The organism is Flavobacterium sp., from assembly GCF_039932285.1.
Taxonomy (GTDB): domain Bacteria; phylum Bacteroidota; class Bacteroidia; order Flavobacteriales; family Flavobacteriaceae; genus Flavobacterium.
Genome location: NZ_JBDTQE010000014.1, coordinates 1 through 45,615 on the forward strand (window position 1 = coordinate 1; position 45,615 = coordinate 45,615).

The window sequence follows — 45,615 nt, forward strand, 5'->3', positions numbered from 1 at the left end:
TTTTCTTTAGCTAATTTATCGACCATTGGCGCAATAGCATAACCTGTAGATTTTGTAGCATATAATTTTAATTGCGCTGCTAAAAGATCTTTTTCTGCAGGAATCAACAAATCTTTAAACATCGTTTCAGAAGCTTCCCTAATTGCTGGCGCCATTTGAGCACGCTTAGCAGCATCAGCTTTTACATAATTATCTAGTTGTTTTCCTAAAGTTCTTCCAATAGAACCATAAATAGTTGTTCTAAACAATTGTTGCAAATAATTATCATGACGGGATTTCTCGTTTGTTAAAGCATAATATTTATTAATATTTGAAACCACATTTCCGTACTTCGTTTTATTTGCTGGTAGGTTTGCCCATTTGTCAAATTTAGTTTCTTGTGCTGCTTTAGATTTTGCTGTTCCGAATTTGCTTAATGCATCAATCATTCCTTGACGATTTTTCCAATAATTAGCTGTCGATGCATATTTTGAAGCATAAACTAATCTAGAAGCATCGCTTTGATCCATGTATTTTTTCATATTATCCATTCCAGTCTTTGCCCCTTCAACCCAAGCAGGATAAGCAAATTTTACATTTTGCTCAATTCCTCCAGCCGGCATCCAACGGTTTGTACGACCTGGATAACCCAAAATCATAGCAAAATCTCCTTCTTTTACACCCGATAAATTTACTGGTAAATAGTGTTTTGGTTGCAACGGAACATTATTAGTTGAATATTCTGCTGGATTTCCGTTAGCATCCGCGTAAACTCTAAACATTGAGAAATCGGCAGTGTGACGTGGCCATTCCCAGTTGTCTGTATCTCCTCCAAATTTTCCTAAACTTTCTGGTGGAACTCCAACCAAACGCACATCTTTATAATCTTGATATACAAAATAGTAGTATTCATTTCCTTGGAAGAATGGACGAACAGAAACGGTATATTTTCCGCCTTCATTGTTTTCTTTTTCGATTAAAGAAATTTCTTTGTTAATAGCTGCTTCACGCTCTAATTCAGTCATTGAAGGATTTACTTTTGCTAAAATTCGTTTAGAACAATCGTCCATACGAACAAAGAAACGAACATATAAACTTGATGGTTTTTTTTCGTCGGCACGATTTGCAGCCCAAAAACCATCTTTTAGTAAATTATGTTCTGCAGTAGAAAGTTCTGCAATCCCGTCATAACCACAATGGTGATTTGTTAATACTAATCCGTCTTTAGAAATTAGTTCAGCTGTACAACCTCCATTAAATTGAACGATAGCGTCTTTTAAACTATGGTGATTGATACTGTAAATCTCTTCAGCTGTTAACTGCAATCCCATTTTTTCCATATCTCTGTGATTTAAACGTTCGATGAACATTAGGAACCACATTCCTTCATCTGCTTTAACACTTGCAGGAAGCAGCATTATTGCAACAATCAGAGATAAAATAATCTTTTTCATAATTTTGTTTTTTTAGTCGTGCGAATATAATTTATTTTTAAAAAACTTCAATAAAAAGCAACTACTAAAAATAGTTTGTTAAGATAATTTTAACTTAATATTTAAATTTATTAATTAGCAAAACGGCACTCAATGAGTGCCGTTTTTATATTACTTATTCTTTTATTACTTTAAAAGTTTTGCTATTTCCATTTTCTAAAATTATTTTTCCAAGATAAAAGCCTTTTTTAAGGTTGCTAGGATTAATTTTTAATTCTTCGCTACTTTTTTCTATAGTTTCACTAAAAACTTGTTTTCCTGACAAATCATATATTCCGATAATAACTTTCCCTAATAATTTATTGTCATCGCTATAAATCACAAACTCATCAGAAAAAGGATTTGGATATATATTTATTACCATTTGATCAGTTAAACTTTGATTCCCAATACTAAGAAATGGTTGTGAAAAATCTCCTTTTTCATTGTTGTTTTTATCTAACGAAGACACAACAAAATATTTAGTTCTTAATAACATTTCATTTACCAATAATTGATTTCCTACAACAATGTCTAAAATTTTAGAGCCATCATTTTGGTTTGTTAATGCTTCAAGCTCATTATCGAAAGTATAAACTACGTATTTTACAGGCAAATCACCGTCTGAAGCTACAGTTGGAGTATCCCATTTTACATACAATCCTTCTGTTCTTATATTTGTTGGAATATTAGGACAAATAATATCTTTTCCTATTCCTAAAATTGGGGGAGCAAATGATTTATATTGATATTGTGATCCGTTTAAAGTTGAATTAATTGCCTTCTCATTATTTTTTATAGAAGAATACCTGTAAGCAATTTGTCCAAAATTAGCATCCATATTAGTTGCTCTATTTTGAATAATTTGATTCTGAATTTCACTAACTGACCAATTACTTGCATCAATCATTCTATAATATGCTTGGCTTACATATAATTGCTTGTTTTTTGCTTTAATTTGATCATTCCACCATTTAGAAAGCGCTATATAATCTTGTGAACCTGTTATTTGCCAATACAGTTGTGGTGCTAAATAATCTAGTTTATCAGCATTTAACCACGCAATTGGGTCGCAATAAAGTGCTGAGAATGATGGATTTCCTGTAACTCCTGTTGGCATTCCTGATTTCCAAATCCCAAATGGACTTACTCCAAAAACTATATTTTTATTTTGGTTTGTGTTAATAACTTGAATTGCGTCATAAACTTTACCAATCATAATATTTACATTGTTTCTTCTCCAATCTGCAATGTTTGTAATGTTTGTTGGATTATTATCAATGTAAGTTTGATTGTCCTGATTCTTATTCATTCCTCCATTTGGATAAAAATAGTCGTCAAAATGTATTCCATCAATATCATATCTCGAAGAAATATCTTTAACAATACTGGTTATATAATCTTGAACCGCAGGAATTCCGGGATTTAGAATTTTTAAATTTGCATCATTAGAAGCTGTAAGAATCCATGTGGGTTGCGTATTCAAAATACTATTAGCAGAGGCTGCATAAGATGTTATATTTGCTCTAACTCTATAAGGATTTAGCCATGCATGCAAATCGAGACCACGGTCATGGGCTTCGGTAATTGCAAATGCTAATGGATCCCATAAAGGATTAGGTGCTAGCCCTTGTGTTCCAGTTAATCTATATGACCAAGGTTCGATACTTGAGTTATATAAAGCATCACATTCAGGTCTTACTTGTAAAAAAACAGTATTGTAATTATTGCTTTTTAGATTATCTAAAATAGCAATTAATTCTGCCTGTTGAACTGCTGGTGTTGCTAATCTATTCGTTGGCCAATCGAGATTAAAAACAGACGTTAAAAACACACCTCGTAAATCTCTTTTTGGAGTAGCATCGTAAAATTCAGTATTTTGAATGCATTGACACGTAGAGATTTGAAATATAAGTGATGTAAAAATTAAAATAATATTTTTTTTCATTATAATGGATTAAGCAACCCTCATTAAATCAGCTTACGAAGATATAAAAAAAATACTACTACTTATAAATTGTTAAATCTAACAATTAGAAAAAACCTGCAAAAAATAAATTTATTACAGGTTAGTTAAAAAAATTATGGGGTAAAATTTAGCTTTAATTATTTGCTAATCTGGTGGTTAATAAATTATTATTTTTCAATTGTAAATCAGGTGAACTTTTAAAATCCAAATCTGCAAATAATAATCCATTCACAACTTTTGAACAAGTGATGTTGAATTTTTCGTTATTATACCAACTTTCAAGTTGTTCATTATTTTCGACAACTTCACTACTAACATAGCTTTTACAATTGTTTAACAACATATTTTGAAATTTAACTTTTTCAAGATTTTCAGAATTTACATTCAAATTTGCATCAAAGAGAACAAATTTATTAAAACCTGAAACGACAGAATTTGACATCTCTAAATAGGCATTTTCTTTGATAAAAATTGCTTCTCTTAGTAATCCATCAGTATTTTGTACATCTTCATTTATCATAGTTATATTATTTGCAACTACTTTAGTCATTTTTTTTGTCAAGTCTGCATTTGAAATCAAATCGTAAGAATCAATTTCGAAAACTCTGAATTTTCCAGGATCTGAATAGTAAGAATTCCTAATGGCAACACTATTATTTATTTTTGCCTGAATTCCTTCTGTGAAATCAAAATCAATTTTATTAGCACGAAATGAGACTAAATTACTACCATTTAACTGGCCACCCAAAAATTTGAACGAATCAACTTTAGAAAAACTTACTTGAATAAAATCTAGTTTTGTTGCAATTCCTACTCCTGCTAATAGTAATGAACAAGCATCGTAAAGACCTCTTTCTTTTCCACCTGCAAATTCAATTCTTACATACTTTAATGACCCTGAAGTGTTATTTAAATAGTCGCCACCATATGTGTTGAACTTAGAATCGAGGTCTAAATTTAAGTAACCAATGTTTCCAAACCTATTTGTATTCGATTCTCCCATAATAACAACACCTCCCCAATCACCAGGTTTTCTTTCTGATGCCGATTTGTTTGATGTAAATACAATTGGATTTGTTTCTTCCCCATTAGCAATAATTTTTGACCCTTTTGTTATAACAAGCATTCCACGGCTATCATAGTCGCCTCTTATTAAAGTACCAGGTTCAATAGTTAATACTGCATTATTTGCAACATAAACTTTACCAATAATTAAGTAAATATTTTTTTTATAGAGTATAGTATTTTTATCAATGACACCTGTAAGTATTTCATTGGCTTCATTGTAGTCTGTGAGTTTTGGTTTAAAATTTGTCCAAGATTCTAACCAATTTTTTTCGCCGCTAATTCCTTTTCCTGTTTGAGCATTAAGTAATAGTGTATTACTTAAAATAATGTATAGAATAATTTTTTTCATAGGTAGGTAAGTTTTGTTTATAATATTTAAAATATTAAAATGATTTAGGGAAAATTTCTTTTATTATTTCAATTATAAAATTAAGAGGGATTTACACAAAAGTTGATGAGGTTAAACCTCATATTTTGTTAAAGTCATCATAACACCTAAATACTCGATGAAATGCCAATAAATTGGGTAAAGTGATTACTTATGTTTTAATAAAAATGGCAAAATGAAATCAGTATTCAATTATTTGATATAAAATAATCACTTTTTTGAAAGAAAAAATGACTCTAAAACAATTCATTTTAAGTTTTTATAAATAATATCATTTTTAAAATTTTAAAATTCGATAAAAAAAGGCTTCCAAAATAGAAGCCTTTTTTATAAAATAATGTTGAAAACTAATTTTCTGTATTTAGCATAGCCCATAATTTATCTTTTAATTCAATTAAGCCTTGTTGGGCAACTGATGAGATAAATAAATATGGAATTTCCGCAAAATCTTTGTCTAATTGTTTTTTCATTTCCACTTGTAATTCGGCATCAAGCATATCACATTTAGAAACAACAATTAAACGGTCTTTGTCTAACATTTCTGGGTTATAACGACGCAATTCATCTAATAGAATATCATATTCTTTCTTAATATCATCGGCATCAGCTGGGACTAAAAACAATAATGTTGAGTTACGCTCAATATGACGCAAGAAATAATGCCCCAATCCTTTTCCTTCGGCAGCTCCTTCTATAATTCCAGGAATATCGGCTATTACAAATGATTGATAATCACGATAAGCTACAATTCCTAAATTTGGTTTTAGTGTTGTAAATGGATAATCGGCAATTTTAGGCTTCGCAGAAGTTAGTACTGACAATAGTGTTGATTTTCCTGCATTAGGAAAACCTACTAAACCTACATCGGCAAGTACTTTTAGTTCTAATACAATATCAGCTTCTTGGGCTGGTAATCCTGGTTGAGAATATCTTGGTGTTTGATTCGTTGAACTGCGAAAATGCCAATTTCCTAAACCACCTTTTCCACCTTCGGCAATGATTCTTTTTTCTTCGTGTTCGGTTATTTCGAAAAGAATTTCGTTGGTTTCTTTGTCACGAACTACGGTTCCTAAAGGCACTTCGATATACTTATCTTCTCCATCGCTTCCTGTGCTTCGTGAGCTTCCGCCATCGCCACCGTGACCTGCTTTTACATGTCGTGCAAATTTTAGGTGAAACAATGTCCAAAGCGCTTTGTTTCCTACAAGATATACGTGTCCGCCGCGACCACCATCACCACCGTCTGGCCCACCTTTTTCGATAAATTTTTCTCTATGTAAGTGCGTAGATCCTTTTCCTCCTTTTCCGGATGAAACATATATTTTAGTGTAGTCTACAAAGTTACCTTCAGTCATAATTTCTTGTATTTTATAAAAAATTTAAAATAAAATACCTGACAGCCACTGGCTGTCCTCCTTTTAATTTCAAATCCTCTGTCATTTTGTTTTAGATTTCCTTATTAAAATGGAAATCGTTTCTAAAAACTATTTTTCAAGTAGGCGAATAATTGGCTTTTTAACCCCGATTTCAACGAAAATCCTTTGCTTTTTTTCTTTAGAAAAGCAAAGATTGAAGCGGAAAGCGGGAACATGATTTACTGAAAATGCCCGAATTATTCGTTCTTGATAATTATTATTTTTTTATTTTTCTGCTAATGAACTTACTAAAACCTTATCGATTTTTACGCCATCCATATCGATTACTTCGAGTTGCATTTTGTTCCAGATGAGTTTTTCTCCTACTTTTGGGATATACGATAACTCGGTCATTATTAAACCACTAACCGTTGTTACATCATAGTCGTTTATGAGGTCATCCATGTCGAAATAAGTCAAGAAATCATGTAGCGAGTAGTGTCCATCTACGAGCCAAGTACCGTCTTCACGGGCATTAAGCTGAAATTCTTCTTCGTAAAAATCGGCAGCATCACCTACAAGTGCTTCTAGAATATCGTTTAGGGTTATGATTCCTTGTATCATTCCATGCTCGTCAGTTACCAGAGCGTAATGCACTTTAGATTTTTTGAATATTTCTAAGGCTTTATATGCTGATGTGTGTTCGATAAAATAGACTGGTTCTTTTGTAATGGCTCTCAAATCGAAATTGCCTTTTTCGAAACTGGCGAACAAATCTTTTAGAAACACAATTCCTACAACCTCATCGAGATTGTCCTCGCAAACTGGATAAACAGAATGTAATTCGTTAAGCATTTTTGCTTTTAGCGAAGTAATATCGTCGTCTTCGATTGACAGATAAACTAATGAATTTCTGTGTGTCATTAGAGAATTTACTTTTCTATCTCCAATATGAAAAACACGCTCTACGATGTCTTGTTCTATTTCTTGAACTTCTCCTCCTTCGGTTCCTTCTTTGATAATTGCTTTTATTTCTTCTTCAGTTACTTTTCCGTCGGCTGTTGGTTTTATTTTGAGAATATCTAAAATAAAATCTGTGGTTGTGGTTAACAACCAAATAAATGGCGCAGTTACTACCGAAATAATTTTCATAGGAACAGCCACTGCTTTTGCAATAGCTTCTGGATGATTAAGTCCTATTCTTTTAGGCAATAATTCCCCTAAAACTAAAGAGAAAAACGTTAGAATAACGACTACAATTCCTACCGATAAATTATGTGAATAAGGTTGTAAAACTGTAAATCCTTCTAGAAATAATCTAACATCGGTTGTTATTTTGTCGCCAGAATAAATACCTGTAAGAATTCCTATTAAAGTAATTCCTATTTGTACCGTCGAAAGAAATTTGTTTGGCGAATTGGCTAAATCTAAAGCTGTTTTTGCACTAGTATTTCCTTTTTTTGCGGCCGATTCTAGTCGGTTTTTACGAGCGGAAATCAATGCAATTTCTGACATTGAGAACACTCCGTTTAAAAGAATTAAAAAGAAAATGATAAGTATTTCCACTTTTTGTTGATTTGGTTATTCGTTAATTTATCTGTTCGGGATAACGAAACCGTTTTATTATTATTTTTTGCTTTTTGCTAAGTTACAAATTATCGATGACTTTACTGAGTCGTTCAGTAATTTCTTGGATTGTACCAATACCATTTACAGCATGAAACTTTCCGTTTTTTTTATAATAATCCATTAAAGGAGCAGTTTTTTCATTATATTCTTGGTAACGATTTCTTATTTTTTCTTCGTCTTGATCATCAATTCTTCCAGAAGTTTTTCCTCTTTCTAATAATCGTTGTACTAAAATTTCATCTTCAGCTTCTAATGCAATTGTAGCTGTAATGGCTTGATTTTTTGATACTAAAAACGCATCTAAAGTACTAGCTTGTGTTAATGTTCTTGGAAATCCATCAAATAAAAACCCTTTTGAATGTTGGTTTTTATCAACTTCAGATTCTAACATTTTGATAGTTACTTCATCCGGAACCAAATCTCCTTTGTCTATAAAAGTTTTGGCTAATTTTCCTAATTCAGTTTCATTTTTTATATTAAATCTAAAAACATCACCTGTTGAAAGATGTGTTAGATTGTATTTTTCTTTTAAAAATTCTGCTTGTGTACCTTTTCCTGCGCCCGGTTTCCCGAAAAGAACTATGTTAATCATTTTAAAAAAATTGTGTAGTTATGTTGTTATTTATTTAATCTTTTAATTGGTATACTTCTGGCAAATTTCTACCCAAACCATCGTAATCTAAACCAAAACCAACGATAAACTTATTTGGAATTCTAATACCTATATAATCCAATTTAATATCTTTTTTGTACGCTTCTGGTTTAAAAAATAGTGTTGCGATTTTAAAATGTTTTACACCTTGTTTTTTGAATAAGGTTTTTAGTTCTTCGACAGTATTTCCAGTATCTACAATATCTTCAATAATTACAACAGTTCTTCCTGTTAAATCATGATTAATCCCTATAAGTTGTTTGACTTCACTAGTAGATTCCATACCATCATAAGAAGCCATTTTAATAAAACTTACTTCGCAAGGTGATTTGTAATGTTTCATAAAATCTGAAACAACCATAAATGATCCGTTAATAATTCCTACAAAAACAGGAACATCATCTGCAAAATCGGCTTCTACTTGAGCTGCCATCGTTGCAATTGCAAAATCTATTTCTTGTGCCGAAATAAAAGGAACAAAATATTTGTCGTGTAATTTAATTTCCATAGTTATTTTTATAGAATAATTGGCAAAGATAACAAATTAGCATTCATTTAGAAGATTTTATTTATTTTTGAAGTATGAATTTAGAATTACTTCAAAGAATTGAAAACAGTAGTGCTCATAGAAAAAGTCGAGAAGACAATGCACAATATATTTTAAATAATCCAAAACTAATTTCGGAGTTAATAAAATTAGCTTTCAACACGGGAAACAAAGACCACTATAAATACTGTTGGATCTTAGAATTAGTATTGGAAGAAAGACTTCATTTAGCAGATCCTTTTTTAGATGTGTTTTGCAGCAAAATATCAAAATTCTCTCATGAGAGTGCACTACGTCCCATTTCTAAAATTTGCATGTTCCTTGCTAAACACATGATATTGACCAAAGATCAAGAACAAAAAATCATTGAATCCTGTTTTGATTGGCTCATTCTTGAAAATGTAAAAGTGGCAACCAAAGCCTATTCTATTAGAGCATTATTTGAATTAGGTAAAAAAAATGACTGGATTTATCTAGAATTAAAACGGATTATTTCTGACGATTACACAAAATATTCTGCAGCATACAAAGCGGTTTCGAAGGAAATTTTAAAGAAAATGAAATAGATTTTTTCTATTAAACCTTTATAAAGTATCTTTGCTCAAACACACACAATTACAATGACACGAGCGAAGCGACTGCATTTGACTATTAAAAAACAATAACTACAACAAATGAATTATTTCTCTTCCAATTTTAAACTAGGAATTCTTGGTGGCGGACAATTAGGCAAAATGCTATTGGCCGAAACCAGAAAATTCGATATTCAAACTTATGTGCTCGATCCGAGTAACGAAGCACCATGCAAAATAGCTTGTAATCATTTTTTTCAAGGAAGTTTAATGGATTTTGAAACAGTTTATAATTTCGGAAAACAAGTCGATGTACTAACTTTCGAGATAGAACTCGTTAATCTTGAAGCTTTAGAGAAATTAGAAAATGAAGGTGTAAAAGTTTATCCATCACCAAAAACATTAAAACTAATTCAGAATAAAGGAATTCAGAAAAATTTTTACATTCAAAATAATATTCCAACTTCAAATTATTCAAGATTTACGAGCCTTGAAAATCTAGAATCTAATATTCAAAATCTGAAACTTCCATTTGTCTGGAAATGTACCGAATTTGGTTACGATGGAAATGGTGTGAAAATCATTAAAACAATTTCAGATTTAGAAAATTTACCAAACGTAGAATGCATTGCCGAAGAAATGATTGCTTTCAAAAACGAATTGGCAGTCATTGTGGTTCGAAATGTTTCAGGCGAAGTAAAAACCTATCCTGTTGTCGAAATGGAATTTCATCCGGAAGCCAATCAGGTAGAATATGTAATTTGCCCAGCAAGAATTGATGATAAAGTGGCAAAAAAAGCGACAGCAATTGCTTTACAGGTTTCGTCAACATTCAACCACGTTGGATTATTGGCTGTAGAAATGTTTCAAACTGAAGATGATGAAATTTTAGTAAACGAGGTAGCGCCAAGACCGCATAATTCAGGGCATCACACGATTGAAGCAAGTTACACTTCGCAATTTGAAAATCATTTGCGAGCCATTTTAAATCTTCCTTTAGGAAATTGCGATAGCAAAGTTGCCGGAATTATGGTAAATTTGGTTGGAGAAGAAGGCTTTTCCGGACCAGTAGTTTACGAAAATATCTCCAACATTATGGCGATTGGCGGCGTAACGCCGCATATTTACGGAAAAAGAGAAACGCGTCCTTTTAGAAAAATGGGACACGTTACTATAGTAAATGAAGATATGAAACAAGCACGTAAAATTGCGGAAGAAGTGAAGAATAGCATTAGAGTGATTAGTTAAAAAATAAATTATAAATTTTGAATGAAATCAACTACAATCATTTAAAATTTATAATTCAAAATTCAAAATATAAATATGAGCAAAGTAGCCATAATAATGGGTTCCATATCCGATATGCCCGTAATGCAAGAAGCAATTGACATCTTAAAATCATTTGAAATAGAAACAGAAGTCGATATTGTTTCGGCGCACAGAACGCCCGAAAAATTATTTAATTTCAGCAAAAATGCACACACTCGTGGCATTTCGGTGATTATTGCCGGAGCTGGCGGAGCGGCACATTTACCCGGAATGGTCGCTTCAATGTCGCCACTTCCAGTCATTGGCGTTCCGGTAAAATCAAGCAATTCTATTGATGGTTGGGATTCTGTTTTGTCTATTTTGCAAATGCCTGGCGGTGTTCCTGTGGCAACTGTGGCTTTAAATGGCGCGAAAAATGCTGGAATTCTTGCCGCTCAAATCATTGGTTCTTCAGACAAATTGGTTTTAGATAAGATTATTTCTTATAAAGAAGGACTTAAAGATGCAGTAAATGAGTCATCAGACGGATTAAAAAATAAAAAATAAAATTATTAAAAAATTAAGAAAAATTAAGACTTTACAATCATTCTTAATGTAACTTAAATTTCTTAATTGTTTAAAAAACTTAAATTCTTATAATGAAAATATTAACTTCCGCATTCAATACAAAACACGATACTGCGCCATTTTCTCAAATAAAATTAGAAGATTACAAACCCGCTTTTATCGAAAATATTACTTCCGCAAAAGCTGAAATCGATGCAATAATTAAAAATCCAGAGATTCCAACTTTCGAAAACACCATCGAAGCATTAGATTTTTCAGGAAATGCTTTAGATAGATTATCGTTTATTTTCTTCAACCTAAATTCGGCAGAAACCAGTGACGAAATGCAAAAAATCGCGCAGGAAGTAACGCCGTTATTAACCGAATTCAGCAATGATATCACATTAAACGAAGAATTGTTTAAAAGGATAAAATCGGTTTATGAACAAAGAGACAGCTTAAATTTAACTACAGAACAAACCACTTTATTAGATAAAAAATTCAAAAGTTTCTCCAGAAATGGTGCTTTATTATCCGAAGATAAAAAAACAAAACTTCGTGAAATTGATACCGAATTAGCAAAACTTAAACTGACTTACAGCGAAAATGTTTTGGCAGAAACCAATAATTATCAATTGCATATTACCAACGAATCTGATCTGAAAGGTTTACCAGAAGGAACGATTGAAGCTGCAAAAGCATTGGCAAAAAGTAAAGATTTAGATGGTTATATTTTCACTTTAGATATGCCAAGTTATTTGCCGTTTGTAACTTATGCCGAAAATCGTGAATTGCGAAAAGAAATATCTATCGCGGCTGGAAAAAAAGCATTTCAAAACAACGAATTCGACAATCAGGAAATCACGTTAAAAATTGCGAAATTGCGTTTCGAAAGAGCGAATTTATTAGGATATGAAACACATTCTCATTTTGTTTTGGAAGAACGAATGGCTCAAAATCCAGAGAAAGTAAAATCGTTCTTAAATGATTTATTGATTAAAGCAAAACCCGCAGCCGAAAGAGAATTTGCACAATTAACCGCATTTGCAAAAGAGCTAGATGGAATAGATCACTTAGAAAAATGGGACGGATCGTATTATTCTGAAAAATTAAAACAGAAATTATTCAATTTAGATGACGAGAAACTAAAACCATATTTTCAATTAGAAAATGTCTTAAATGGCGCTTTTACCATTGCCGGAAAATTATACGGATTGACTTTCACAGAAGTTTTTGACATCGATAAATACCACGAAGAAGTAACTACGTATGAAGTTAAAGATGAATTTGGTGAATTAGTTTCCATTTTTTACACAGATTTTTTTCCAAGAAAAGGAAAACGAAATGGCGCTTGGATGACAAGTTTCAAATCACAATATATTAAAGACGGCGTAAACGAAAGACCACACGTTTCTAACGTTTGCAATTTCACAAAACCAACAAAAACGAAACCTTCACTTCTAACTTTCAATGAAGTAACGACTTTATTTCACGAATTTGGTCACGGATTACACGGAATGTTGGCCAACACTATTTACCCGAGTTTATCAGGAACATCTGTTTATTGGGATTTTGTAGAATTGCCAAGTCAGGTCATGGAAAACTGGTGTTACGAACCGGAAGCCTTGGCTTTGTTTGCAAAACATTATGAAACTGGCGAGATTATTCCACAGGATTTTGTCGAAAAGATAAAAGAAAGCGCTGGTTTTCAAGAAGGAATGGCAACGTTGCGTCAATTGAGTTTTGGATTATTAGACATGGCATTTCACAGCAATAATCCAACCGAAATTAGCAATGTAAAAGCTTTTGAAAAAACCGCTTTTGAAGACACAACTTTATATCCCGATGTTGCCGAAAACTGTATGAGTGTTTCATTTTCGCATATTTTTGCTGGAGGATATTCTTCTGGATATTACAGCTACAAATGGGCTGAAGTTTTAGATGCTGATGCATTTGCCTATTTTCAAGAAAAGGGAATTTTTAATAAAGAAGTGGCAACAAAATTTAAAGAAAATGTACTTTCTAAAGGTGGAACCGAATTGCCAATGGAATTGTACAGAAGATTTCGTGGACAAGAACCACAACCAGATGCTTTGTTGAAACGTGCTGGATTGATATAAATTATGACAACAATAAACATAATTACAAAAGTAAACGCGCCAATTCAGAAAGTTTTTAATATTAATAGAAATATCGATATTCACCAACAATCTGCAAGTAAAACCAATGAAATTGCAATTGCAGGTGTAACTTCCGGATTGATAAATCATAATGAAACCGTCACTTGGCGAGGCAAACATTTTGGATTTTACTTAACTCACAAAAGCAGAATAACAGCAATGAATTTGTATGATTATTTTGTAGATGAAATGGAAGAAGGCAAATTTAAATCCTTCAGACACGAACATTTTTTTGAAGAAAGTAAAGGGGTTACAACTATGACCGACAAATTATGTTATGAAACACCTTTTGGTTTTTTTGGAGAATTATTTGATATTTTATTTTTGAAAAGACATTTGAGAAATTTTATATTGTATAGGAATCAGATTTTGAAAGAATTATCGGAATAAAACACATCAGCAAACTTAAGATTTTAAAAAAAACTTTATATCATTTCGTGAAAAATAAACTAACTAGATGATTAATTTACTTTATTTATTATAAAATTTTGAATAAAACAAAAATACCCATACAAACTCTGTTGTTGCCCATCATTATCTATAATATAAACTGCAAATGAAATCTTGACATCTTGATTAGAAAACTTATTAATACAAGATTTGAACAAAATAAAATTCTGATTCATTAAATATGTTGAGAATTCATTATCTACACCTACTTTATTTTGAACAACACTTCTTTCAAAACATTCTGGGTTAAACTTCCCAAACACTTTAACCTTATTTTCTTCCTTAACTGACTGTAATGTTTCTATTTTGTACAAAATAATAGAATCAAACGAGCCACCATCAATAGAAATACCTGTAAAAATAATTCTATCTCCTATTTCTGCTTGCAATGAAATACCATTTAAAGATATCTCAAACATAGGATTTAGATTTCTTGAACAAATAAGAAATCTATTAGACAAATCTATTTGTATTGGATTACAAAGATCAAGACTAGGTTCAGTATATTTTTTTTGAATCGAAATCGTATCGATCAAAATCAAAATTTGCTGCTTAAAAACAGGAATACTTGTTTTCATAATAATATTTTTAAAAAACAGAAAACACGAATAAGAAAAATTCTATTTCGTGTTTTCAATAACTTTATCTGAAATGTTACTAGTAAAGTTAATTAAGAATTTAAACTGGCACTACAACTTGAGGATCCCAATAATAATAACCATATAATTCCTGCGTTTGTCCATCACTTGCCAATGTATATACAGCAATATAAACATAAAAATTTTCTGTTCCGCCTCTAGCAATTTTAGAATCATAACTTGTAAAATTCTGAATTGTTAAAACTGGTGGGATACCGTTAGGCTGATTTGGATCAGGCTGTGCTGCTCTATTTCTAGTTACTATGTTCGTAACAAATGTATTGAACACTTTATCCCCTTTCCAATATTTAATTCCATAAAGTATAACAGCATCATCAGAATTTTGTTGAATTGAAGTTCCTCTGAAAGATACATTATCTCCAACATTAGCTTTAAAACTGAGATCAGCAGTCCCTTGACCTGATACAATTCCTCTAGGGCTATAACAAATCATATATTGACTGTTGTGGTTTATCCCTTGAGCATTATTAGGATCTGTGTTTTTTGGAAAATTTGCTTTAATATATTCCGTGTCTATAACAACAAGAATATCTATTTGTGCCGAAGAGGCTTTTAATGATTCGTTCATGATAAAAAAATTTTGTTTCCCTACTCATAAGGCTTTTCAGATCCGCCTCGTTTTTTATAGTGGTTTCTGAATTCCACTTTTCTGTTGTAATATTACTAGACAAACTTATTCAGATTTAACACAACTAAATAGCGTGAATATACCCGAATTATAAAACACGTATAATTACTAGTAAAATTAAAACATCAAGAAAAGAAGACTGAAATGAATTTTAATAAGGAAAATAATCAATAAAAAAACAAATAGATTTAGCCGAAAATTAGCAGTAAAAAACCTAAAATTATTGGAATACTTTCTACCCAAAAAGAAGTATAATATTTAGGCCGATTCTCGTTAGCAAAAAATATAAAAATCGCAATAATAACGGCAATAATAGACTGTAAGGGCAATGAAAAAAAATGATTATTGAGATTGTCATTACCATTGATATTGAAAATCTCTAATCCACAATAAATTAGCAACAAAATATAACCTAAATATTTCGTTCGCTTCACTCCTATTTGTTGCGGAACAGTTTTCAAATGTGGATCGTCGTATTGCAAATCGATGATTTCGAAAATTAAAATCAAAACAAAAACTAAAATAAAACGCTGTATGCATTTAAGATAAAAATCGGAACCAATTATAATTTCTGCGTTCAAAATTGGTAAAATTAAAGTTACACCTACCCAACTTAAAGCAACCATATAAATCTTGACACCAGCCCAATTTCTGGCATTTTTTCTATTAGGAAAAAAGGGAAGTGTATATAATAATGTGAGTCCTAAAAAAGCGACTGCAACAATTTGGGTATGTATTTGCAATTGAAAAAAACAAAAACCAACAGCAATTAATGACAAAAAACTTAAAAAAACAATTGCTTTTAGTTCATTTCGCATTTGTTTTTTTTGGACTCTAGCCAAAGCATCATATTTTACAAAATTATAACCCATAATCGTTCCAAAAAAAGCAAAATAAATGATTGCTTCATCATCATAAATATGAAACATATATTGTGTGATTCGCGACAATGCATAAACTGACAAAGCCACGTGAATACTGCTGTTTATGTAAAAATCGAATATCTGTTTAAAAATCTTCATTCAACAAAATTAGTCAAACTGTTAATAAGATTCTTATTTAGTTGAAAAATCGATAAAAATTGAACTTTAAAACAGCATTTATTAGCAGATTAATATTTATTTTTGCAATCAAAATTACACAACACATTCCTAGATTATATGAAAACAGATGCTTTTGCTTTAAGACACATTGGAACTGGTGAAAACGACCTAAACCACATGTTAAAAACTATTGGAGTTGATTCAGTAGATCAATTAATTTACGAAACAATCCCAACAGATATTCGTTTAAAATCTGAATTGAATTTAGAAGAACCAATGACAGAATATGAATATTTAAATCATATCTCAGAATTAGGTAAAAAAAATAAAGTTTTCAAATCATATATTGGTTTAGGTTACAATCCAGCAATTGTACCAGCGGTTATTCAAAGAAATGTTTTTGAAAACCCAGGTTGGTACACCGCTTACACACCTTACCAGGCAGAAATTGCGCAAGGTCGTTTGGAAGCGATTTTAAATTTCCAAACTACCGTTATCGAATTAACTGGAATGGAAATTGCCAACGCTTCTTTATTAGATGAAGCAACTGCTGCGGCAGAAGCAATGGCTTTATTGTTCGATGTACGTTCTCGTGATCAAAAGAAAAACAACATAACTAAATTTTTCGTTTCAGAAGAAATTTTACCACAAACGTTATCTGTTTTACAAACTCGTTCTACGCCACTTAAAATTGAATTAGTAGTTGGAAATCATGAAACTTTCAATTTTTCAAACGAATTTTTCGGAGCAATTTTACAATATCCAGGAAAATATGGTCAAGTAAACGACTATACTTCATTTATTGCAAAAGCTGCTGAAAATGAAATTAAAGTAGCCGTTGCTGCTGATATTTTATCTTTAGCAAAATTAAAATCTCCAGGTGAAATGGGAGCAGCTGTTGTTGTTGGTACTTCGCAACGTTTCGGAATTCCAATGGGTTACGGTGGACCACACGCAGCTTTCTTCGCTACAAAAGACGAATACAAACGTTCGATGCCCGGTAGAATTATCGGTGTTTCTATTGATGTAAACGGAAACCGTGCTTTGCGTATGGCATTAGGAACTCGTGAACAACATATTAAACGTGAAAAAGCGACTTCAAACATTTGTACGGCTCAGGTTTTATTAGCGGTTATGGCTGGAATGTATGCGGTGTATCACGGACCAAAAGGATTAAAATATATTGCCAATAAAGTTCACTCTTCTGCAAATACAACTGCTGAAGAATTAAATAAATTAGGTATTTACCAAACAAATACTTCCTTTTTCGATACGATTACTGTAAAAGCAAATGCTGCTAAAGTGAAAGCTATTGCAGAAAGAAATGAAGTAAATTTCTATTATATTGATGCAGAAACGATTTCTATTTCATTTAACGAAACGACTTCAATTACTGACATCAACCAAATTATCGGAATTTTCGCAGAAGCAACTGGAAAAGAATTTACACCCGTAAAAATCCTTTTACCTTCTGGAAGAATTGCTGATGGTTTAGAAAGAACGTCAACTTTCTTACAACATGACGTTTTCAACAATCATCATTCTGAAAGTCAGTTGATGCGTTATATCAAAAAATTAGAACGTAAAGATTTATCGTTAAATCATTCGATGATTTCTTTAGGTTCTTGTACGATGAAATTAAATGCTGCTGCCGAAATGTTGCCTTTATCTATGGCAAATTGGAACAATATGCATCCATTTGCTCCTATCGAACAAGCGGAAGGTTATCTTACCATGCTTAAAAAATTAGAACAACAATTAAATGTCGTTACTGGTTTTACAGGCACTACTTTACAACCTAATTCTGGGGCGCAAGGTGAATATGCTGGTTTAATGGCTATTCGTGCGTATCATTTATCTCGTGGAGACAACCACAGAAAGGTTTGTTTAATTCCTTCTTCGGCTCACGGAACCAATCCGGCTTCTGCAGCTATGGCTGGAATGGACATTATCGTAACAAAAACAACTCCAGAAGGAAATATTGATGTAGAAGATTTAAGAGAAAAAGCTATTTTACATGCAGCTAATTTATCTGCTTTAATGGTAACTTATCCTTCAACTCACGGTGTTTTTGAAAGTTCAATTATCGAAATCACTAACATCATTCACGAAAATGGTGGTTTAGTATATATGGATGGTGCGAATATGAATGCGCAAGTTGGATTAACCAATCCGGCTACAATTGGTGCTGATGTTTGTCACTTAAACTTACACAAAACCTTCGCTATTCCTCACGGTGGTGGTGGACCAGGTGTTGGACCAATTTGTGTGAACGATAAATTAGTGCCGTTTTTACCAACCAATCCAGTAATTAAAGTGGGTGGTGATAAAGCAATTTCTGCAATTTCTGCTGCTCCTTATGGTTCGGCTTTAGTTTGTTTGATTTCTTACGGTTACATTTGTATGTTAGGTGCAGAAGGCTTAACTAATTCAACTAAACACGCCATCTTAAATGCCAATTATATGAAAGCGCGTTTAGAAGCTCATTATCCAGTTTTATATTCTGGAGAAATGGGAAGAGCGGCTCACGAAATGATTTTAGATTGTCGTGCTTTTGAAGACAACGGAATCAAAGTAACCGATATCGCTAAACGTTTAATGGATTATGGTTTCCACGCACCAACGGTTTCTTTCCCAGTAGCCGGAACGTTAATGATTGAACCAACAGAATCGGAAGATTTAGCAGAATTAGATCGTTTTTGTGACGCGATGATTTCAATTCGTAAAGAAATTGCAGCTTCAACTAAAGACGATGCTCAAAATATTTTGAAAAATGCACCTCATACTTTAGCAATGGTTACTGCTGACGAATGGGTTTTCCCTTACACAAGAGAAACTGCTGCTTTCCCATTAAATTATATCGCTGAAAATAAATTCTGGCCAACTGTTCGTCGTGTTGATGAAGCGTATGGAGATAGAAACTTAGTGTGTTCATGTGCGCCAATTGAGGCTTATATGTAATTAACTAGTCATAAAATTTGTAAAGTCGAATGTCATAAAGTACTAAAAAAACACTTTGACATTCGACTTTTGACTTTAAGATATTTAGACTAAAAAAATGAAAGACATAGAAAACCAAGAAGACTTATATTTGTTAGTCGATGAGTTTTACAAAAAACTACTTGCTGATGATGCCATTAGTTATATTTTTACAGATGTTGTAAAAATTAAAATTGAAGAGCATTTACCTATTTTGGTTACCTTTTGGTCTCAAGCTATTTTAGGAACTGGAGGTTATACCAAAAACCTGACTCAAATACATTTAGATATCAATCAAAAAGAACATTTAACTCCAGAGTTATTTAAAATTTGGCTAAATCATTTTTACACTACTGTTGATGAAAATTTTATGGGTGAAAAAGCGGAGCAAATAAAAACCCAAGCATTAAGTATTGCAACCATAATGCAAATTAAAATCATTCAACAAAACAAATAATTTTTTATATTATCAATAAATTAAGATAATGTTAAATGAATATTTTGTAATAATAATTAAATTTTAAATTTTTTAATTAAAAAAGGATATTTTATTGATACTTTAGCATAACCAATTACTACAAAATGAACATCAAAATAACGGGTTCAGGAAGTTATATCCCGAATCAAATCGTAACCAATTTAGATTTTGCAAAGCATCAATTTTTGAATGAAGATGGAAGTGCTTTTAATGCTTCAAACGAAGTCATCGCTCATAAATTCAAACAAATAACAGGAATCGAAGAACGACGATATGTAGATACAAATCTTGTAACTTCAGATATTGCCTATTTTGCTGCTCAAAAAGCAATTGACACAGCAAATATTGACCCTGAAACTTTAGATTATATTATTTTTGCGCACAATTTTGGCAATGTAAAACAAGGAGCTATACAAGCTGATGCTGTACCAAGTTTAGCCGCGAGAGTAAAACAAAAATTAAGAATAAAAAACCCAAAATGTGTCGCTTATGATATTTTATTTGGTTGCCCAGGCTGGATAGAAGGTGTTATTCAAGCGCAAGCTTTTATAAAAGCAGGAATGGCAAAAAAATGTCTGGTTATTGGTGCCGAAACTTTATCGAGAGTCGTTGATATTCACGATAGAGACAGCATGATTTATTCTGATGGAGCTGGCGCAACTATCGTTGAAGCTACAAATGAAGATGGTGGTATTTTAGCGCATGCTTCTGCAACTTTTGCTACCGATGAAGCTGATTATTTGTTTTTTGGTAATTCATTTAACAAAAACCTTGATAAAGATGTTCGTTACATTAAGATGCAAGGACGTAAAATATATGAATTTGCATTAAATGAAGTTCCAAAAGCCATGAAAGACTGTCTCGACAAAAGTGGCATTCCAATTTCTGAAATAAAAAAAGTTTTAATTCATCAGGCAAATGAAAAAATGGATGAAGCAATAATTCATCGTTTTTTTAAACTTCACAATCAAGAAACACCCGAAGGTATTATGCCAATGAGTATTCACAAATTAGGAAATTCTAGTGTAGCAACAGTACCTACTTTGTATGATTTACTCGTAAACGGAAGAATAGAAAATCAAGAAATAAAAAAAGGCGATGTTATCATTTTTGCATCTGTTGGAGCAGGAATGAATATTAACGCGATGGTTTATCGTGTATAATTTCTAATTTTATTTATCCAAAGTGTCACTTGATAAACCAATTTTAATTTATAAATAATAAAAATATTCAGAAACAAACACAATGAAACCTTATATACTAAAGTGTACATTTCATTGATTAATTTTGGTAAAAAAAAGACAAACCCTAAAGTTGTTACAAGAATTAAAACCAATTTCAGGTAATTATAATCGAAAGGAAACAGCTTGAATTTTTTGTAAATAAAAAGCAATTTAGCAAAATTGAAAACCACCATCGATAATAATGAGGCTACTGCAACAGCTTCAATTCCAAAATTGAAATAAAGTATAAAGAGTAAATTTAAACCCACATTCAACACAATAAGTATAGCAATGGCGATTAAATTGAATTTATAATATTTCGAATACGTAATTATTTCGCTATTAAAACCTGTTCCCATATTAACCAAAACATTAAATCCTAAAATGAGAATTATAGGGATTGAGGTCATTAGTTTTTCGTGAGTGGGCAACATCATAAATAAATTTTCGATTCCCAAAAAAATACAACTGTATAAAAGTGCGCCAATAAAGAAAAGCAACTTCGATATTTCTTTGTATTTTAAATTTAATTCCGAAAAATTATCGTTTTTTAAATAATTGGAAATAATAGGTGCATATAATGCAAAAACACCAGTCGCTGGTATGGCTAATGCCGATGCTAAAGTCACGCCGATGCTAAATGTTCCGTTGGCTTCCATCGAGATAAATTTAGGAATCATCAGGGCATCAATCCTAAAAGCAAAAACAGAGCCCAAACTTCCTGCAAAAGCATACATCGAAAAATGATAATAATCTCTTTTAGAAACTTCATTAAAAAGTGATTTAAAGTCTAAATTAAATTTAGGTTTAAAATATTTATACAAATAAATCGCAAGTAAAATAAAAATTAATCCATACGAAAAAATGTAAAAAATAACAGATTGACTAAACGTTATGTAATGATACAACAACAATAAAAAAATAATGGGCAGCGAAATTTTCGGGATAATATTGTCTAAAAATGTAGGAACCGATATTTTCTGAATAATTGTAGCTTGCTTTTTGAATAATTCGATAAATGCCAAACATAGCGCAATAGGAAAAGCAATATAAACATATTTCATTCCTTTGAAAGCTGGAATAAAAGAAATTATAAAAAGTAATCCGAGAATAAAACCACTTATAACTAGAATAGAAAATATACTATAATTAAATAATTTTTTCTTGTGTAATTCGTCTAATTTTGGGGTAAAATTGACCAATGCTTGCGATGCACCTATAAGCATTATAGGAAATAAAACATACGAAATCGCATCGATATACCTGAAAATTCCGAGTAGTTCTTTGTCATTTGGATAAATAAAAAGTGTAGAAACTACGCCAATAACAATTCCGACATAATTAATTATGGTAAAGAAAAAAGCCTGCTTTTGGGAAATTTTATTTGACATAAGCCATCGATTTTTTTCTAGCTATTTTAATCATTCGTACACTGAAAACAAGCTGTACATAATAAACAACCAAATTATAAAATAACTTTACAATAGAAGAAAAAGAATAGCTTTTTTTGAAATACTTTGGCAATCCAAAAACCGATTTTAATGCCTTTGTATAACTCAAAAACAAAGTGTCATTTATATCTAAAACCTTTGATAACATTGTATATTTCGACTGGATTATATCTTTTTTGAAATTCCGTGTAATTTTCCTGTCATGGCATATTTTAGCATTTTCAGCAATTATAATTTGAAATTGATGGTACAAAACACGGTCACAGTAATTTCTATCTTCTCCATAATGTCCAAAAAGCGGTTCGAAACCACCCACTTTTTGCAAACAATCTCTAGAAACAAGCCAAGCAGCTGCGTTTACAAAAGGAACATTTATAATAGTTGCATCTAAACTTCCTTCTATTTTTCTATTATAATAAGTCACAAAACCTTCGTCGAGCGTTTTTTCATCGCCAGAAAAATGCATCGGACTTACAATTCCAAATGAAGGATTTTTCTGAGCAACAGCGACTAAATTCAAAATAGTATCATCAAAAATCCAAGTATCTTGATTGAGTAAGAAAACATAATCTGCTTGATGATTTAAAGCATAATCGATCCCAATATTATTGGCTTTTCCAAATCCTAAATTTTCTTTAGATTGAATGAGATGAATTTCTGAAAATTGTTTTAAAAGTTCAACTGAATTATCAGTAGAACAATTATCGACAACCACAATATTGACAGGAAAAGTAGAACGCAACAAAGAATTGATGCATTTCTCTATCCATTTCGAACCATTATACGTCACAATGATGACAAAAACCTTTTTATTCAAAGCCAATATTTTTATTATCCTACAAAAATAAGGATATTTGTAGTCGAGTTTAGTATAAAATGAAATATTACATCATAATTCCTGCACACAACGAAGAATCGTTTCTCAGTTTGACTTTACAATCAATTATTGAGCAAACTATTTTGCCTACAAAAATTGTGGTTGTCAATGATAATTCGACCGATAAAACGAGAGATATCGCATTGGCTTTCGCCGAAAATAATCAAACAATTACCTTGGTAAATAAAACTTCGGAAGCCATACATTTGCCCGGAAGCAAAGTCATACAAGCTTTTAACAAAGGATTAGAAACTTTAGATGATGATTATGATTTTATTGTAAAAGCAGATGCCGATTTAATTTTTCCAAAAAATTATTTCGAAACCATTATCAATCATTTCAAATCTGATGATACAATAGGAATGGTTGGCGGATTTGCTTACATAGAAAGAAACGGGGATTGGATTTTAGAAAACCTAACCGATAAAGATCATATTCGTGGTGCTTTTAAAGCGTATCGAAAAGCAGCTTTCAAACAAATTGGCGGATTAAAACCAGCAATGGGCTGGGATACTGTTGACGAATTATTGTGCAAATTTTACAATTGGAAAGTCGTAACCGACCCATCATTGCAAGTAAAACACCTCAAACCAACAGGCGCAAACTACAACAAAACTGCTCGTTACAAACAAGGAGAAGCTTTTTATAGTTTAGGATATGGATTTTTTATTACTGCAATTGCTTCGGCAAAACTAGCAATGATGAAAAAAAAACCACTTCTTTTTTTAGACTATACAAAAGGTTTTTGGAAAGCTAAATCAGCTAAAAAACCTTTATTAGTTTCTAACGAACAAGCAAAATTCATTAGAAATTATCGTTGGAAAAAGATGAAAGAAAAATTATTTCGTTGATTCTTTAATTTACATTATCAATTGTTAATTGTCAATTATTAATTACTTTAGCCATTATTTAATATTATGATGCTAGTCCGTTATTTATCGCAAATCGGAAGATATTTTCTGATGATAGGAGAAATTTTCAAAAAACCAACCAAATGGTCGGTAATGAGAACACTTATCTTCAAAGAAACAGACGATTTAATTATTGGTTCCTTAGGAATTGTAGCTTTCATTTCTTTTTTCGTAGGTGGTGTTGTAGCCATACAAACTGCTTTAAATTTGACCAATCCGCTAATTCCTAAATACCTTATTGGTTTTGCGACCAGACAATCTATTATTTTAGAATTTGCACCCACTTTTATTTCCATTATTATGGCGGGAAAAATGGGTTCGTTTATCACCTCGAGTATAGGGACTATGCGTGTTACCGAACAAATTGACGCGCTAGAAGTAATGGGTGTAAACTCTTTAAATTATCTTGTTTTCCCAAAACTAATCGCTTTATTGTTATATCCGTTTCTGATAGGAATTGCTATGTTTTTAGGTATTTTAGGTGGTTATATTGCCAGTGTTTATGGTGGTTTTGGTAGTAGTGCCGAATTTATAGATGGATTACAAAAAGAATTCATCCCCTTTCATATTGCATATGCTTTTATAAAAACATTAATTTTCGCATTAATCCTAGCAACAATCCCATCATTTCACGGTTATTACATGAAAGGTGGCGCACTTGAAGTAGGAAAAGCAAGTACCGTTTCATTTGTTTGGACATCGGTCATGATTATTTTGATGAATTATATTTTAACTCAACTACTTTTAACCTAATGATAGAAGTAAAAAATATCGAGAAATCGTTTGGAGATAGCAAGGTTTTAAAAGGCGTTTCGACTGTTTTTGAAACTGGAAAGACCAATTTAATAATTGGTCAAAGTGGCTCTGGAAAAACAGTTTTATTAAAAAGCTTGTTGGGAATTCATTCGCCAGAAGTAGGAACTATCTCATTTGATGGTAGAATATATTCCGAATTATCTGCCGATGAAAAACGAGAATTGCGTACCGAAATTGGCATGGTTTTTCAAGGAAGTGCCTTATTCGATTCGATGACAGTAGCAGAAAATATAGGTTTTCCGCTAAAAATGTTTACACAGAATTCTAAATCTGAAATTCAGGATCGTGTCGATTTTGTTTTAAAAAGAGTCAATCTTATTGATGCTCATAAAAAATTACCTTCTGAAATTTCGGGCGGAATGCAAAAACGTGTGGCTATTGCTCGCGCTATTGTAAACAATCCAAAATACTTATTTTGCGACGAACCCAATTCTGGTTTAGATCCAAACACCGCCATTTTGATTGATAATTTGATTGGCGAAATTACCGAAGAATATAACATTACAACCGTTATAAATACTCATGACATGAACTCTGTAATGGAAATTGGTCAGAATATACTATTTCTAAAAAATGGACTAAAAGCTTGGCAAGGAACCAAAGAAGAAATTTTCAGAACGGATAATGAAGCCGTAACGGATTTTGTTTATTCGTCAGAATTATTTAAAAAAGTGAGACAAGCGGTATTGAATGAGGATATTTAGATTGTTTATAATAACACATGCGCTTCGATAGAATTGATATTTATTCGTTTTAACAATAATCCAATCAACCTATAATACTTAATAAGAGAAAGTCCATCAGTAGACTTAAGATAAAAATCCCCAATACCAAAATATTACCTCTGAAATGGAATGGTATTCTTATATAATCAATTTTATTACTGAAATCCTAAAAAAACAGCACTTTTTTAGTGGAATATTATTTTATTCTATTTAACTCAATAAATAGACGTTTGGTAAAATTTTGATAAAAAAATCATATTTAACAAGAGCGTATATAATATTAAATCAACTATTTTAGAGATTAACCCATACTCTTCTATAAAAGTATTAAAAACCATCTTTTTAATATAGCATTAAAAATCATTTAATTATAAGTTTTTTTGAGTAATTCATGAATTTAAGACTCGAAATTTATAAATCTAGACTACTATTCTTTTTATGAATATAATATTTCAATTATTTTTGTTTTCAAAGAATTATGTTATTATTCCAAATTTTAGTAGACGTTAAGCAACTAATAACGGATATACACCTTAAAAAAAATACCTTTTATATTTTCCTACTAATTGAACAATAAAACATTGTGCGTAGTTGGAATCATATCGAAAATCCTTTAAAAAGATTAGATATAAATGGGTATAATAAAAAACAATTATGAGAAAAGTTAAAATTTATCATATGATTCAGATGATAATGTAAGAATATTAAACATGACTTTAAAAAAAATAGACAAAGATTTAGTTTATGATTTATGCCTAATCATAAGACAAACTTTAGTTAATTATACAAACCATATAAAATTGAATATATTTTAAACATCATTTCTTATGTATAAAACTAATGATGATTAGGATTATAGACATTACCCGCAAAATTATACATCCGAAGCTATTCGCATGTGAATCCATAATCTTAATAACAAAACATATCTATATTATTATTTTATAAAAACTTTACAACATCAGAACAAAAAGGCTTAATATGTTCACTAATTGCGATCAACACTTTTCTTAACACGATTGGTAATAATTCTATTGGTAACAGACTTCAAACCTAAATCATATTAAGAGAATGAATTGGGAATTTAAATATTACACTACTCGCACAAAATGTGTATTAAAAAACGATAAAGCGATCTGTAGAATTAAAGTAAATAACCCTCTAAATTAATGAGAAAAACTAAAACTTAAAGACAAAGTAAATAGGGAAACTGGAGTTACATATATTAAAAATAGAATTTAAAATTCTAATGTTTTTTCATTTCACAAAAAAATGAAAGGGCGGTCGCCATGTCCTTACTGATGGCAGTTTTTTTAATTTCAAATATTTATATTATGAAAAAAAATGTTAAAATCACCCAAAATTCAGAAGAAAAAAATATCGTTAGTGATGCTTTTAAATCTTTTGAAGATAATCAGTTAGACCTTTATAGTGCTATTTTTGCAGGTAGAGTAGCTGATTGTCCTGTTGTTGCGGTAAGTAGCTTATCAAAAAATGGAATATCTGCTTCAGCTTATGACAAGCACGATACTTTCTTAAAAGCATCCGCTTAAATTTTTAACATAGATAGCTAAATCTCTTTGATTAATAATTTCATAAAAACGAGACTAGCTATCTATGTTTCATAAAAAAACTAGATTTAATCCAATCATAAAACCATTAGAATAATAATACATAAAATAATTATCCACTAATAATGATAAAAATAACCTCATTTGTCCTGAAAATAGCAAGTCGTTGTAATCTAAATTGCTCATATTGCTACATGTATAATCTAGGTGATAAAACGTATTTGAACCAACCTAAATTTATGTCCATAGAGACTATCGAGGCATTTGCAAATCAATTTAAACTACATTCTAACATGACGGGTATAAAATATGCTCAAATTGTTTTTCATGGAGGTGAGCCATTATTGTTAAATCCTGAGTATTTTAAAAATTGTGTTACAATAATTAGAGAAACTGTTCCTAATGTTGAGTTCAGCTTTACGGTACAAACCAATGGAGTCTTATTAAATCAAGAATGGTTTGATGTTTTTAAATCACATGAAATAAGACTAGGAATAAGCCTTGATGGTCCAAAAAAATATCACGATGAGTATAGAGTCTTTCACAATGGCAAAGGCTCTTATGACGATGTAGTTAAAGGATTTAAATTAGCAAAAGAAAATGGTTTTGTTGCTGTTTTAATGGTCTTAAATCCAGAATTACCAGCAAAAGAATTTTATGATGAGATAAAAAAATTAGAAGTGGAAAGCCTGAATTTATTATTGCCAGACGGTCACTATGATCAACTCCCGTTTGGAATTGACAAACTAAGGTTTGGAGAGGATAGTTATACTCCATATGCTGATTGGTTAATTGAATTATTCCAAATTTGGAAAAAAGATATAGATAGACCTGTGATTCGCTTTTTTGAAGATCTTATAGAAATGCTTTTAGGAGGAAATTATTCAGGAAATCAAAATTTTGGCAAAAAACAAAATGGAGTTGTTGTAATTGAAACAAATGGAAATATTGAAGTCGTAGATTCTTTGAGAGCTTCTTTTGAAGGAATAACTAGAAATAACATTAATGTACACACTAATAAAATTCAGGATATTTTTAAAGATGACATCTTTGATATTTATTATAATTCTCATGAAAAAGTATGTGAAAAATGTTTAAACTGTCCTGTATATGATATTTGTGGAGGTGGTTTTTTAGGAAATAGATATGCTTTGAAAAACGGATTTGATAATCCAACAATATATTGTAAAGACATTATTAGGCTTTTAAGTCACATTCAAAACGACATATTAGAGACTTTACCCGACTATACTTCGGATAAATTAGAAGTAGAGCCATTGTCTTACGAGTGGATGATGGGAGAACTAAAAAATCAAGGTGAAGAACTAATTAATAAACAAGTAAAAGAAAAGCTTATTTCATTTAAACAAAGCCACTAAATGAATTTAAAAAACGGCCTTAATATATACAGTGATTTACCTTCAATTTCTAAGCAATTGTTTATTAATGAAGGTACAAATCCTTCTAATCCGAAATCTGAATTAAATTTTTTAGATGGTTCATATGTGCCTAAACACCATTGGAGAAGTTTAAAAATAAAAGAACAACAATTATTAATTTCAAATAGTAATCGGATACACTATAGTAAATGTATTAGCGTAGGAAATATTTCTTCTAAACTTAAAAATATTTTTGAAGAGCTCAATTTAAAAGAATGCGGTCATCCAGATGAAGTACGGCCTAAGATAAAGAATAATGAAACTATTGTAAAAAAATTAAGTGATGAATTGGATCTTTTTTTAAACAATTTTTCATCTAATAAAGTTTATAAATTTCATCGTATTACCCGAGCGATGCCTAATAGAGAGACTATAACCTGTCATTATTTTAATCAAGAATTCGTATATATTGGTTTGCATATTGATCAGAGCAAAAAATTTACAATTCATTCCGCTCACAAATCTGGAAATCGTATTTCTATCAATTTGAGTAATGAAACAAGGTCATTGATTTTTATTAATTTATCACTGATACAGGTCTTCAATATGATAAAAGAGAAAGTTGATGTGACAAAAAATGAAATTAATTCTAATAATATTGGCTATTATTTTTTTAAATATTATCCAGATTATCCAGCAATAAGACTTGAGCAAAAACCGTATCAGTACTATGTAGCGCCAACAGATAATTTTTTCCATGACGCATCTACCTTAAATAACACTGAGATTGATATTACAATTGTATATACGGGAGTTTTTGATCTGTTTAACAAGAATATAAGTCAGTTATGAAAATAAAAAGAGGAATTATACTTCATAATCAGTTTTCAGAAGGATCTGAATCTATCTTTATAAATTCTGGAGTCATCCATCATACTCAGCAATTACACGAAAACGTAAATTTTAATGGAATTGTTTTTAAACCCAATTTTGAGAAAGATGCATATCTGCCTAAAAGGGATTGGAGAAAATTGAGTGTCGAGGAAATCAAAATCCTTCAATCAAATAAAAAGAGAAATGATTCAAATACAATTTGTTTAGGGGAAATACCAGATGATTTAAAAAAATTATATCAGAACTTGAAACTCTCCGATTGTAACAATCGGGATGAAATCTTTGCTAAATTCAGAGAAAATGAGAAAACCACAATAGAATTGAATACTTCAATGGCAAATTTTTTAATGACGTTATCAAATAATAAACCTTTTAAAATTCATTTTTTGGGATCAAATTTCCCGAATTTAGAAGTTGTGGCATGTGATACAACCATCTTGCCAAAAGGCTATACGGAAAAGGACATGAAATTTCTTGGAATTCATAATGATGGCACACAATATGTTTCTACTTATAAATTGCATAAATCTGGAAACAGGTTGACCATAAATTTAGGAAATCAAGACCGTTATTTTTTTTTTATCAATATTACCTTGACCCAAGTATTAAATATGTTGAAAGAAAAAATTAGTATAAAGGAACATGAAATTGATATTACAAATATTGCTAAATATTTTTTCAAATATTTCCCAGATTATCCTGTAATAAAGATAAAACAAAAACCGTATCAATATTATATAGCTCCAACTGACAATTGTTTTCATGATGGTTCTACATTAGGAAATACAGCCCTAGATATGATAATTGTTTATTTCGGGGCTTTTCAATTTTAAGTGTTTAACAACCCAATTACGCTAAAACAAAATGAAACTAAAAAGAGGAATAATGATTCATAACCAATTATTAGAGGGTTATGACATAGTAACCATAAATTCTGGATCGGTATTTCATAATGACAGAATCGCAGCAGATACTGTAGATTTTAATGGATTACAATATATTCCTCAATACGAAGAAGATGCCTATATTGTAAAAAGAGACTGGAGAAAGTTAAGTGCCGTTGAAAAAAAAACACTACAGCCTAACAATAATTGTAATGATTATAATACGGTCTATTTAGGAGATATTCCTGATGATCTTAAAATATGTTTTAAACAGTTAGCATTGGATGACTCAAAAAGCAGGGATGAGGTATTGCGAAAACTTAGTTATGATGCTCAAAAAACTAAAAAATTAAGTACTAAATTAGATTCCTTCTTGTTCAATTATGCTAATAAAAAACCATATAGTTTTCATTGCATAGGCGTCAATCCCCCCAACATAGAGTTGGTAGCTTGTGATACTACTAAACTACCGCCAAATTTTAAGCCGAGTGATATCAGGTATATGGGTTTACATAATGACGGAACAACATTAATGTCGATATATACAGCTCATAAATTCGGAAATAGAATTTCTATAAATTTAAGTAGTGAGTCACGTCATTTTATTTTTGTCAATCTTTCTATGATACAAGCTTATAATATGTTAAAAAAGAAAATGAGCATAAATGAAAACGATATTAACATTGCTAATATTCCACAAATCTTCTTTAAACACTTTCCTGATTACCCTGTTTTAAAAATCAAACTCAAACCATATCAATACTATATCGCCCCAACTGATAATTGTTTTCATGACGGATCAACTCTTGGAAATAAAAATTTAGATATATGTATAATCTATTTTGGATCCTTTCAATACTGATAAAGATAACAAAAAAATTATACATCTAGAATACTTTTTGAAGACGATTTATGAAAGAATTAAAAGCTATTATTCTAAATGATTCTAATTTGAAAAATGTAGTCATTATAAACACAAAAAGAGAAGGGTTCTAATAAAAAAGGTTTTAATCTTCATTTTACAACTCTCGTTGACTAAAACCTTTGTAATGTACCGCAAATATGCGGTTTCTGTGGGCGATGAGGGGTTCGAACCCCCGACCCCCTCGGTGTAAACGAGGTGCTCTGAACCAGCTGAGCTAATCGCCCTTATTTGGAGTGCAAATATAACGCTTGATTTTATATAAACAATCTTTTTTTGAAATAAATTATTTTTTTTTAATTTCCCTTAAAACCGCTTTATCTTCATAATTTTCTATAATCACTTCAATAGGTTGATTTTTAGTAGTTTTACCAATAATTGTATATAATTTACCGCTTGATATCTTAAGATTACTTCTACTAAAATCTACATCACCATATTGTAAAGTATTTTTAACGTCGATAGTGTCTAACCAATCTTCAGCTAACTCTTTTGAAGCAATCTTAGAATAATAAAAAGGTTTTGTTCTTATATTGTTTAAAACTCTGTCATTAGGAAAATAAGTACATTGTGTATTTTTTTTATTCAAAACAAAAAATACAAATACACAACCAATAAGGAATCCGAATAGATAATAACTTAATCTGTAAGAAAATTTCATTTTATATATTTTTTAGCAAAAGTAGCTAGAAATAACCAAATTTAGAATCTAGAATACAATTAAATTTATATCACGATAGGTCAAATCAAACCACTCCCCTATTGTCTTGTTTGTTAGAATTCCATGATAAAAATAAACTCCGTTTTTTAATCCTGAATCGCAACGAATAGCACTTTCTATTCCTCCATCATCTGCAATTTGTAGTAAATAAGGAGTAATTATATTACTAATAGAAAGTGAGGCCGTTTTAGAATATCTTGATGGTATGTTTGGAACACAATAATGAATAACCCCACTTTTTATAAATGTAGGATTCTCATGTGTTGTAATTTCTGATGTTTCAAAACAGCCACCAGTATCTATACTTACATCGACAATAACAGCACCCTTTTTCATGTGCTCAACCATAGTTTCTGTAACTACAATTGGCGTACGATACTTTCCTCGCATAGCACCAATAGCAACGTCACAACGACGTAAAGATTTTAGCAATGTCTTATTTTGAATAGTTGAAGTAAAGATTCTCTGATTCAAGTTATTTTGTAAACGCCGTAATTTTGTAATTGAATTATCAAAAACTTTCACACTTGCACCTAATCCTATTGCTGTTCTTGCTGCAAATTCGGCCACTGTTCCTGCTCCAAGAATAACAACTTCTGTTGGAGGAACTCCAGTTATATTTCCAAAAAGCAGTCCATTTCCAAACTTGCTAGCAGTAAGTAATTCTGCTGCAACAAGCACCGAAGCTGTTCCTGCAATTTCACTTAATGATTTGACAGCTGGGAAAGAACCATCTTCGTCTTTAATGTATTCAAAAGCTAAGGCGGTTATTTTTTTCTTCTGTAAAGCTTCAAAATATTCTTTCTTTCTGGTTTTTAGCTGAATTGCCGAAATAATAATAGCTTTAGCATTCATCATTTCTATTTCAGATAAAGTTGCTGGTTCAACTTTTAGAATCATCGGACAACCAAAAACTTTTTGCGTATCATTGGTTATTTCTGCTCCTGCATCACTATAATCTTTGTCTGAATAACTAGAATTCTCTCCTGCTCCAGACTCTATCAAAACTCTGTGACCATGGCAAGTCATTGCATTTACAGCATCGGGCGTTAAGCAAATACGTCGTTCTTGATAAGAGGTTTCTTTAGGAATACCTATAAAAAGTTCGCTCTTGTGCTTAGCTATTTCTAGTTTTTCTTCTTGCGGAAGTAAATCTTGCTTGCTAAAAGGTGTAATGGCCATGATTTTAAACTTATTGGGTACAAATTACGAAAATTTATTACATTTTTTTAAGTTCTAATAATCTTTTACCATTATTTAAAACAGAAATTGTTACAACCGAATATTTTTCTGGAATTAAATCTGGGATTTTTTCTGACCATTCGATAAAACACCAATTGCCTGAATACAAATAATCCTCTATTCCCATGTCGAGTGCTTCGTTTTGGTTTTTTAATCGGTACACATCAAAATGATAAACCAATTCGTTACCAGCTATTTGATATTCATTAACCAAAGAAAAAGTGGGACTACTTGTTGGGTTTTTAACACCTAATTCTTTGCATAAAACTTTGATAAATGTTGTTTTTCCAGCACCCATTTCTCCATTAAAAAGGATTACTTTTTCTGGATTGGCTTCCATTACTTTTTGTGCAACATCTTCAATTTCGTCAAGATTAAATTCTATTCTCATTTTATTTTTTGGGGCTAAATACTAAAAATGGCACAATAACTTCTTCGAGAGAAATCCCTCCATGTTGGTAAGTATTCCTGTAATAACTCACATAATGATTGTAATTATTTACATAAGCCAAGAAGAAATCGTTTTTTGCAAAAATATAAACACTAGTCATATTTATAGAGGGCAAACCAATTTTTTTAGGATCTTTTACAGCATAAACCTCTTTGTTTTCGTAGGTTAAACTACGTCCGGTTTTGTAACGCAAGTTCAAACTCGTGTTTTTATCACCAATAACTTTCGACGGATTTTTGCAATTTATTGTTCCGTGATCGGTTGTAATAATGAGTTTGAATCCTAATTTTTGGGCTTGTTGTATAATTTCTAATAAAGGAGAATTTTTAAACCAGCTTAACGTTAAGGAACGATAAGCTTTGTCATCGGAAGCCAATTCTTTTACGACATCCATATCGGTTTTTGCATGTGACAACATATCGATAAAGTTGTACACAACAGTAACTAGCTTTTTATCTTTTAGTGATTTGAAATTTTCCGCTAGCTTTTTTCCGTTATTTAGATTGGTGATTTTAAAATATTCTTGATCAATATTTAAACCATTCCGTTTTAGTTGTGCAGTAAGAAATTCTGCTTCATATAAATTTTTTCCACCATCTTCTACATCATTTTTCCAATATTGCGGAAATTGTTTTTCCATTTCCGATGGCAATAAACCTGAAAAAATAGCATTTCTGGCATATTGTGTTGCTGTTGGTAAAATAGCAAAATAAGGCACTTCACTTTCTAGTTTGTAATGATTGTTCACCACACTTTCGAAGGATTTCCATTGGTCATAACGCAAATTATCAATCACGACAAAAAGTACATTTTCGGGTTTTTTAAGTTCCGGAATAACTAATTTTTTGAACAAATCGTGAGATTGTACTGGTTTATCTGCTTTTGGTTCAAACCAATCTTCATAATTATTTTCGATAAATTTACCGAATAAATGATTGGCTTCTGTTTTTTGAGATTCCAGAATTTGAAACATATTTTGATCATCAATATTCTCAAGTTCCAATTCCCAGAAAATTAGTTTTTTGTAAAATTCTACCCATTCTTCATAGGAATTGACCATCGCCATTTCCATCGAAATTTTACGAAACTCTTTCTGATAATCTAAAGTTGTTTTTTCTGAAATTAATCGAGAATGATCTAAATTTTTCTTTAAACTCAATAAAATCTGATTTGGATTAACTGGTTTTATGAGATAATCGGCAATTTTAGAACCAATCGCTTCTTCCATTATATATTCTTCTTCACTTTTTGTAATCATAATTACAGGTATTGAAGATTTTTTTTCTTTCATTTCTGCCAGTGTTTCTAAACCTGACATTCCAGGCATATTTTCATCAAGGAAAACAATATCAAAATTTTCTTCTTGAAACATATCAACCGCATCACGACCATTATTACAAGTGGTTACGGTATAATTTTTCTTTTCTAGAAATAATATATGTGGTTTTAGTAAGTCGATTTCGTCGTCTACCCAAAGTATTTTGATGCTGCTCATAGCTATTTTGATGTTTGATGGTGCAATTTAATACTTATTAAACATAGGATTCTTAAATTTATTGTAAAATAAATCGGAAGTTTTTAATACTTTATCATAAACTTATATCTTTGGAAGATTATCAAATAATTTAACTATGAAATTTAATACAATTGCTTTACTTTTTTCGGGAGTAATTATGCTAACCGTAAGTTGCAAAAAAGAGAAAGACTTCGATCCCAATGCTGCCGATGCATTGACTACAAATCGTGATACTTTAGTAAATCCTTCGGACGATTTTTTTATGTATGCAAACGGTGGTTGGTTTAAACAAAACCCGATTCCAGATTCAGAGCGCAGCAACGGAATCTTTAGAACTATTCAGGATACAATAAACAATCAGGTAAAACAAATTTGTGAAAAATCGGCTGCTGCCAATGCAGATAAAGGAAGTAACAAACAAAAAATAGGAGATTTTTACGCTTCAGGAATGGATACCATTGCTATTGATAAAGCTGGTTTATCGCCACTAAAAGGCGAATTAGCTAAGATTGATGCAATTAAAGATGTTCCTTCTTTATTGACAGCAATAGCACATTTACACACAATTGGTGCAAGTCCTGCATTTTCTACCTATGTTGGTCAAGATGATAAAATAAGTACAAAATATGCTGTATTTTTCTCTCAAGGCGGTTTAGGATTAGGTAATAGAGATTACTATTTTAATACCGATAAAGAAACAGTAACTATTCGTAACGAATACGTGAAGCACCTTCAAGTTATGTCTAAATTTTTAGGCAATAGTGAGGAAGTTTCATCTCAAAATGCTTCAGTTATTATGAAATTAGAAACCGATTTAGCAAAAGCTTCTAGAAAATTGGAAGCGCTTCGTGATCCAATTAAAAATTATAATAAAATGACTGTTGCCGATTTGAATAAAATTACAACAAACATGACTTGGGACAAAACATTACCACTAATGGGAATTACCAAAGCAGATTCAGTAATTGTTGGGCAACCAGAATTTTACAAAGCATTAAATGTGATGATAAAAAATTATTCGATTGCAGATTGGAAAACTTACTTAAAATGGGATTTAGAAAACACTTTTGCAACTTATTTAGGAAGTGATATCGAAAAACAAAATTTTAAATTTTACTCGACTGTTTTAAGTGGAGTTGCAAAACAAAAGCCTCGTTGGAAACGTGTTGTAGAACAAACTGATGGTTCGCTGGGAGAATTAATAGGACAAGTTTACGTTGATGAATATTTACCAAAAGGTACCAAAGAAAAGCTACTTGAAATAGGAAATAATATTCGCGATGTATATGCAGAACATATTAAAAAATTAGATTGGATGAGCGAACCAACTAAGAAAAAAGCATTAAGTAAGCTGGCAAAAATTGTAATGAAAGTAGGTTTTCCAGATAAATGGAAAGATATGAGTTCTGTAACTATTACTAAAAACTCTTATTGTGCTAATGTAATAGAAGTCAATAAATGGAGCTATAATTATATGGTTTCTAAATACGGAACTCCAGTAGATAGAACCGAATGGGGAATGTTTCCTCAAACTTATAATGCATATTATAACCCAAGTAATAACGAAATTTGTGTACCCGCTTGTAATATTTTGGTTCCTGGTTTTGAAGGACGTATGCCTGATGATGCTGTTTTGTACGGAATTATTGGTGGTTCAACTTTTGGACATGAAATTACTCATGGTTTCGATGATCAAGGAAGTCAGTATGACGAAAATGGAAATCTAAATAACTGGTGGACAGCTGAAGATTTGAAAAAATTTCAAGCCAAAACAAAACTGATTGTAACACAGTTTAATAAATACGAAGCTTTACCAACTAAATTTGTAAATGGCGATGCTACTCAAGGTGAAAATATTGCTGATTTAGGAGGTGTTGTTATGGGTTATGAAGCATTTAAGAAAACACCTCAATACAAAACCAATCAAAAAATCGCAAAATTATCTCCAGACCAACGTTATTTCTTAGCTTATGGTTATGCGTGGATGGTAAACATCAAAAAAGAGTCGTTAGCACAACAAATGATGACCGATGTACATTCGCCTGCAAAATTTAGAATTAACGGTCCTTTAAGTAATATTCCAGAGTTTTATAAAACTTTTAATATTAAAGAAGGAAGCAAAATGAGATTACCAGAAAATGAAAGAGTAGTAATTTGGTAAATTAAAAAAGCTGGCTTATACAAGAAAATAAGCCAGCTTTTTTTTATATTTGTTTTATGAGTAACAACAACCCAATAGGATTATTTGATTCAGGAATAGGCGGAACATCTATCTGGAAAGAAATTCATCAATTACTGCCCAATGAAAATACCGTTTATCTCGCTGATAGTAAGAATGCTCCTTACGGAAAAAGAACCAAACAAGAAATCATTCAACTCTGTTTTAAGAATATCGATTTTTTATTAGCTCAAAACTGCAAAATGATTGTTGTGGCTTGTAATACCGCTACAACAAATGCAATTAAAGAAATTAGAGATAAATATAAACTCCCAATAATAGGTATTGAACCCGCAATAAAAACAGCAGCTAACAAAACTGAAACACAAACTATAGGAATACTTGCTACAAAAGGCACACTAAACAGTGTCCTGTTTAACCAACAAGTAGAAAGTTTTACCAATATAAAAATAATCGAACAAGTGGGTCATGGGCTTGTAGAACTGATAGAAAATGGTGAGATTGAATCACTAGAAATGAAAAAACTACTTACATCCTATCTGGAACCTATGATAAAAGCTAATATTGATTATTTAGTTTTAGGATGTAGTCATTATCCTTATTTAATTCCTGCAATAAAAAAAATACTTCCTGAAAACATTAAAATAATTGATTCTGGAGAAGCCGTAGCAAGACAAACAAAATCAATTTTAGAAAACACAAATCTACTAAATACTTCTTCAGAAATTAGCTCACAAGTATTTTACACAAATAGTGATGATCAAGTTTTAAAAAAAATATTAGGATTTGAAAAAAATGTTTTTGAAAAAAAATTTTAAAAAAATCACTCTTCTTTAAACCAACTCGAATACATCACATAATTATTAGAGATACGTTCAATCTCACCAGCAAAATTACTTTGATCAATATCTTTTACTTTCTTAGCAGGAATTCCCGCATAAATAGTTCCAGATTCGACTACTGTATTTTGTGTCACTACTGAACCTGCTCCGATAATCGAATTGCTTTCTATAACGCAATTATCCATCACAATTGCTCCCATGCCTATTAATACATTATCATGAATCGTGCAACCATGCATAATTGCATTATGACCTATTGAAACATTATTACCAATAATAGTTGGATGTTTCTGATAAGTACAATGTATGACTGCACCGTCTTGAATGTTTACTTTATTACCAATAGAAATAAAATTTACATCCCCACGAATCACAGCATTAAACCAAACACTACAAGACGAACCAAAAATAACATCGCCAACAATGGTAGCATTTTCTGCAACAAAACAATCTTCTGGAATTTGCGGGAATTTCCCGTTTACTTCTTTAATTAACATATTTATACAAAAAAAATAGTCCCGAAATAATCGGGACAAGTTTTATAATTAATTAACTGCTGGACAGTTACAGTCATATCTCTCTTTTTTACATCCAAAATCATACCCTAAAGTAATTTGGTGATAACCTCCAGTGTCAAACTTAACTTTACCAGTAACCTGAGAATAAGTATAAGCAAACATGAATTGTTTATAATTTACCCCAACAATTGGCGTAACATATTGTAAATATTGATTTTTTAATTCTGTACCATTCACATATTGCGCACCATCAAAACTTCTTCTATACGATAAAGCAGCCCAAATCTTACCAAAATCTACCGCTTTATAAACTTTTAAATTTACATCTAAAGCTTTTTCCTTGGTTCTATCAGTAAGTTGAAACAAAACAGAAGGTTCCCAAAGTAATTTTCTTGAGTTTCCAAAAGTATAACCAACACTTAAAAGATACTTTCTTAAATTATCTGACTCAAAATCTGTATAAATTCCTCTACTTTGAAAAAGCGCATTTTTTACAGTCGCATGTGCATAAAAATCTAAAAAATTATATGAAGCTCCAAAATCAACATTAAGATAAGTTGATTTTTGAAGAATACCACCAATAATAGGATCAAAATCTGTCAAATCAAAACTTGTTTCATCCAACTGATTTTGTACCAATCCAGCACTTAAACCAAAAGACAATTGATTCAAATCTGCAGTACTTCTAGAAAACATAATGTGATGTGCATAAGTTATTTTTGCTCCTTTTTGCGAATGATAACCATTTTTATCATTAAAAAGTATGGCTCCAATACCAGATTTTCCACTTTCCCCAAGAGAACCATTGTAACTTAATGTAAATAATGATGGCGCATCACTATTTCCAAACCATTGCTTACGTTCTGTAAGTCTAACCTTATTACAACTAGAAGCTCCTGCCATCGATGGGTGAATCAAATAATAATTATCCGATAAATAGTCTGAATAAACAGCTATTCCTTCTTGCGAAAAAGCAAATTGGGTTGAAATAAAAGCTATAGCTAAAATTATTTTCTTAAAATTCATTTTAATATTTTTTTAGTACAAATGACTCAAATTATTTAAAAAAAACAATGGATAATACTACATGTTTTTCAAAACGCTCAAAGATATAATTTTTTGTGAAAGTTTTTCAAGTTATATGATATTTTTATATTCTTAAGATACAAATTAACAATTTTGAAAAAGTTAAATTAATCTATAATTAAAATAGTTATTTACTTTAAACCAATTTGGTTTCTTAATTTTGCATAAAAATTGAGAACAATGAAACTTATCACCATAAAAGACACTAACAATCCGAATATTCAAAAATTTGAATTTTCTTATTTCATAACACCCAATCAAAGTTTTGAATATAAAAACATTGATGAAGCTAGTGCATCTCCACTTGCACAACAATTATTTTATTTACCATTTGTAAAAACAGTATATATTTCAGGAAATTTTATTGCTATCGAAAAATACAATATTGTAGAATGGGAAGATGTAAAACATGAAGTCGCTGCACAAATGGAAGCTTTTGTTAGCAATGGAGGAGAAATCGTAAAACAAACTGAAACACCAAAAAAATCGCCCGTTACAGTTTATGCCGAAAGCACGCCAAATCCAGCCGTAATGAAATTTGTAGCAAGCAAAAGACTAACAAAAACTATCGTCGAATGCAAAAACATCGACGAAACTTACGCTTCGCCTTTAGCCAAAGAATTGTTTAATTTCCCTTTTGTAAAAGAAATATTTATAGACGAGAATTACATCTCGGTAACTAAATATGCAGTAGCAGAATGGCAAGAAATCACAACCGAAATTCGTAGTTTTATAAAAGAATTTATCGAAAACGGAAATATTGTTGTCGACGAAACTAAAATCGTAGCAACCAAACACGAAGAAAAACAACAAATTACAAATTTTGATAATCTCGATGTTACTTCACAAAAAATCATTAATATAATCGAAGAATACATAAGACCAGCCGTTGCCGCCGATGGCGGAAATATTCTTTTTGATTCTTATTCCGACGAAACAAAACAAGTAAAAGTAATTTTACAAGGAGCTTGTAGCGGTTGTCCGTCATCAACATTTACTCTAAAAAATGGAATTGAAAGTATGCTAAAAGACATGCTAAACGAGCCAGAATTAAAAGTTGAAGCTTTAAACGCGTAATAGTTTTATTTTTAATATTAATATTAATGTTGTAATTTTAATGTATTAACAACTAAAACTATAATCATGGCAGTATTAAAAGTAATAGAAGTGTTATCAAGTTCTGAAACTTCATGGGAAGATGCAACAAAAAAAGCAGTCGAAAAAGCATCAAAATCGGTAAAGCACATTCGTTCAGTATATGTTCAAGAGCAAAGCGCATCGGTCAAAGACGGGAAAGTGTCGGAATTTAGAGTCAATCTAAAAATCACATTCGAACTAGAATAAATCCTCATTAAATCATAAATTAGCGTTTCAATATTTGAAACGCTTTTTTTTGAAGCTATTTCCTGCTATTCGTTACAATCTTTTGTCTCGTTCCAAAAAACGAGACAAAAGGATTTTCACTACTATCAGGGCTAAACCAACCAGTATGAATCAGCTAAATTTAGAAACCAGTCCCTATTTACTACAACACGCCGACAATCCAATACATTGGCAAGCTTGGTCAGAAAGGACATTGGCAACAGCTCAAAAAGAAAACAAACTCATCATTATAAGCATCGGATATTCCGCTTGCCACTGGTGTCACGTGATGGAACACGAAAGTTTCGAAAACGAAGAAGTCGCATCGGTAATGAATCCAAACTTTATTTCTATAAAAGTAGATCGTGAAGAACGCCCAGATGTTGATGCAATATATATGAAAGCTGTTCAAATGATGACCAATCGTGGCGGTTGGCCACTTAATGTCGTTTGCCTTCCCGACGGACGACCAGTTTGGGGTGGCACCTATTTCCGAAAAGAAGAATGGACAAATACGCTCCAACAACTTCATGAAATGTACATTTCCAATCCCGAAAAAATCATCGAATACGCTGAGAAATTGCACCAAGGCATTCAGGCTTTAGGTATTGTAGAACACAATACTTCTCAGGAACAAAATCATACTAATAATATCAAACCATTAGTCGAAAAATGGTCTAAAAGTTTCGATTGGGAATATGGCGGTTACGCTCGTGCTCCTAAATTTATGATGCCCAACAATTATTTGTTCTTGCAACGTTATGGTTTTCAAACACAATCTCTAGATTTACTTAATTTTGTCGATTTAACACTGACTAAAATGGCTCATGGCGGGCTTTTTGATACTATAGATGGCGGATTTTCACGTTATTCGGTCGATATTCGTTGGCACGTTCCACATTTCGAAAAGATGTTATATGACAACGGACAACTCATTTCTTTATACGCACAAGCATACAAAAGAACCAAAAATCCTTTGTATAAAGAAGTAATCGAGAAAACATTAACTTTCGTTGAAAGAGAATTTCTAAATTCAGATAATGGCTTTTATTCCGCGCTTGATGCCGATAGTTTAAACCAAAATAACAAACTCGAAGAAGGCGCTTTTTACGTTTGGACAAAAGATCAATTACAAGAAATATTGCAAAATGACTTTGAAATTTTTAGCAATCTGTTTAACATAAATGATTTTGGTTTTTGGGAACATGATAATTATGTTTTAATACAAAGTCAATCTTTAGAAAGTATTGCTTCACAATTTGGCTTGACCGAAAACGAATTGCAAAACAAGAAGAAAAAATGGGAGCAATTACTTTTTATTGAAAGAGAAAAACGAGAAAAACCAAGACTCGATGACAAATCGCTCACTTCCTGGAACGCGATTATGCTAAAAGGATATGTAGAGGCGCATAATGCGTTAGGAAATGAAAAATATTTGGCTATTGCCAAAAAGAACGCCCAATTTATCATAGACAAACAATGGTCGCCAGAAGGATTTTTGTATCGTTCTTACAAATACAACAAAAGTACTATTGAAGGTTTCTTGGAAGATTATGTCTTTACAATTGATGCCTTTATCAGTTTATACCAAGCGACTTTAGAAGAAAAATATTTGCATCAAGCCAAACGACTAACGGATTATTGTTTTGATAATTTTTATGATGAAAAACAACAGTTTTTTGCTTTCAATTCTAGGAATTCGGCACAACTTATTGCGCAACATTTCGAAACCGAAGACAATGTTATGCCAGCCTCAAACTCAGTTATGGCTAATAATTTATACGTTTTGAGTATTTTATTTAGCAACAATTATTATGAGAAAATAGCATTACAAATGTTGCATCATATGATTCCGAATATCGATTATGCATCGGCTTATTCGAACTGGTTAAATTTATGGATGAATTTATCTGAAGACAATAAAGAATTGGCAATTTGTGGTGATAATGCATTGTTAAACAGTTATGAAATAAATGCCAAATATTTGCCACACATTATTATTGCTGGAAGTACAAAAAAATCGGAATTACCATTTTTAGAAAATCGATTTATCGAAAATGAAAACTTATTTTATGTTTGTCAAAATAGAACTTGTTTGATACCAAAATCTACAATTCAGGAAATATTTAACAATTTAGAAATATAATTTAAACAAAATTATGTATTTTTACATGAATAACTAAAATTTAAACAAAATGGGAGTAGGAAGTTTTTTTAAGAAAATATTTGGCTCAAAAAAAATAGATGAAATAATTGACCAAGCAGGAGATTTTGCTGATGATGCGATTGCAAAAGCAAAAGAAAGTGCTGCGCCACTTATGGACAAAGTAGAAGATTTTGCTGAGCAAGCAGGAGATAAAATTAAAGAATATGTTCCGCAAGCAGCAGCAACTATAGATAATGTTGTGGAAACTGTAAAAGAAAAAGCAGGAGATCTAATGGATAAAGCAGAAGAAATGGCTCATGGAGCTGTTGGAACTGTTGAAGAAAAAGTTAGTAATTTTGCTACAGATACTACTGAAAAAGCTGCAGACGAAATGGCAGACTAATTTTATTTTGACGATACAGTCATCATAAAATCTTTTAGATAAAAAGGTTCAAAATAAGCGACATCAACGGTGTCGTTTTTTTTGTATTTATCATAAGCGATTTTGCTCATTTCATTTGCCGACGGGAACACTATTTCGTTATGGTAAACAAATTTTACATCGGTTAAGATATTTTTACATTTAGAAGCACCATCACCAACAAAATGTATTGTTTCAGTTATTTCTCGAAAAGAATTTTCATCGATAATTTCGGCTTTTACTTCTCTAATTTTTTCGTGTTTATTATTAAAAATAGCTGTATAACACTCCATTCTTCGGGCATCAATCATGGGAATAATGATTCCGCTTTCCATGGTAAGTTTTCTAGACAAAACTTCTAAAGTATCAATCGCAATTAGAGGAATATCTAACGAATAACACAACCCTTTTGCCGCCGAAACCCCTATGCGCAAACCTGTATAAGAGCCTGGCCCTTGGCTAATTGCAATGGCTGATAAATCTTTGAAAGTAAGTTTGTTTTCTTTTAGAATTTCCTCAATAAAAACATGTAATTTTTCTGCGTGAGAATAACCTGCTTCCGCAATTTCTTTGCAAGCAATAACATCTCCGTTTTGCGATAAAGCGACAGAACAATTTTTTGTAGCAGTTTCTATATTTAATATGTAATTCATTTTAAAAAATTATAAAACACAAAGTTAATCTAAAAGTAAGTATAAAATAATCCGTTATATATTTAATGAATATTATCTTATACTATCGTGAATATGTGTTTCGGCACCATTATTCCATAAAGTAAGAATATCTGTAGCAACTGCAGCTCCACTTCCTGCTGCAATAGAAAGTTGGCTTCGATGTCCAGCAAGTGTTCCTACAACATAAATCCCTTCAACAACTTTTTGGTCATTATTTTTTAGTTGAATTCTATTTTTTTCTACCAATGACTTTTTGTGTGGTTCTAAATATTTTTCTAATCCGCTTATTGAAAATAAGTTTGAAGAACCAATTCCAATTACAATAATCCTGGCTTTATAACTGTTTTTATTTGTAGTAACTATAAAATTACCAAATTCACCAGAAACTGAAATTACTTTTTCCTTTTCTATCTGAGTAATATGTGGATAGTTTTCTTGTAATTGTACTATGCTTTCTGATAGAATTTCTGATCCTAATTTCCCAGAATTTATACCATATGAGTTATAGAAAATAGCATCTTGAAGTGAGGAAGTTTTTTGATGCGTGATGATTGCTATATTTTTATTTTGAGCAAAAATTTTTTTTTGAGCAGATCCTAAAACTAAAGCACAGGAAACTCCTGAAACACCTCCCCCAATGATAAGAACGTCGAACATTATGATTGTTTTTTAAGCTTTTCTTCTATCGATTTAGACAATTTAAAAATCAACAAAATAACCACAGCACATAAAACAGCTAAAATCCCAATTAATGCAATCAAGCTTTCACCTTCAAATAGGTTTTTAAAATCTAACATCGAGACATTAATCCCAATAAAAATTACAGCAACAACGATTATGATATAAGAAAATGTTTTCATCTGAAATTATTTTTAAGTCAAAATTACTAAAAATTTAGGTTAAACAAATAAACCTTTAACATTAGCTGCGAATAATTTAAC

The 45,615-nt window shown here is 31.2% G+C and carries 43 protein-coding genes and 1 tRNA gene; 22 read left to right on the top strand and 22 right to left on the bottom strand.

The window, feature by feature from the left end; all coding sequences use genetic code 11:
- The 7 genes from ABI549_RS04555 to ABI549_RS04585 form a co-directional block, all read right to left on the bottom strand.
- Positions 1-1,433, bottom strand: a 1,433-nt coding sequence (locus tag ABI549_RS04555) for a S46 family peptidase (RefSeq protein ID WP_348075270.1), incomplete at its 3' end; no start/stop codon positions are given.
- Between the two features lie 154 nt (positions 1,434-1,587).
- The gene (locus ABI549_RS04560) at positions 1,588-3,399 is read right to left on the bottom strand and encodes a family 10 glycosylhydrolase (RefSeq protein WP_348075271.1); all 1,812 of its coding nucleotides are present in this window, start codon (positions 3,397-3,399) and stop codon (positions 1,588-1,590) included.
- 154 nt (positions 3,400-3,553) lie between these two features.
- The gene (locus ABI549_RS04565) at positions 3,554-4,837 is read right to left on the bottom strand and encodes a hypothetical protein (RefSeq protein WP_348075272.1); all 1,284 of its coding nucleotides are present in this window, start codon (positions 4,835-4,837) and stop codon (positions 3,554-3,556) included.
- A 386-nt stretch (positions 4,838-5,223) separates the two neighbouring features.
- Positions 5,224-6,231: a GTPase ObgE gene (obgE, locus tag ABI549_RS04570; protein ID WP_348075273.1), complete on the bottom strand. Its 1,008-nt coding sequence runs from the start codon at positions 6,229-6,231 to the stop codon at positions 5,224-5,226.
- Positions 6,232-6,516: 285 nt separating this feature from the next.
- Positions 6,517-7,797: a hemolysin family protein gene (locus ABI549_RS04575; protein WP_348075274.1), complete on the bottom strand. Its 1,281-nt coding sequence runs from the start codon at positions 7,795-7,797 to the stop codon at positions 6,517-6,519.
- 82 nt (positions 7,798-7,879) lie between these two features.
- Positions 7,880-8,452, bottom strand: coding sequence for an adenylate kinase (locus ABI549_RS04580; RefSeq protein ID WP_348075275.1), 573 nt, complete (start codon positions 8,450-8,452; stop codon positions 7,880-7,882).
- Between the two features lie 34 nt (positions 8,453-8,486).
- The gene (locus ABI549_RS04585) at positions 8,487-9,020 is read right to left on the bottom strand and encodes a phosphoribosyltransferase family protein (RefSeq protein ID WP_348075276.1); all 534 of its coding nucleotides are present in this window, start codon (positions 9,018-9,020) and stop codon (positions 8,487-8,489) included.
- Positions 9,021-9,094: 74 nt separating this feature from the next.
- Here ABI549_RS04585 and ABI549_RS04590 point away from each other — a divergent pair, with 74 nt between their 5' ends.
- The 5 genes from ABI549_RS04590 to ABI549_RS04610 all read left to right on the top strand — a co-directional run bounded on the left by ABI549_RS04590 (position 9,095) and on the right by ABI549_RS04610 (position 14,016).
- Positions 9,095-9,625: a hypothetical protein gene (locus tag ABI549_RS04590; RefSeq protein WP_348075277.1), complete on the top strand. Its 531-nt coding sequence runs from the start codon at positions 9,095-9,097 to the stop codon at positions 9,623-9,625.
- Between the two features lie 108 nt (positions 9,626-9,733).
- A complete protein-coding gene (locus ABI549_RS04595) occupies positions 9,734-10,879 on the top strand; it encodes a 5-(carboxyamino)imidazole ribonucleotide synthase (protein WP_348075278.1) in 1,146 nt (381 codons plus the stop codon).
- Positions 10,880-10,954: 75 nt separating this feature from the next.
- Positions 10,955-11,446 carry a 5-(carboxyamino)imidazole ribonucleotide mutase gene (gene purE, locus ABI549_RS04600; RefSeq protein ID WP_348075279.1) on the top strand — a complete coding sequence of 164 codons (492 nt, stop codon included), beginning with the start codon at positions 10,955-10,957 and terminating at the stop codon, positions 11,444-11,446.
- A gap of 92 nt (positions 11,447-11,538) precedes the next feature.
- Positions 11,539-13,566, top strand: coding sequence for a M3 family metallopeptidase (locus ABI549_RS04605; RefSeq protein ID WP_348075280.1), 2,028 nt, complete (start codon positions 11,539-11,541; stop codon positions 13,564-13,566).
- A 3-nt stretch (positions 13,567-13,569) separates the two neighbouring features.
- Positions 13,570-14,016 (top strand): SRPBCC family protein, encoded by a 447-nt coding sequence (locus tag ABI549_RS04610; protein WP_348075281.1) that lies wholly within the window; start codon positions 13,570-13,572, stop codon positions 14,014-14,016.
- Positions 14,017-14,087: 71 nt separating this feature from the next.
- Here ABI549_RS04610 and ABI549_RS04615 read toward each other — a convergent pair whose 3' ends face one another.
- The 3 genes from ABI549_RS04615 to ABI549_RS04625 form a co-directional block, all read right to left on the bottom strand.
- On the bottom strand, positions 14,088-14,654 hold the full coding sequence (locus ABI549_RS04615; RefSeq protein WP_348075282.1) for an AidA/PixA family protein: 567 nt from the start codon (positions 14,652-14,654) through the stop codon (positions 14,088-14,090).
- A 100-nt stretch (positions 14,655-14,754) separates the two neighbouring features.
- Positions 14,755-15,303, bottom strand: a complete 549-nt coding sequence (locus ABI549_RS04620; protein ID WP_348075283.1) for an inclusion body family protein — start codon at positions 15,301-15,303, stop codon at positions 14,755-14,757.
- 248 nt (positions 15,304-15,551) lie between these two features.
- The gene (locus ABI549_RS04625) at positions 15,552-16,385 is read right to left on the bottom strand and encodes a hypothetical protein (protein ID WP_348075284.1); all 834 of its coding nucleotides are present in this window, start codon (positions 16,383-16,385) and stop codon (positions 15,552-15,554) included.
- 138 nt (positions 16,386-16,523) lie between these two features.
- Here ABI549_RS04625 and gcvP point away from each other — a divergent pair, with 138 nt between their 5' ends.
- The 3 genes from gcvP (at position 16,524) to ABI549_RS04640 (ending at position 21,026) form a co-directional block, all read left to right on the top strand.
- A complete protein-coding gene (gene gcvP / locus ABI549_RS04630; protein WP_348075312.1) occupies positions 16,524-19,367 on the top strand; it encodes an aminomethyl-transferring glycine dehydrogenase in 2,844 nt (947 codons plus the stop codon).
- Positions 19,368-19,464: 97 nt separating this feature from the next.
- A complete protein-coding gene (locus tag ABI549_RS04635) occupies positions 19,465-19,842 on the top strand; it encodes a group III truncated hemoglobin (RefSeq protein ID WP_348075285.1) in 378 nt (125 codons plus the stop codon).
- Positions 19,843-19,967: 125 nt separating this feature from the next.
- On the top strand, positions 19,968-21,026 hold the full coding sequence (locus ABI549_RS04640) for a ketoacyl-ACP synthase III (protein WP_348075286.1): 1,059 nt from the start codon (positions 19,968-19,970) through the stop codon (positions 21,024-21,026).
- On the opposite strand, the gene ABI549_RS04645 is transcribed toward ABI549_RS04640, so the two are convergent.
- Positions 21,014-22,477 carry a hypothetical protein gene (locus tag ABI549_RS04645; RefSeq protein WP_348075287.1) on the bottom strand — a complete coding sequence of 488 codons (1,464 nt, stop codon included), beginning with the start codon at positions 22,475-22,477 and terminating at the stop codon, positions 21,014-21,016. The two genes, ABI549_RS04640 and ABI549_RS04645, sit on opposite strands and share 13 nt — an antisense overlap.
- Positions 22,467-23,354 carry a glycosyltransferase family 2 protein gene (locus ABI549_RS04650; protein ID WP_348075288.1) on the bottom strand — a complete coding sequence of 296 codons (888 nt, stop codon included), beginning with the start codon at positions 23,352-23,354 and terminating at the stop codon, positions 22,467-22,469. Before ABI549_RS04650 ends, ABI549_RS04645 begins: the two co-directional genes overlap by 11 nt.
- A gap of 59 nt (positions 23,355-23,413) precedes the next feature.
- Between ABI549_RS04650 and ABI549_RS04655 the strand changes: the two genes are divergently transcribed.
- From ABI549_RS04655 to ABI549_RS04690, 8 genes are all read left to right on the top strand, one after another.
- Positions 23,414-24,265: a glycosyltransferase family A protein gene (locus ABI549_RS04655; RefSeq protein ID WP_348075289.1), complete on the top strand. Its 852-nt coding sequence runs from the start codon at positions 23,414-23,416 to the stop codon at positions 24,263-24,265.
- Positions 24,266-24,331: 66 nt separating this feature from the next.
- Positions 24,332-25,078 carry an ABC transporter permease gene (locus tag ABI549_RS04660; protein WP_348075290.1) on the top strand — a complete coding sequence of 249 codons (747 nt, stop codon included), beginning with the start codon at positions 24,332-24,334 and terminating at the stop codon, positions 25,076-25,078.
- A complete protein-coding gene (locus ABI549_RS04665) occupies positions 25,078-25,845 on the top strand; it encodes an ATP-binding cassette domain-containing protein (protein WP_348075291.1) in 768 nt (255 codons plus the stop codon). Before ABI549_RS04660 ends, ABI549_RS04665 begins: the two co-directional genes overlap by 1 nt.
- Positions 25,846-27,200: 1,355 nt before the next feature.
- Positions 27,201-27,419 (top strand): hypothetical protein, encoded by a 219-nt coding sequence (locus tag ABI549_RS04670; RefSeq protein WP_348075292.1) that lies wholly within the window; start codon positions 27,201-27,203, stop codon positions 27,417-27,419.
- 143 nt (positions 27,420-27,562) lie between these two features.
- Positions 27,563-28,816 (top strand): radical SAM protein, encoded by a 1,254-nt coding sequence (locus ABI549_RS04675; RefSeq protein WP_348075293.1) that lies wholly within the window; start codon positions 27,563-27,565, stop codon positions 28,814-28,816.
- Complete coding sequence (locus tag ABI549_RS04680) at positions 28,817-29,668, top strand: hypothetical protein (protein ID WP_348075294.1); 852 nt, start codon at positions 28,817-28,819, stop codon at positions 29,666-29,668.
- Positions 29,665-30,543, top strand: a complete 879-nt coding sequence (locus tag ABI549_RS04685) for a hypothetical protein (protein ID WP_348075295.1) — start codon at positions 29,665-29,667, stop codon at positions 30,541-30,543. The genes ABI549_RS04680 and ABI549_RS04685 overlap by 4 nt, the downstream gene beginning before the upstream one ends.
- 31 nt (positions 30,544-30,574) lie before the next feature.
- Positions 30,575-31,456 (top strand): hypothetical protein, encoded by an 882-nt coding sequence (locus ABI549_RS04690; protein WP_348075296.1) that lies wholly within the window; start codon positions 30,575-30,577, stop codon positions 31,454-31,456.
- A gap of 212 nt (positions 31,457-31,668) precedes the next feature.
- Here ABI549_RS04690 and ABI549_RS04695 read toward each other — a convergent pair.
- From ABI549_RS04695 to ABI549_RS04715, 5 genes are all read right to left on the bottom strand, one after another.
- A tRNA-Val gene (locus tag ABI549_RS04695) sits at positions 31,669-31,743 on the bottom strand.
- A gap of 59 nt (positions 31,744-31,802) precedes the next feature.
- Positions 31,803-32,177 (bottom strand): DUF4258 domain-containing protein, encoded by a 375-nt coding sequence (locus tag ABI549_RS04700; protein WP_348075297.1) that lies wholly within the window; start codon positions 32,175-32,177, stop codon positions 31,803-31,805.
- Between the two features lie 48 nt (positions 32,178-32,225).
- Complete coding sequence (locus tag ABI549_RS04705; RefSeq protein ID WP_348075298.1) at positions 32,226-33,419, bottom strand: alanine dehydrogenase; 1,194 nt, start codon at positions 33,417-33,419, stop codon at positions 32,226-32,228.
- 37 nt (positions 33,420-33,456) lie between these two features.
- Positions 33,457-33,870: a tRNA (adenosine(37)-N6)-threonylcarbamoyltransferase complex ATPase subunit type 1 TsaE gene (tsaE, locus tag ABI549_RS04710; RefSeq protein ID WP_348075299.1), complete on the bottom strand. Its 414-nt coding sequence runs from the start codon at positions 33,868-33,870 to the stop codon at positions 33,457-33,459.
- A gap of 1 nt (position 33,871) precedes the next feature.
- A complete protein-coding gene (locus ABI549_RS04715; RefSeq protein ID WP_348075300.1) occupies positions 33,872-35,425 on the bottom strand; it encodes a PglZ domain-containing protein in 1,554 nt (517 codons plus the stop codon).
- Between the two features lie 136 nt (positions 35,426-35,561).
- On the opposite strand from ABI549_RS04715, the gene ABI549_RS04720 reads away from it, so the two are divergent.
- A complete protein-coding gene (locus ABI549_RS04720; protein WP_348075301.1) occupies positions 35,562-37,607 on the top strand; it encodes a M13 family metallopeptidase in 2,046 nt (681 codons plus the stop codon).
- A 56-nt stretch (positions 37,608-37,663) separates the two neighbouring features.
- Entirely contained in the window at positions 37,664-38,443 is a 780-nt protein-coding gene (gene murI, locus ABI549_RS04725; protein WP_348075302.1) for a glutamate racemase, read from the top strand.
- A 5-nt stretch (positions 38,444-38,448) separates the two neighbouring features.
- Here murI and ABI549_RS04730 read toward each other — a convergent pair whose 3' ends face one another.
- Both ABI549_RS04730 and ABI549_RS04735 read right to left on the bottom strand, forming a co-directional pair.
- A complete protein-coding gene (locus ABI549_RS04730; RefSeq protein ID WP_348075303.1) occupies positions 38,449-38,964 on the bottom strand; it encodes a gamma carbonic anhydrase family protein in 516 nt (171 codons plus the stop codon).
- A gap of 48 nt (positions 38,965-39,012) precedes the next feature.
- Entirely contained in the window at positions 39,013-40,011 is a 999-nt protein-coding gene (locus ABI549_RS04735) for a type IX secretion system membrane protein PorP/SprF (protein ID WP_348075304.1), read from the bottom strand.
- Positions 40,012-40,251: 240 nt separating this feature from the next.
- Here ABI549_RS04735 and ABI549_RS04740 point away from each other — a divergent pair, with 240 nt between their 5' ends.
- The 4 genes from ABI549_RS04740 to ABI549_RS04755 all read left to right on the top strand — a co-directional run bounded on the left by ABI549_RS04740 (position 40,252) and on the right by ABI549_RS04755 (position 43,982).
- Positions 40,252-41,148, top strand: coding sequence for a NifU family protein (locus ABI549_RS04740; protein WP_348075305.1), 897 nt, complete (start codon positions 40,252-40,254; stop codon positions 41,146-41,148).
- Positions 41,149-41,214: 66 nt separating this feature from the next.
- Positions 41,215-41,415: a dodecin family protein gene (locus ABI549_RS04745; protein ID WP_348075306.1), complete on the top strand. Its 201-nt coding sequence runs from the start codon at positions 41,215-41,217 to the stop codon at positions 41,413-41,415.
- Positions 41,416-41,560: 145 nt separating this feature from the next.
- Entirely contained in the window at positions 41,561-43,579 is a 2,019-nt protein-coding gene (locus ABI549_RS04750; RefSeq protein ID WP_348075307.1) for a thioredoxin domain-containing protein, read from the top strand.
- Between the two features lie 49 nt (positions 43,580-43,628).
- Entirely contained in the window at positions 43,629-43,982 is a 354-nt protein-coding gene (locus tag ABI549_RS04755; RefSeq protein WP_348075308.1) for a hypothetical protein, read from the top strand.
- 2 nt (positions 43,983-43,984) lie between these two features.
- Here the strand turns inward: ABI549_RS04755 and tsaB are convergent, their stop codons facing one another.
- The 3 genes from tsaB to ABI549_RS04770 form a co-directional block, all read right to left on the bottom strand.
- The gene (gene tsaB, locus ABI549_RS04760; RefSeq protein WP_348075309.1) at positions 43,985-44,653 is read right to left on the bottom strand and encodes a tRNA (adenosine(37)-N6)-threonylcarbamoyltransferase complex dimerization subunit type 1 TsaB; all 669 of its coding nucleotides are present in this window, start codon (positions 44,651-44,653) and stop codon (positions 43,985-43,987) included.
- 72 nt (positions 44,654-44,725) lie between these two features.
- The gene (locus ABI549_RS04765; protein WP_348075310.1) at positions 44,726-45,331 is read right to left on the bottom strand and encodes an FAD-dependent oxidoreductase; all 606 of its coding nucleotides are present in this window, start codon (positions 45,329-45,331) and stop codon (positions 44,726-44,728) included.
- A complete protein-coding gene (locus tag ABI549_RS04770; RefSeq protein WP_348075311.1) occupies positions 45,331-45,534 on the bottom strand; it encodes a hypothetical protein in 204 nt (67 codons plus the stop codon). Before ABI549_RS04770 ends, ABI549_RS04765 begins: the two co-directional genes overlap by 1 nt.
- Positions 45,535-45,615: the final 81 nt, after the last annotated feature.

What these genes read in the sequence shown, in the direction of transcription:
- ABI549_RS04715 (WP_348075300.1), bottom strand. Translation starts at nt 35,425, where the DNA reads ATGAGCAGCATCAAAATACTTTGGGTAGACGACGAAATCGACTTACTA.
- gcvP (WP_348075312.1), top strand. Translation starts at nt 16,524, where the DNA reads ATGAAAACAGATGCTTTTGCTTTAAGACACATTGGAACTGGTGAAAAC.
- ABI549_RS04640 (WP_348075286.1), top strand. Translation starts at nt 19,968, where the DNA reads ATGAACATCAAAATAACGGGTTCAGGAAGTTATATCCCGAATCAAATC.
- ABI549_RS04765 (WP_348075310.1), bottom strand. Translation starts at nt 45,331, where the DNA reads ATGTTCGACGTTCTTATCATTGGGGGAGGTGTTTCAGGAGTTTCCTGT.
- ABI549_RS04585 (WP_348075276.1), bottom strand. Translation starts at nt 9,020, where the DNA reads ATGGAAATTAAATTACACGACAAATATTTTGTTCCTTTTATTTCGGCA.
- ABI549_RS04690 (WP_348075296.1), top strand. Translation starts at nt 30,575, where the DNA reads ATGAAACTAAAAAGAGGAATAATGATTCATAACCAATTATTAGAGGGT.
- ABI549_RS04565 (WP_348075272.1), bottom strand. Translation starts at nt 4,837, where the DNA reads ATGAAAAAAATTATTCTATACATTATTTTAAGTAATACACTATTACTT.
- ABI549_RS04610 (WP_348075281.1), top strand. Translation starts at nt 13,570, where the DNA reads ATGACAACAATAAACATAATTACAAAAGTAAACGCGCCAATTCAGAAA.
- ABI549_RS04730 (WP_348075303.1), bottom strand. Translation starts at nt 38,964, where the DNA reads ATGTTAATTAAAGAAGTAAACGGGAAATTCCCGCAAATTCCAGAAGAT.
- ABI549_RS04770 (WP_348075311.1), bottom strand. Translation starts at nt 45,534, where the DNA reads ATGAAAACATTTTCTTATATCATAATCGTTGTTGCTGTAATTTTTATT.
- ABI549_RS04615 (WP_348075282.1), bottom strand. Translation starts at nt 14,654, where the DNA reads ATGAAAACAAGTATTCCTGTTTTTAAGCAGCAAATTTTGATTTTGATC.
- ABI549_RS04750 (WP_348075307.1), top strand. Translation starts at nt 41,561, where the DNA reads ATGAATCAGCTAAATTTAGAAACCAGTCCCTATTTACTACAACACGCC.
- ABI549_RS04560 (WP_348075271.1), bottom strand. Translation starts at nt 3,399, where the DNA reads ATGAAAAAAAATATTATTTTAATTTTTACATCACTTATATTTCAAATC.
- ABI549_RS04645 (WP_348075287.1), bottom strand. Translation starts at nt 22,477, where the DNA reads ATGTCAAATAAAATTTCCCAAAAGCAGGCTTTTTTCTTTACCATAATT.
- ABI549_RS04595 (WP_348075278.1), top strand. Translation starts at nt 9,734, where the DNA reads ATGAATTATTTCTCTTCCAATTTTAAACTAGGAATTCTTGGTGGCGGA.
- ABI549_RS04580 (WP_348075275.1), bottom strand. Translation starts at nt 8,452, where the DNA reads ATGATTAACATAGTTCTTTTCGGGAAACCGGGCGCAGGAAAAGGTACA.
- ABI549_RS04660 (WP_348075290.1), top strand. Translation starts at nt 24,332, where the DNA reads ATGATGCTAGTCCGTTATTTATCGCAAATCGGAAGATATTTTCTGATG.
- ABI549_RS04705 (WP_348075298.1), bottom strand. Translation starts at nt 33,419, where the DNA reads ATGGCCATTACACCTTTTAGCAAGCAAGATTTACTTCCGCAAGAAGAA.
- ABI549_RS04675 (WP_348075293.1), top strand. Translation starts at nt 27,563, where the DNA reads ATGATAAAAATAACCTCATTTGTCCTGAAAATAGCAAGTCGTTGTAAT.
- ABI549_RS04635 (WP_348075285.1), top strand. Translation starts at nt 19,465, where the DNA reads ATGAAAGACATAGAAAACCAAGAAGACTTATATTTGTTAGTCGATGAG.
- ABI549_RS04655 (WP_348075289.1), top strand. Translation starts at nt 23,414, where the DNA reads ATGAAATATTACATCATAATTCCTGCACACAACGAAGAATCGTTTCTC.
- ABI549_RS04620 (WP_348075283.1), bottom strand. Translation starts at nt 15,303, where the DNA reads ATGAACGAATCATTAAAAGCCTCTTCGGCACAAATAGATATTCTTGTT.
- ABI549_RS04700 (WP_348075297.1), bottom strand. Translation starts at nt 32,177, where the DNA reads ATGAAATTTTCTTACAGATTAAGTTATTATCTATTCGGATTCCTTATT.
- ABI549_RS04720 (WP_348075301.1), top strand. Translation starts at nt 35,562, where the DNA reads ATGAAATTTAATACAATTGCTTTACTTTTTTCGGGAGTAATTATGCTA.
- ABI549_RS04735 (WP_348075304.1), bottom strand. Translation starts at nt 40,011, where the DNA reads ATGAATTTTAAGAAAATAATTTTAGCTATAGCTTTTATTTCAACCCAA.
- ABI549_RS04680 (WP_348075294.1), top strand. Translation starts at nt 28,817, where the DNA reads ATGAATTTAAAAAACGGCCTTAATATATACAGTGATTTACCTTCAATT.
- ABI549_RS04740 (WP_348075305.1), top strand. Translation starts at nt 40,252, where the DNA reads ATGAAACTTATCACCATAAAAGACACTAACAATCCGAATATTCAAAAA.
- ABI549_RS04670 (WP_348075292.1), top strand. Translation starts at nt 27,201, where the DNA reads ATGAAAAAAAATGTTAAAATCACCCAAAATTCAGAAGAAAAAAATATC.
- ABI549_RS04605 (WP_348075280.1), top strand. Translation starts at nt 11,539, where the DNA reads ATGAAAATATTAACTTCCGCATTCAATACAAAACACGATACTGCGCCA.
- murI (WP_348075302.1), top strand. Translation starts at nt 37,664, where the DNA reads ATGAGTAACAACAACCCAATAGGATTATTTGATTCAGGAATAGGCGGA.
- purE (WP_348075279.1), top strand. Translation starts at nt 10,955, where the DNA reads ATGAGCAAAGTAGCCATAATAATGGGTTCCATATCCGATATGCCCGTA.
- obgE (WP_348075273.1), bottom strand. Translation starts at nt 6,231, where the DNA reads ATGACTGAAGGTAACTTTGTAGACTACACTAAAATATATGTTTCATCC.
- ABI549_RS04590 (WP_348075277.1), top strand. Translation starts at nt 9,095, where the DNA reads ATGAATTTAGAATTACTTCAAAGAATTGAAAACAGTAGTGCTCATAGA.
- ABI549_RS04625 (WP_348075284.1), bottom strand. Translation starts at nt 16,385, where the DNA reads ATGAAGATTTTTAAACAGATATTCGATTTTTACATAAACAGCAGTATT.
- ABI549_RS04665 (WP_348075291.1), top strand. Translation starts at nt 25,078, where the DNA reads ATGATAGAAGTAAAAAATATCGAGAAATCGTTTGGAGATAGCAAGGTT.
- tsaB (WP_348075309.1), bottom strand. Translation starts at nt 44,653, where the DNA reads ATGAATTACATATTAAATATAGAAACTGCTACAAAAAATTGTTCTGTC.
- ABI549_RS04745 (WP_348075306.1), top strand. Translation starts at nt 41,215, where the DNA reads ATGGCAGTATTAAAAGTAATAGAAGTGTTATCAAGTTCTGAAACTTCA.
- tsaE (WP_348075299.1), bottom strand. Translation starts at nt 33,870, where the DNA reads ATGAGAATAGAATTTAATCTTGACGAAATTGAAGATGTTGCACAAAAA.
- ABI549_RS04755 (WP_348075308.1), top strand. Translation starts at nt 43,629, where the DNA reads ATGGGAGTAGGAAGTTTTTTTAAGAAAATATTTGGCTCAAAAAAAATA.
- ABI549_RS04685 (WP_348075295.1), top strand. Translation starts at nt 29,665, where the DNA reads ATGAAAATAAAAAGAGGAATTATACTTCATAATCAGTTTTCAGAAGGA.